This is a genomic window from Acinetobacter sp. ANC 5054 (assembly GCF_002135295.1).
Classification (GTDB): domain Bacteria; phylum Pseudomonadota; class Gammaproteobacteria; order Pseudomonadales; family Moraxellaceae; genus Acinetobacter.
The window spans coordinates 173,015-230,685 of sequence record NZ_NEGG01000004.1; the positions used below are offsets into that span (position 1 = coordinate 173,015).

General features: G+C 39.4%; 56 protein-coding genes (2 of these 56 running past the window's edge). 21 read left to right on the forward strand and 35 right to left on the reverse strand.

Annotation, left to right across the window (positions count from 1 at the left end):
- From B9T33_RS05915 to msrB, 4 genes are all read right to left on the reverse strand, one after another.
- On the reverse strand, positions 1-154 hold the 5' portion of the coding sequence (locus B9T33_RS05915; RefSeq protein ID WP_086178028.1) for a TonB-dependent receptor. Its footprint begins 2,036 nt before the window's first position; only the first 154 of its 2,190 coding nucleotides appear in the window; its start codon is at positions 152-154; its stop codon lies off the left edge, out of view.
- Positions 155-481: 327 nt separating this feature from the next.
- On the reverse strand, positions 482-949 hold the full coding sequence (locus B9T33_RS05920) for a TonB C-terminal domain-containing protein (RefSeq protein WP_143223998.1): 468 nt from the start codon (positions 947-949) through the stop codon (positions 482-484).
- Positions 950-1,102: 153 nt separating this feature from the next.
- Positions 1,103-1,585 carry a glutathione peroxidase gene (locus tag B9T33_RS05925; RefSeq protein WP_086178030.1) on the reverse strand — a complete coding sequence of 161 codons (483 nt, stop codon included), beginning with the start codon at positions 1,583-1,585 and terminating at the stop codon, positions 1,103-1,105.
- Positions 1,582-2,001: a peptide-methionine (R)-S-oxide reductase MsrB gene (msrB, locus tag B9T33_RS05930; protein WP_086178031.1), complete on the reverse strand. Its 420-nt coding sequence runs from the start codon at positions 1,999-2,001 to the stop codon at positions 1,582-1,584. The genes B9T33_RS05925 and msrB overlap by 4 nt, the downstream gene beginning before the upstream one ends.
- Positions 2,002-2,229: 228 nt before the next feature.
- Here msrB and B9T33_RS05935 point away from each other — a divergent pair, with 228 nt between their 5' ends.
- Together B9T33_RS05935 and B9T33_RS05940 are read left to right on the forward strand one after the other, a co-directional pair.
- On the forward strand, positions 2,230-3,660 hold the full coding sequence (locus tag B9T33_RS05935; RefSeq protein WP_086178032.1) for a pyridoxal phosphate-dependent aminotransferase: 1,431 nt from the start codon (positions 2,230-2,232) through the stop codon (positions 3,658-3,660).
- Positions 3,661-3,871: 211 nt separating this feature from the next.
- Positions 3,872-5,053, forward strand: a complete 1,182-nt coding sequence (locus B9T33_RS05940; protein ID WP_086178033.1) for a YbfB/YjiJ family MFS transporter — start codon at positions 3,872-3,874, stop codon at positions 5,051-5,053.
- Positions 5,054-5,327: 274 nt separating this feature from the next.
- Here the strand turns inward: B9T33_RS05940 and B9T33_RS16450 are convergent, their stop codons facing one another.
- Positions 5,328-5,498: a hypothetical protein gene (locus B9T33_RS16450; RefSeq protein WP_171263585.1), complete on the reverse strand. Its 171-nt coding sequence runs from the start codon at positions 5,496-5,498 to the stop codon at positions 5,328-5,330.
- A 363-nt stretch (positions 5,499-5,861) separates the two neighbouring features.
- A complete protein-coding gene (icd, locus tag B9T33_RS05945) occupies positions 5,862-7,115 on the reverse strand; it encodes an NADP-dependent isocitrate dehydrogenase (RefSeq protein ID WP_086178034.1) in 1,254 nt (417 codons plus the stop codon).
- Between the two features lie 194 nt (positions 7,116-7,309).
- Here icd and B9T33_RS05950 point away from each other — a divergent pair, with 194 nt between their 5' ends.
- Positions 7,310-8,098 (forward strand): pseudouridine synthase, encoded by a 789-nt coding sequence (locus B9T33_RS05950; protein ID WP_086178035.1) that lies wholly within the window; start codon positions 7,310-7,312, stop codon positions 8,096-8,098.
- Between the two features lie 152 nt (positions 8,099-8,250).
- The gene (locus tag B9T33_RS05955; RefSeq protein WP_086178036.1) at positions 8,251-9,279 is read left to right on the forward strand and encodes an ELM1/GtrOC1 family putative glycosyltransferase; all 1,029 of its coding nucleotides are present in this window, start codon (positions 8,251-8,253) and stop codon (positions 9,277-9,279) included.
- Between the two features lie 117 nt (positions 9,280-9,396).
- Here the strand turns inward: B9T33_RS05955 and B9T33_RS05960 are convergent, their stop codons facing one another.
- Positions 9,397-11,100: a M61 family metallopeptidase gene (locus B9T33_RS05960; RefSeq protein WP_086178037.1), complete on the reverse strand. Its 1,704-nt coding sequence runs from the start codon at positions 11,098-11,100 to the stop codon at positions 9,397-9,399.
- A 180-nt stretch (positions 11,101-11,280) separates the two neighbouring features.
- On the opposite strand from B9T33_RS05960, the gene B9T33_RS05965 reads away from it, so the two are divergent.
- The 3 genes from B9T33_RS05965 (at position 11,281) to B9T33_RS05975 (ending at position 14,615) form a co-directional block, all read left to right on the forward strand.
- Complete coding sequence (locus B9T33_RS05965) at positions 11,281-12,594, forward strand: D-alanyl-D-alanine carboxypeptidase PBP6B (protein WP_086178038.1); 1,314 nt, start codon at positions 11,281-11,283, stop codon at positions 12,592-12,594.
- A 100-nt stretch (positions 12,595-12,694) separates the two neighbouring features.
- Entirely contained in the window at positions 12,695-13,996 is a 1,302-nt protein-coding gene (locus B9T33_RS05970; protein ID WP_086178039.1) for an NAD(P)/FAD-dependent oxidoreductase, read from the forward strand.
- Between the two features lie 136 nt (positions 13,997-14,132).
- Positions 14,133-14,615 (forward strand): FKBP-type peptidyl-prolyl cis-trans isomerase, encoded by a 483-nt coding sequence (locus B9T33_RS05975; protein ID WP_086178040.1) that lies wholly within the window; start codon positions 14,133-14,135, stop codon positions 14,613-14,615.
- A 190-nt stretch (positions 14,616-14,805) separates the two neighbouring features.
- Here B9T33_RS05975 and B9T33_RS05980 read toward each other — a convergent pair whose 3' ends face one another.
- From B9T33_RS05980 to B9T33_RS06005, 6 genes are all read right to left on the reverse strand, one after another.
- The gene (locus B9T33_RS05980) at positions 14,806-15,585 is read right to left on the reverse strand and encodes a M48 family metallopeptidase (RefSeq protein ID WP_086178041.1); all 780 of its coding nucleotides are present in this window, start codon (positions 15,583-15,585) and stop codon (positions 14,806-14,808) included.
- A 113-nt stretch (positions 15,586-15,698) separates the two neighbouring features.
- Entirely contained in the window at positions 15,699-16,007 is a 309-nt protein-coding gene (locus B9T33_RS05985) for a hypothetical protein (protein ID WP_086178042.1), read from the reverse strand.
- A gap of 99 nt (positions 16,008-16,106) precedes the next feature.
- Positions 16,107-16,910: a M48 family metallopeptidase gene (locus B9T33_RS05990; RefSeq protein ID WP_086178043.1), complete on the reverse strand. Its 804-nt coding sequence runs from the start codon at positions 16,908-16,910 to the stop codon at positions 16,107-16,109.
- Between the two features lie 206 nt (positions 16,911-17,116).
- Positions 17,117-18,436, reverse strand: a complete 1,320-nt coding sequence (locus B9T33_RS05995; protein ID WP_086178044.1) for an adenylosuccinate synthase — start codon at positions 18,434-18,436, stop codon at positions 17,117-17,119.
- 65 nt (positions 18,437-18,501) lie between these two features.
- Positions 18,502-19,668 carry an ATP phosphoribosyltransferase regulatory subunit gene (locus tag B9T33_RS06000; RefSeq protein ID WP_086178045.1) on the reverse strand — a complete coding sequence of 389 codons (1,167 nt, stop codon included), beginning with the start codon at positions 19,666-19,668 and terminating at the stop codon, positions 18,502-18,504.
- Between the two features lie 323 nt (positions 19,669-19,991).
- A complete protein-coding gene (locus tag B9T33_RS06005; protein WP_086178046.1) occupies positions 19,992-20,447 on the reverse strand; it encodes an Lrp/AsnC family transcriptional regulator in 456 nt (151 codons plus the stop codon).
- 141 nt (positions 20,448-20,588) lie between these two features.
- On the opposite strand from B9T33_RS06005, the gene B9T33_RS06010 reads away from it, so the two are divergent.
- A complete protein-coding gene (locus B9T33_RS06010; RefSeq protein WP_086178047.1) occupies positions 20,589-21,335 on the forward strand; it encodes an AzlC family ABC transporter permease in 747 nt (248 codons plus the stop codon).
- On the forward strand, positions 21,332-21,631 hold the full coding sequence (locus B9T33_RS06015; protein ID WP_086178048.1) for an AzlD family protein: 300 nt from the start codon (positions 21,332-21,334) through the stop codon (positions 21,629-21,631). The genes B9T33_RS06010 and B9T33_RS06015 overlap by 4 nt, the downstream gene beginning before the upstream one ends.
- 65 nt (positions 21,632-21,696) lie before the next feature.
- Here the strand turns inward: B9T33_RS06015 and B9T33_RS06020 are convergent, their stop codons facing one another.
- Positions 21,697-21,999 (reverse strand): hypothetical protein, encoded by a 303-nt coding sequence (locus B9T33_RS06020; protein ID WP_086178095.1) that lies wholly within the window; start codon positions 21,997-21,999, stop codon positions 21,697-21,699.
- Between the two features lie 193 nt (positions 22,000-22,192).
- Positions 22,193-23,221 (reverse strand): type I glyceraldehyde-3-phosphate dehydrogenase, encoded by a 1,029-nt coding sequence (gene gap / locus B9T33_RS06025; protein ID WP_086178049.1) that lies wholly within the window; start codon positions 23,219-23,221, stop codon positions 22,193-22,195.
- A gap of 232 nt (positions 23,222-23,453) precedes the next feature.
- On the opposite strand from gap, the gene B9T33_RS06030 reads away from it, so the two are divergent.
- From B9T33_RS06030 to csrA, 4 genes are all read left to right on the forward strand, one after another.
- The gene (locus B9T33_RS06030; RefSeq protein ID WP_143223999.1) at positions 23,454-24,212 is read left to right on the forward strand and encodes a hypothetical protein; all 759 of its coding nucleotides are present in this window, start codon (positions 23,454-23,456) and stop codon (positions 24,210-24,212) included.
- Positions 24,213-24,539: 327 nt separating this feature from the next.
- The gene (gene alaS, locus B9T33_RS06035) at positions 24,540-27,233 is read left to right on the forward strand and encodes an alanine--tRNA ligase (protein WP_171263586.1); all 2,694 of its coding nucleotides are present in this window, start codon (positions 24,540-24,542) and stop codon (positions 27,231-27,233) included.
- Between the two features lie 350 nt (positions 27,234-27,583).
- Entirely contained in the window at positions 27,584-28,864 is a 1,281-nt protein-coding gene (locus tag B9T33_RS06040; RefSeq protein WP_086178052.1) for an aspartate kinase, read from the forward strand.
- Positions 28,865-29,116: 252 nt separating this feature from the next.
- Complete coding sequence (csrA, locus tag B9T33_RS06045; protein WP_086178053.1) at positions 29,117-29,371, forward strand: carbon storage regulator CsrA; 255 nt, start codon at positions 29,117-29,119, stop codon at positions 29,369-29,371.
- 76 nt (positions 29,372-29,447) lie between these two features.
- On the opposite strand, the gene rnhB is transcribed toward csrA, so the two are convergent.
- Both rnhB and B9T33_RS06055 read right to left on the reverse strand, forming a co-directional pair.
- Positions 29,448-30,026 carry a ribonuclease HII gene (rnhB, locus tag B9T33_RS06050; protein WP_086178054.1) on the reverse strand — a complete coding sequence of 193 codons (579 nt, stop codon included), beginning with the start codon at positions 30,024-30,026 and terminating at the stop codon, positions 29,448-29,450.
- Between the two features lie 88 nt (positions 30,027-30,114).
- The gene (locus B9T33_RS06055) at positions 30,115-30,504 is read right to left on the reverse strand and encodes a hypothetical protein (RefSeq protein WP_086178096.1); all 390 of its coding nucleotides are present in this window, start codon (positions 30,502-30,504) and stop codon (positions 30,115-30,117) included.
- Between the two features lie 211 nt (positions 30,505-30,715).
- Between B9T33_RS06055 and B9T33_RS06060 the strand changes: the two genes are divergently transcribed.
- Positions 30,716-31,273, forward strand: a complete 558-nt coding sequence (locus tag B9T33_RS06060) for a cytochrome b (RefSeq protein WP_086178055.1) — start codon at positions 30,716-30,718, stop codon at positions 31,271-31,273.
- Positions 31,274-31,337: 64 nt separating this feature from the next.
- Here the strand turns inward: B9T33_RS06060 and B9T33_RS06065 are convergent, their stop codons facing one another.
- The 4 genes from B9T33_RS06065 to yaaA all read right to left on the reverse strand — a co-directional run bounded on the left by B9T33_RS06065 (position 31,338) and on the right by yaaA (position 35,957).
- Complete coding sequence (locus tag B9T33_RS06065; protein WP_086178056.1) at positions 31,338-31,706, reverse strand: hypothetical protein; 369 nt, start codon at positions 31,704-31,706, stop codon at positions 31,338-31,340.
- Positions 31,707-31,770: 64 nt separating this feature from the next.
- Positions 31,771-32,772 (reverse strand): adenosine deaminase, encoded by a 1,002-nt coding sequence (locus B9T33_RS06070; RefSeq protein ID WP_086178057.1) that lies wholly within the window; start codon positions 32,770-32,772, stop codon positions 31,771-31,773.
- An 80-nt stretch (positions 32,773-32,852) separates the two neighbouring features.
- The gene (locus B9T33_RS06075; RefSeq protein ID WP_086178058.1) at positions 32,853-34,175 is read right to left on the reverse strand and encodes an NCS2 family permease; all 1,323 of its coding nucleotides are present in this window, start codon (positions 34,173-34,175) and stop codon (positions 32,853-32,855) included.
- A gap of 1,002 nt (positions 34,176-35,177) precedes the next feature.
- Positions 35,178-35,957 (reverse strand): peroxide stress protein YaaA, encoded by a 780-nt coding sequence (gene yaaA / locus B9T33_RS06080; protein WP_086178059.1) that lies wholly within the window; start codon positions 35,955-35,957, stop codon positions 35,178-35,180.
- 124 nt (positions 35,958-36,081) lie between these two features.
- Here yaaA and B9T33_RS06085 point away from each other — a divergent pair, with 124 nt between their 5' ends.
- Both B9T33_RS06085 and B9T33_RS06090 read left to right on the forward strand, forming a co-directional pair.
- Positions 36,082-36,708: an alpha/beta hydrolase gene (locus tag B9T33_RS06085; RefSeq protein WP_086178060.1), complete on the forward strand. Its 627-nt coding sequence runs from the start codon at positions 36,082-36,084 to the stop codon at positions 36,706-36,708.
- Positions 36,709-36,966: 258 nt separating this feature from the next.
- A complete protein-coding gene (locus tag B9T33_RS06090) occupies positions 36,967-37,491 on the forward strand; it encodes a hypothetical protein (RefSeq protein WP_086178061.1) in 525 nt (174 codons plus the stop codon).
- Positions 37,492-37,570: 79 nt separating this feature from the next.
- Here the strand turns inward: B9T33_RS06090 and B9T33_RS06095 are convergent, their stop codons facing one another.
- From B9T33_RS06095 to pheA, 4 genes are all read right to left on the reverse strand, one after another.
- Positions 37,571-37,942, reverse strand: a complete 372-nt coding sequence (locus tag B9T33_RS06095) for a hypothetical protein (RefSeq protein ID WP_086178062.1) — start codon at positions 37,940-37,942, stop codon at positions 37,571-37,573.
- 110 nt (positions 37,943-38,052) lie between these two features.
- Entirely contained in the window at positions 38,053-40,302 is a 2,250-nt protein-coding gene (locus tag B9T33_RS06100) for a bifunctional prephenate dehydrogenase/3-phosphoshikimate 1-carboxyvinyltransferase (RefSeq protein WP_086178063.1), read from the reverse strand.
- A 3-nt stretch (positions 40,303-40,305) separates the two neighbouring features.
- Complete coding sequence (hisC, locus tag B9T33_RS06105; protein WP_086178064.1) at positions 40,306-41,397, reverse strand: histidinol-phosphate transaminase; 1,092 nt, start codon at positions 41,395-41,397, stop codon at positions 40,306-40,308.
- Between the two features lie 69 nt (positions 41,398-41,466).
- The gene (gene pheA, locus B9T33_RS06110; protein ID WP_086178065.1) at positions 41,467-42,576 is read right to left on the reverse strand and encodes a prephenate dehydratase; all 1,110 of its coding nucleotides are present in this window, start codon (positions 42,574-42,576) and stop codon (positions 41,467-41,469) included.
- Between the two features lie 478 nt (positions 42,577-43,054).
- Between pheA and B9T33_RS06115 the strand changes: the two genes are divergently transcribed.
- The gene (locus tag B9T33_RS06115; protein WP_086178097.1) at positions 43,055-43,591 is read left to right on the forward strand and encodes a DJ-1/PfpI family protein; all 537 of its coding nucleotides are present in this window, start codon (positions 43,055-43,057) and stop codon (positions 43,589-43,591) included.
- A 107-nt stretch (positions 43,592-43,698) separates the two neighbouring features.
- On the opposite strand, the gene B9T33_RS06120 is transcribed toward B9T33_RS06115, so the two are convergent.
- Positions 43,699-44,841, reverse strand: a complete 1,143-nt coding sequence (locus B9T33_RS06120; RefSeq protein WP_086178066.1) for an acyl-CoA dehydrogenase family protein — start codon at positions 44,839-44,841, stop codon at positions 43,699-43,701.
- Between the two features lie 155 nt (positions 44,842-44,996).
- Positions 44,997-46,343: a dicarboxylate/amino acid:cation symporter gene (locus B9T33_RS06125; RefSeq protein ID WP_086178067.1), complete on the reverse strand. Its 1,347-nt coding sequence runs from the start codon at positions 46,341-46,343 to the stop codon at positions 44,997-44,999.
- Between the two features lie 411 nt (positions 46,344-46,754).
- On the opposite strand from B9T33_RS06125, the gene B9T33_RS06130 reads away from it, so the two are divergent.
- Positions 46,755-47,750, forward strand: coding sequence for a glycosyl transferase family protein (locus B9T33_RS06130; RefSeq protein WP_086178068.1), 996 nt, complete (start codon positions 46,755-46,757; stop codon positions 47,748-47,750).
- A 91-nt stretch (positions 47,751-47,841) separates the two neighbouring features.
- Here the strand turns inward: B9T33_RS06130 and B9T33_RS06135 are convergent, their stop codons facing one another.
- From B9T33_RS06135 to B9T33_RS06145, 3 genes are all read right to left on the reverse strand, one after another.
- The gene (locus tag B9T33_RS06135) at positions 47,842-48,234 is read right to left on the reverse strand and encodes a hypothetical protein (RefSeq protein ID WP_322853478.1); all 393 of its coding nucleotides are present in this window, start codon (positions 48,232-48,234) and stop codon (positions 47,842-47,844) included.
- A 110-nt stretch (positions 48,235-48,344) separates the two neighbouring features.
- Positions 48,345-48,611, reverse strand: a complete 267-nt coding sequence (locus tag B9T33_RS06140) for a YeaC family protein (RefSeq protein WP_086178070.1) — start codon at positions 48,609-48,611, stop codon at positions 48,345-48,347.
- Positions 48,612-48,613: 2 nt separating this feature from the next.
- The gene (locus B9T33_RS06145) at positions 48,614-49,552 is read right to left on the reverse strand and encodes an NAD(+) kinase (RefSeq protein ID WP_086178071.1); all 939 of its coding nucleotides are present in this window, start codon (positions 49,550-49,552) and stop codon (positions 48,614-48,616) included.
- A 152-nt stretch (positions 49,553-49,704) separates the two neighbouring features.
- On the opposite strand from B9T33_RS06145, the gene mrcB reads away from it, so the two are divergent.
- Together mrcB and B9T33_RS06155 are read left to right on the forward strand one after the other, a co-directional pair.
- A complete protein-coding gene (gene mrcB, locus B9T33_RS06150) occupies positions 49,705-52,098 on the forward strand; it encodes a penicillin-binding protein 1B (protein ID WP_086178072.1) in 2,394 nt (797 codons plus the stop codon).
- Between the two features lie 58 nt (positions 52,099-52,156).
- Positions 52,157-52,663 carry a tetratricopeptide repeat protein gene (locus B9T33_RS06155; protein ID WP_086178098.1) on the forward strand — a complete coding sequence of 169 codons (507 nt, stop codon included), beginning with the start codon at positions 52,157-52,159 and terminating at the stop codon, positions 52,661-52,663.
- Positions 52,664-52,781: 118 nt separating this feature from the next.
- Here the strand turns inward: B9T33_RS06155 and B9T33_RS06160 are convergent, their stop codons facing one another.
- On the reverse strand, positions 52,782-53,681 hold the full coding sequence (locus tag B9T33_RS06160; RefSeq protein ID WP_086178073.1) for an NUDIX domain-containing protein: 900 nt from the start codon (positions 53,679-53,681) through the stop codon (positions 52,782-52,784).
- Positions 53,682-53,820: 139 nt separating this feature from the next.
- On the opposite strand from B9T33_RS06160, the gene hemP reads away from it, so the two are divergent.
- Positions 53,821-53,991, forward strand: coding sequence for a hemin uptake protein HemP (hemP, locus tag B9T33_RS06165; protein ID WP_086178074.1), 171 nt, complete (start codon positions 53,821-53,823; stop codon positions 53,989-53,991).
- 107 nt (positions 53,992-54,098) lie between these two features.
- Here hemP and B9T33_RS06170 read toward each other — a convergent pair whose 3' ends face one another.
- The 4 genes from B9T33_RS06170 to B9T33_RS06185 all read right to left on the reverse strand — a co-directional run.
- Positions 54,099-55,427 carry a sensor histidine kinase gene (locus B9T33_RS06170; RefSeq protein WP_086178075.1) on the reverse strand — a complete coding sequence of 443 codons (1,329 nt, stop codon included), beginning with the start codon at positions 55,425-55,427 and terminating at the stop codon, positions 54,099-54,101.
- A 4-nt stretch (positions 55,428-55,431) separates the two neighbouring features.
- Positions 55,432-56,100 (reverse strand): response regulator transcription factor, encoded by a 669-nt coding sequence (locus B9T33_RS06175; protein WP_086178076.1) that lies wholly within the window; start codon positions 56,098-56,100, stop codon positions 55,432-55,434.
- A 122-nt stretch (positions 56,101-56,222) separates the two neighbouring features.
- On the reverse strand, positions 56,223-56,585 hold the full coding sequence (locus B9T33_RS06180) for a NirD/YgiW/YdeI family stress tolerance protein (RefSeq protein ID WP_086178077.1): 363 nt from the start codon (positions 56,583-56,585) through the stop codon (positions 56,223-56,225).
- A 93-nt stretch (positions 56,586-56,678) separates the two neighbouring features.
- On the reverse strand, positions 56,679-57,671 hold the 3' portion of the coding sequence (locus B9T33_RS06185; RefSeq protein ID WP_086178078.1) for a GspE/PulE family protein. Its footprint extends 765 nt past the window's final position; the window shows 993 of its 1,758 coding nt (coding positions 766-1,758); its start codon lies off the right edge, out of view — the gene reads right to left on this strand; the stop codon is at positions 56,679-56,681.

Below are 57,671 nucleotides of genomic sequence, written 5' to 3' on the forward strand. Positions count from 1 at the left end.
TCACGACCACATTAATGGCTTCTAGCGTTTGAACTTCTGTACTATCCATATTGGCAGCGGGATGTTCCATTTCAGCGATTTCATTCGCATAAACATAAGTAAACCCTTGTGTAGCACATGTAATCATCACACAGAGCTGCTTCATTTTTAACATTGGGAGAGTTATCCTAGAAAATACGCTCACATCATAAATGATAATGATTAACATTTATTCTTTCATTTCAAATTTTACGATGCTTTTTATTTATTACTTTTTATTTTTTAATTGTAATTTTTTATAAAGTACAACTTAACCAAATACCCCTCTTATTATTGATAAGAGATTTAATTCATCAAATACACAGGGGGATCATGCAGTTTTATAGCCACTTGCGAAATCAATAACCACTTATCAATTCAACATGTTAAAACTCTAACAATCAATGACAGATCATTCAGATAATTTGAATACAATCCTCAAGACATTTTTTATTGTATGGGACTATTGAGGTGGGTTAATAGCAAAGTCATGTTCAACTCTATAACTGAGGTTTTTATCCACCATTGGAATTGGATCTAAACGAGCAACTTGCAGTGCTTTTTGTATTTTTTCATCGGCACGTTTTGAACCCGAACTTTGTAGAATACGCGATTCACCAATATAACCCGTTGCAGCAATCACAGTAAGTTTCATTTTCACTGGACGCTTAAAACCCTTCATGTCTTGTGCATTCAACACATATTGTGGTGCATTTACCCACGACACTTCAAAGGTTTTTATTTTGGTTTGAGGCTTAATGACATCTGAAACTCGAGTCGGTTGATAATCAGGCACAGGTGTTTTCAATAGCTTGAGTAAGTCGGTAATGCGAGAGTCTGTTGCTTCAGTCTGTTGTTTTTGAGAGTTATCAACTTCAGAGCTCACCAGACTATGTTGCATATTCGATTGTGTTTCCGCCCTGCTCTGCACACTAAAACCACATGATGTGATAAATAAAATACCTACGCATCTGCCGAAAAATATACCCAACATAAACCAACTCTAAAAAATATCCTGCTTAGTATAAACCTGAACTAAAAAATAAAGGCGCCGTAGCGCCTTAGATTTCCATCGAATAATTATTTATTGTGCTAAAGCTTTTTCAATATCTTCAGTCAAGGTTTCAGGTTTGGTCGTAGGTGCATAACGGTTAATCACTTGACCATTTTTACCGATCAGAAATTTAGTGAAATTCCATTTAATACCACTACCTAAAATTCCTTTACTGTTATTGGTCAGAAAGCGAAAAATCGCATGCGCCTCTGGACCTTTCACATTTACCTTGGCAAACATTGGAAATGAGACACCATAGTTTTTCTGACAAAATGCGCCGATTTGATCATTTGAACCCGGATCTTGCCCGCCAAATTGGTTGCATGGAAAGCCTAAAACTTCCAAGCCTTGTGCTTTGTACTGTTCATAAATTTTTTCTAAGCCTGCAAATTGTGGAGTAAAACCACATTTACTTGCTGTATTTACAACCAATAATACCTTGCCTTCATAATCTGCAAACGATTTATTGGTTCCGTCCAATAACTCTGCTTCAAACTGGTGAATGGTGGTCATGGATAAGTTTCCTCATCATTTTTTTCTTTTGTTTCTAATTCTAAAGAGGCCGAATTGATGCAATAACGTAATCCGGTCGGTTGAGGTCCATCAGGAAAAACATGCCCTAAATGTGCGTCACAATGATGACAAACAATTTCTGTTCTGACCATACCATGCGTCGTATCTACATTTTCTTCAACTGCAGCAGCTTCAATAGGCTTATAAAAACTTGGCCAACCACAGCCACTTTCATATTTCGTTTCCGAAGAAAAAAGTGGCTCACCACAGCAGCGGCATACATAGGTCCCTGATTGTTTCGTATTCCAATATTTCCCCGTAAAAGCTGGTTCAGTGCCCTTTTGACGTGTGATGCGAAACTCCTCAGGCGACAATTCTCTTTGCCATTCTCTTTCTGTTTTATTGAGTTTTCCCATGATGACGTCCCTTTATATTGTGCTATTTAAAATAGGATAATCCTATATTTACGTCATTCAATCTTAAATTTCTAGTCTTTATTCAACAATTTACAAAATCAATATAATGCTCCAAAAAAGCAAAAAGTAAGCAAAAATTAAAATCAGTGAGCAATTATAAATATTAAATGCTTTTTTGTGAGCAAAATAAGTGATAATCTTATTCTGACTCTTGCTCAGGATTAAAAAATGTCGCAGAAAAAGAGCGTAATTTTTAAAAATCTGCTGCCCGTGATTAAGCAATATCAACAGGCAGGGTTTACGCATGAAAAAATTGTTGCTTTACTTAAAGATGAACACCATCTTGATTTGGTAACAACAGAGACATTTAAAAGCTATTTATACCGTTATGCAAAAGAGACTTCCACTCCTTCCGAGACTATAAAAATGCCGAACACTATCAACACCCCACGCGAAATTAAGAAATCGTCTAAGCTTGAGCATGTATGCTACGACATTCGCGGACCAGTGTTACGAGCAGCCAATGAAATGGAAGAAGCTGGCCACAAAATTATTAAACTGAATATTGGTAACCCTGCTCCATTTGGCTTTGAAGCACCGCAAGAAATTATTAACGACGTTGCGTTAAACCTACCGAATGCGATTGGTTATACCGACTCAAAAGGGATTTTCCCTGCGCGTAAAGCCATCTGTCAGTATTACCAACAAAAAGGCATCCTCAACATGCACGTTAATGACGTGTATGTGGGCAATGGCGTATCTGAACTGATTGTTATGGCCATGCAAGGCTTGCTCGATGATGGCGATGAAATGCTCGTACCGATGCCTGACTATCCACTTTGGACAGCAGCAGTTAACCTCTCTGGTGGTACAGCAATTCACTATAAATGCGATGAAGAAAATTTCTGGTATCCAGACATTGCTGACATGGAAAGCAAAATCACACCGAATACGCGCGGTATCGTGATCATTAACCCAAACAACCCAACAGGTGCAGTATATCCACGTCATGTGCTTGAGCAGATTGTTGCTTTAGCTAAAAAATATGATTTGATTTTATTTGCTGATGAAATTTACGACAAAATCGTTTATGACGGCATTGAACATGTATCAGTTGCTGCATTAGCGGGTGACCAACTTTGCGTATCCTTCAACGGTCTCTCTAAGGCTTACCGTATTGCAGGTTACCGCTCAGGTTGGATGGCAATTACTGGCGATAAATCACGTGCTCTTGATTACATCGAAGGCTTAGACATGTTGGCGTCTATGCGTCTTTGTGCGAACCATCAAGCACAGTATGCGATTCAAACAGCTTTGGGTGGTTACCAATCGATTAATGACTTGATCCGTCCGGGCGGTCGTTTATACGAGCAGCGCAACATTGCTTGGGAAATGTTGAATGATATTCCTGGCGTGTCATGTGTTAAACCTGAAGGCGCGATGTATTGCTTCCCGCGCTTAGACCCTGAAGTGTATCCAATTCAAGATGATGAAAAATTCATGCTGGATTTCTTAAAAGCTGAAAAAGTCCTATTAGTACAAGGTACAGGCTTTAACTGGCCAACGCCTGATCATTTCCGTGTAGTGTTCTTACCTGCTGAAAATGAACTGCGTGAAGCTTTAACACGTTTAAGCCGTTTCTTGGCAAAAATGCGTTAATGTGACAAAAGCTTAAGTTTAAAAAACCGCACAGTGTGCGGTTTTTTTATGCCAATCTTTTTAACAGCCTTATGCTGAGATCGTTTGCTTTTTTCAACAATCACACATATTTAACCACTATAGACTTTAGTTCGACATTCAAACAATGTTGAATATTCAAAAGCTTATTTATGTTAATTTTTAACCAATCATAAAATAATATGAGCACAGGATGTTCTCAAACAAAATCAAACTCAGCCTCTTTCTCTGTCTGAGCATGTGCCTAGGTATCGGGATACTTCGCTTTTCTTATACCGCCCTACTTCCTTCGACCCGCGAAGCTTTTGGCTGGAGTGCAGGTTTTGCCAGTATGCTCGGTAGTGCAAATTTATTGGGTTACTTGATTGGTGCATTTTGGGCAATGAAACTCCCTCAAAATAAGACCATGACCACTTATATTCAAATTGCAGCAGCTTTTGGAACCCTAAGTTTAGCAAGCTGTGCTTGGGGTGGATTCCCTGAATTTTGGTATGTATTTTGGCGAATCATTTCTGGCATCAGTGGTGGGTTATTAATGATTTTATCACCAAGTGTAGTTGCTCAGTGTAGCCAACTACAGGACCGTTTTAAAATTAACTTTGTCGGGTTTAGCGGGATTGGACTGGGTGTGTTAATGGCAACCCTCTTTTTACCCTATATTAAGCAAATTTCAATTCAGTATGCTTGGCTCATTCTATTTTCGTTTGCTTTAACAATTTGTATTTTTTTAAGTTATCTAATAAAAAACCTTAAAAAACAATTACATGAACAAGTAGCTGCTATCCAAACTGAAGAAAAGCTTGGTGGCATATTTTATTGTCTTTTACTGGTATACAGCACGAGTGCATTTGCCTATGTGCCACATTCTTTATTTTGGATTGATTACCTCAGCCATACGCTTCAACTTTCCCCGCTCGGGATTAATTTCAACTGGATTTTATATGGTATAGGCAGTGCCTTAGGCGCTTTTACTGCATACGCCTTTGCACAAAAATTTGGCAACATCACCGCTTTAAAAATTTTATATAGCACCTATGTCATCGCAATTTTTGTTGCTGTACTAAATTTTAATCCTTTATTTACTTTTATCTCCTCATTTTTAACTGGGTTATTAAACCCCGCTGTGGTTTTTCTAACCTCGTATACGATTTTACAAATCTATGGCGCTGCCTATAAAAAACTTTGGAGTATCGCCACCTTATGTTTTGCAATCGTACAACTGGTAGGTGGTCTGAGTTTTAGCTTTTTACAACATATCGGCGCCAGTTATTCACAGCAATTTATTTTGGCTGCAGCAGTGCTATTGATTGGCACATTACAACTTTTTTGGTTTACACGCCGAGAACAAGGCTTACAGCCCCCTCATACGCAATAAACTTTCAAGCTCAACAGAAAAGCCTGCAGATGCAGGCTTTTCGTTATTCAATATGTTAATTGGGCTACAACTTTTTAAGTTGCTTCTTAATTTTCTTCAAAGCCGAATTATGCTTTGAAATTTTATTCAACCTCGCTTTCATTTCCTTTTTCAAAGATTTCTTTTTAGACAATGTACTCTCCTTTTCGTCTACTGAAAAAATAGATTTCATCTTAATTTTAAAATGAAATTTCAATATCTAAATGGGCAAATGCATCAATACTTGAGTCACAATTTAATGTTGCTGCCGCTGATTTCTTTGATGCGGCTGCTGTTTTTGTTTCTTCTGTTGTTGCTGATCATCTTGCGGTTGCTGTTGCTGCTGTTGCTGATCGTCTTGTTGATCTCTTTGATGCTTTTGATCGGATTGTTGATCTTGTTGCTGCTGTTGTTGTTTACGAGTCATTGCATTTCTCCGTTACCAACTAAAAAAGTATCATCAAGTATTTCTACTGTAGGACAACAACCAATGTACCGCTAATACCTTAAGAACCAAGTCATGAAATGTTTCGAAATACGTCATTGTAAAATGTAACGACGATAATTATTTGCAAATCAATCCACATGCTTTTTTGTAATTACGAAAGTTCACTCGATTGGTATGCTTATATACTTTTAGTAACATGATTGGGCGACCTAATCCCTGATGCTTAACCCTTTTAAATCACTTTTGGTGTCTAGCTTCACTTGAGTAAAGAACAAGGATCAAACATAAAAAAGGACCGATCAATGAACAGTCCTTAATGAAATATCAAATTTGTTTGGCAAATCAGTCCATATGATCAATGATGGCTTGTCCAAATTCAGAACAGCGCAATAATTTTGCACCTTGCATCAATCGCTCAAAATCATAGGTCACTGTTTTTGCTTCTATCGCAGCTGAAATACCTTTAATGATTAAATCTGCTGCTTCAAGCCAGCCCATATTACGTAACATCATTTCTGCTGAAAGGATAATTGAACCCGGATTGACTTTATCCAGTCCTGCGTATTTAGGTGCTGTGCCATGTGTAGCTTCATAGACTTGGACGGCACCACCGATATTCGCGCCCGGCGCAATACCGATTCCCCCCACTTCAGCAGCAAGTGCGTCCGAAATATAATCACCATTTAAATTTAAGGTCGCAATCACCGAATAATCCGTCGGACGCATGAGGATCTGCTGTAGGAAAGCATCGGCAATGACATCTTTAATAATGATGTCTTTACCTGTCCGAGGATTTTTAATTTTCACCCAAGGCCCACCATCTAGTAATTCCCCACCAAAACGCTCTAATGCAACTTCGTAGCCCCATTCTTTAAAGGCACCTTCGGTATATTTCATGATATTACCTTTATGCACTAAAGTGACATTCGGCTTATCATTTTCAATAGCGAATTGAATCGCCTTACGTACCAAACGCTGCGACCCCTCTTTTGAAACAGGTTTAATCCCAATACCGCAGTTGTCTTCAAAGCGGATTTTTGTCACACCCATTTCTTCTTTAAGGAGTTTAATAATCTTTTTCGCTTCAGGTGAGTCTGCTTGCCACTCGATTCCAGCATAAATATCTTCTGAATTTTCACGAAAAATCACCATATCAGTACTTTCAGGATGCTGCACAGGTGAAGGTACACCTTTAAACCAGCGCACTGGGCGTACACAGACGTATAAATCAAGTTCTTGCCGCAATGCGACATTGAGCGAGCGAATACCGCCACCGACTGGTGTGGTTAATGGACCTTTAATCGATACGACATAATCACGGAGTGCTTCAAAAGTTTCCTCAGGCATATACGTGCCATAAATCTTATTGGCTTTTTCTCCACAATAAATTTCCATCCATTCTATGGCACGTTTTCCGCCATAGGCTTTTTGAACAGCGGCATTCACCACATTTTTCATTACGGGGGTAATATCCCCCCCGATTCCATCACCTTCAATATATGGAATAATTGGGTTATTGGGAACATTAAGTGATAAATCTGAATTGACGGTAATTTTAGTCCCATCCACTGGAACGACAATTTTCTGATAACCCATAATCAAGGTTCTCCCTGAGTTGTGAGTGAAATGAAAAAATAAATGCCAATAGGCAACACTTTTAATTGGTCTTCACGCATAATACTCTAATCCAAATCCACCCTATTTGAGATTTAGATGGGAAATAGCTGAATTTCCCAATTGAATAAATCTTCACCAATTTAAATTATTGTTATTTACAGAAGTTATTTACTATGAAAATCGTCATCTTAAATAAACCATTTGACGTGCTCTCCCAATTCCGTAAAGACGAAGCACATATGACGATCTCCGACTTTGTCGATGATCCTACGCTTCGTATTGCTGGTCGTTTAGACATGGACTCAGAAGGTCTTGTGTTTCTAACCGATCACGGCGGTTTAAACCAATACATTACCAATCCAGCCAACAAAAAGTTTAAAACTTATGTCGTTCAACTCGACGGTGATGTTACAGAAGAAGCACTTGAGCAACTTCGTAAAGGGGTTGAACTTAAAGATGGTATAACCCTACCAGCGAAAGCAATCAAAATTCCACAACCAGAATGGCTTTGGGATCGAGATCCTCCGGTTCGTTTCCGTGCCAACATTCCAACGTCATGGGTTGAAATTCAAATTTGTGAAGGTCGTAACCGTCAAGTGCGTCGTATGACTTCTGCTGTTGGCTTCCCAACCCTGCGATTAATTCGTACACGTATTGGTGGCATTGACATCATACAAATGGGTCTTGAACCTGGCGAGACCAAAGATATCGAACCATTGTTATACCCTGACTTCCAAAATGTTCCAGCAGAAGAGCCATACCGTTCACGTTCTTATGTGAAAAAACCAGGTGGTACAGGTGGTAAACCTATGGTTCGCAAGAACAAAGATGGTTCTGTTAAAAAATCTGGTACTAAACGTATTTGGCAAATGGATGACAGCGAGAAACCAAAACGCCGTACCAATGGTACAACGCGTCCAAATACCAAAGCGCCACGTGGTCGCGGACGTAATGGTCGTTAAAGCCTTATAACTAAGTCCAAAAATCCCACTCATGAGTGGGATTTTTTATTTTCATTTTTGTAATAACAGTAACAATAATTTAAGAAAATTTTCATATTTCATCTCTAGAATAAGCTATAACATTAGAAACGTTGATTATTTAAACAGCAAAAATGCACAGCATATCAAAGCAAAACAGAAGTAAAGTTTTAGTCATTCACGACAATCGTATTGGGCATTTAAATCCATCCCTTGCAGTCGCAGAAATGATCGAAAAACGCTTTTATCTCCATCCGGAGCAGTTTGCAATACCAACACTGCCTAAACGGACTGTGAGTATTTTTAAGAAATTGTCTCATTTCCCACGTCTGTTTAATGCGCTTGGGCGTTTATATTTTAAATTTCTGCCTAAATCCTTAGAGCATACGGATGTCATCGTCTGTTCAGGCATGCCGAATTTGATTTACGGTGCCTATTTATCTCAACGTTTTAACATTCCTCTCATCTATGCTGGTGGTACACGAAAATTTAATTGGCGTTTAATTGACTGGACCATTACCACGATTCCAGAAAAGCATACTGGTCGACAAATTATTATCCCTACTGGTGCTGTACCATCAAAAATTACTCGTTTAGCGCATATTCCATCAGAACATGAAGCATGTTTGCTGATTGGTGGGCCTACACACGAATATCCTTTTACTGCACAAGATTTTAGTAAAATGATTACTGAGTTCAGCAAATTTGTAGATCAACACAAAATGAAAGCTACTGTCGTGATATCGCGAAGAACTCCTGCGCTTTCAGCCGAATCGATTCAATTACTTGAAACCAAACACATTGAACTGGTTTGTCCATCATCTAAAACTTCGATTTGTGATGTATTAAAACGTAGTGAGTATATTTTTGTCACAGAAGATAGTGCAACGATGCTCTCTGAATCAATTCAAACTGGTCGCATTGTGATTTCAGTTTGTCGTGAAGATTCTGTAGCAGATGAAATGATTCAAGGTTATCTAGAACAACAATTGATTCAAAGAAAATCCATTTCAAAATTAACTGAAGCAGAGGCAATTAAACCTAAACTTCAAGCACAGCAAATTGAGCAGATAATTACTCAGCATTTAGCAGATGATTTGAACACAATGAGTCAAGATTTGAGTTTTTATAATTGTCATGCGCGGAAAGTGGTAGTGTATTAAAAACTTACTAAATAGTAATTTTTTAATCGCTTTGCTAACGATTTTATACATTGATCAAGTTAAATAAAAACCCATACCGAAGTATGGGTTTTATATGAGCAGTCATTTCGATTCAAATTAAGCTTTCAGCCATTTTTCAACTTTAGCTTGATCTTCTACTTTCAGTTCCACTTCAGTCAGTTCTGAACCTGCTGCTGTCACATCAAAACGCATTAACTCATCACGGCGGAATGCCAGCACAGTGTAGCTGCCATCTTGTTTGGCATATTTTTCAGCCAATTTCACCGATGCTTTTAGACCATCAATCGCAATAATCACGTCATTGGCAGACAATCCTGCTTTTGCTGCTACACCATCACGACGAGCTGACTGAACCAACACACCTTCAGGTTTATCGGCCAGTTTTAAACCAAATGGCAATGATTTGTCATTTTTTAGCGTATAGCTCAGACCAAACTCAGGGAACAGCTGATCTAGCGGCAATTCATCGGTAGTATTAATCAAGTGATTAATTTGCTCTAACCAGTTATCGCCAGTAAGCGCATTACACAACTCAAAAATAGTACGCTCGTTGACTTGAATGCCATTTTGCGCATTTTCATACAGCTTACGCATTAAGGCATCAAGGCTAGAACCGCGCAAGCGAAGTCCTAAGTCTAAACATAAGGCAACAAGACAACCTTTATTGTAGTAGCTTGTACCTGCATTATTTGAGTTTTCATCCTGACGGTAGAATTTCACCCACGCATCAAAACTTGATTCTGAAACGCTTTGAATTTCACGACCCGGATTTTGCAAATAACGATCAATCTGTGCTTTTAACAGCTTGATATATGATTCTTGATTGATCACACCACTACGAAGCAAGATCAAGTCATCGTAATAAGAAGTAAATCCTTCAAAAATCCAAAGCAAAGAAGTATAGCCTTCTTTGTTCAAATCATAATTCACGAAATTTTCTGGACGAATAAATTTCACTAACCATGAATGGAAATATTCATGACTGCAAAGCCCTAAGAAACGCTGATAATCTGCCGATGGTTCTTCTAGCTCATTGGCTTTCGGCAAATCATCACGCGGTGTGATGAGACTAGTACTGTTCGGATGTTCCAAACCACCATAGCTGTTGCCAGTTGCCATGGTCATAAAGGTATAGTCTTTAAATGGTGCTGAACCAAACATTGAAATTTCAGTCGAACAAATTTTTTCAATGTCTTTTTGCATGCGCTGTGCATTCATTGCATGTTGACCAGACACCACAAATTCGTGTGGAATGCCATTAGCCTCAAAACTAAAACGAGTTTGATCTGCCAACTCAAATGGTGCGTCGATCAATTGTGCATAATTAGCCGCATATAATGTAAAACGACCTTTGACCAAGCTTTTAGATTTAAGCCCTGTTGCCAATTGGAAATGTTTTAGTTCAGGCGGCAAGAAGACTTCGACTTCAATTGCAGACTCTTCCTGCCCTTCTAAACCTAAACATGCACATGCTGGATTGACATATAAACGGTTTTGATCGACATAAGCGCCGCGCACTGAAAGATCAAACACATAGACATCATATTCAACCGTTATAAGTTCATGATCGGTATTAAATAATCGCCATTTATTTTTCTCAAACTTTTGAATCTGTAGCAAACGACCATCTTCATCATACGCACGGACAGCTTCAATGTGCTTTGAAAACTCCCGAATCAAATAACTTCCGGGTATCCACGATGGTAAAGAAAGAACCTGTGTTGGATTTGCCAAGAAGCGTGCAGTCACATGGACTAAATGCTGACGATAATCGTCAAATTCGATTTGATAATGCAACATAATGGGCGATATAAAATAAATAAAAGATAACTTATCAATTAGATTAACATTTTTTACAACTGAATGCGGAACTGTCGCAATTGTCTACAATTATGACTAGTCAGCAGAAAAAAAAAGGCATAGCATGCCTAAAAATTTTTTCGTTTTACCACCAACGGAATGGTTGGTTAAGGAACCTCATTGAAACACGTGATCTACCTCATCGCGGCGCTCAGCTTTTTGTGCTCCACGATCGCAAATGCAGCCCTCTTAAATATCGTACCTGAAACTGTTGAAGCGGAAGCTTGGACAATTCTTGACCCCCAATCGGGTCAAGTCATTGCTGAACATAATAGCCATGTTCAACGTGCTCCTGCCTCACTTACTAAAATGATGGTGGCGTATATTGCTTTAAAGGAAATTAAAGCTGGTCATTTGCGCAAGGATGAAATTCTCACTGCGACGCCTGTAGTACAAGTGGTGCAATGGGACGAATCACAAATGTATTTGAAGCAAGGCGAACAAATTTCTATAGATCAACTTCTTGCTGGTTTAGTGGTAATGTCGGCAAATGATGCTGCGGTCACTTTAGCTGAACGGATTTCAGGTGACATTCCTCGCTTTATTGAACGTATGAACAAAGAAGCCAAAGCTTTGGGCATGAATGACACCCATTTTCAAAACCCAGCCGGTATCACGATGCCTGAGCATTACTCATCTGCTGCCGATTTAGCGCGTTTAGGTCAAGCCTTAGTGACTGAAACACCAGATTATTTAAACTATTCAAAACAACAAAGTTTTAGCTATAACCAACATTTCCATCGTGCAACCAACATCCTACTCAAACAAGATCCTACTGTAGATGGCTTAAAAACTGGATTTACCAAAGCTGCAGGCCATAATCTTGCCTTAACAGCCAATCGTCTTACAGGTCATCCAGATGCTCCAGAGCGTCGTTTAATTGTGGTAGTGCTCGGTACGAAAAGCGGGCTAAAACGTGCTGAAGTTGCGCATCGCCTAATGAACTTAGCCTACACCTATACTCGCAATGAAGTTGCAATTAAAGATCGCCAACTCATTGCCGAACTCCCTGTGGTGAAATCAACACTTAAAATGTTTAAGGTTGAAACTCAACAACCCAAACTGATTACTACATCATTATACGATCAAGCTTACGCCATCGATTTACAGGCTTTTGACCAAGCACAGCAGCGTATTATGCTCAATACTGGAAATAGTCAAATTCAGGCAATTGAACCTTTGCATGAAACACAGACTAAACTGAATGTCGAAATGAACGCAAAACAGCTCACTGCGCCGTTGGCTGAAGTAATGAAATTAGCAACGGTGAATGTTTATCAAAACAACCAGCTGATCAACAGCTTTGATATTGAAGATGATGTACAAATTGAAGAAGCCAATATTTTCGAACGCTTCTTTATGTGGATTAAAAGTTTGTTCAGTATCTTTTCTAGTGATACTTCCGAGCTTAAAACCTACCCTGTAGGTCAATGATGTGATTATGTAACTTGTAAGACAATTCAATATTGCGAGTAAAAAGAAGATGGCATACTGATGCCATCTTCTTTTTTTACAATAATAAATAGGTATTTCAATGAATAACGTGGATAACACCAAGTTACATCATATCGTGATCGTCGGTGGTGGCGCAGGTGGTTTAGAACTTGTTACGCAACTGGGAGATTTAATTGGTAAGAAAAAAAAAGCTCGCATTACCTTGGTCGATATGAAACTAACCCATGTTTGGAAACCGCTATTACATGAAATTGCTGCGGGCACGATGTCCGTCAGTGAAGAAGAAATTAATTATTTTGCACATGCGGCAAAACATCATTATGAATTTGTATTGGCCAAATTTGAAAATGTTGACCCAGTAAACAAACAGATTCAACTCAGTACAATACAGCTTGGTAAATATGAATCAGCACAGGAACAGCTCACTTTAAACTACGACACTCTCGTTTTAGCTGTGGGTTCTGTCTCTAATGATTTTAATACACCTGGCGTATATGAACACTGCCATTATCTTGACAGCTTACAACAGGCGGAAATTTTTCAGCAAGATCTACTGCAGCTCTATTTAGATGCTCAAAACAATAATACTGAACGTGATTTAAAAATCGCCATTATTGGCGCAGGTGCAACTGGTGTTGAATTGTCTGCCGAGTTGGTTGAGGCTAAACATAATTTTTACAAATATGGCTTGAATAAAATCCATCCCAAAAGTGTGCAAATCAATTTAATTGAAGGTGCAGATCGAATACTTCCTGCACTGCCTGAAAAAATGGCTGAACATGCGCAGCAGCAACTACAACGCATGAAAATTGAAGTACTCACATCTAAGCGAGTTGAAAAAGTTGATGCTGAGAATGTTTATTTTAATGATGGCAGTCGTATTAAAGCAGAATTAAAAGTCTGGGCTGCAGGCATTAAAACACCTGAAGTCATATCCAAACTGGAAGGTTTTGAAAAAGACCGCATGGGGCGTTTAAGTGTCTATGCCACTTTACAAACTAAAGCCTATCCCGACATTTTTGCCTTTGGTGATTGTGCACAATGCCAGCCACGTGCGGATGAGCCTGTACTTGGACCACGTGCGCAAGTTGCAAGCCAACAGGCTTCTTTTCTTGTCGATTGCTTAAAAGCACGAATACGTGGTCAACAGCTACCCATGTTTGTATTTTCAGACAAAGGCTCATTGGTTTCCCTGAGTAAACGTAAAGCTGTAGGTGAACTACTTGGGCAAGTCAATATTCAAGGTTTCGTGGCAAAGTCGATGTACGTTTCGCTCTACCGTATGCATCAAGCGACAATCTACGGTTATGCCCATGCAGGTTTACTGACAGCCAAAGATTTTGTTACACGAAAAATTGCGCCAAAAATTAAATTGCATTGAAATTTTAATTTTCGCCCCTATTAATGAAAAAAGCACCATAAACACCTGAAAATTGCATTTTTTTGATAAATTTAGTCTACAAAAATGTAATTTCACTTTATGATGTAACCCTTAAAAAATTGAATGGATCAATAACATGACTGCTATTGCAAATAACTCTGTGGTTTCTTTCCACTACACATTGACTAATGCAGAGGGTGAAACTCTCGACCAATCTCAAGGTGAGCCACTAGCATATTTGCACGGCGCTGGTAACATCATCCCAGGTCTAGAAAAAGCACTTGAAGGCAAAACAGTTGGCGAAAAATTCACTGTAAACGTTCCTGCAGCTGAAGGTTATGGCGAATACAACCCTGACCTAGTTCAAGAAGTTCCTGCTCAAATGTTCCAAGGCGTGGACAACATCCAAGCTGGTATGCAATTCCAAGCTCAAACTGATGACGGCGTTCAAATCGTTACTGTTAAAGCAGTTGAAGGCGACAACGTTGTTGTTGATGCTAACTTCCCACTTGCTGGTCAAGATTTGACTTTCGAAGTTGAAATCGTTGAAATCCGTGAAGCTTCTGCTGAAGAACTTGAACACGGTCACGTACACGGTGTAGGTGGTCACCACCACTAAGATCTTTTAGATCGACATCGAAAAGGCAAAGTTTTTACTTTGCCTTTTTTTATTGCTGAATTTAGATCATTTTATGCCCACAAGATCTTTTCAATTTAATACCTACAATTTTGTCATTCAAAAATAGGCAAATAATTTTAAAGCATTAAAAAAGCAGGCGATTGCCTGCTTTAATTCAGTTGCCTCAGCATTATTTACGTTGGTTATAAACTTGCTGTGCTGCAGGTAAGTTTTTGCGCATCGCATCAATACGTTGTGAGTTCGAAGGGTGAGTCGAAAGGAACGATGCTCCGCCCGCACCTTCAAGTTTATTCATTTTTTCCCAAAGGGTAATAGCCGCTTGTGGGTTATATCCTGCACGCGCCATCAGCATTAAACCGCCTTGGTCAGCACGGCTTTCTAGTGAGCGCGAATAAGGTAGACCTACACCAATTTGACTACCCAATTGTGCAGCTGCTGTGCCTAACTGACCTACATTACTGCCTGCTGCATTTAAACCGATGTTTAATGCAAGGTCTGTCAGGGCTTGTGCACCCAATTTACTTTTCGCATGTTCTTCAAGTGCATGCACCATTTCATGGCCCATTACTGCCGCAATTTCAGCATCCGTTAAATTGAGTTTGTTCACAATGCCTGTATAGAACACAACCTTACCGCCTGGCGCAACAAAGGCGTTAACTTGATCTGATTTCATCACAGCAAGCTGCCATTGGAATGCTTGACCTGTTTGGTTCATTTGGTTCGCAACTGGGCGAAGTTTTTGGAATACAGTATTAATACGTTTATAGGTATTTGATGAGGTATCCAACTGGTTTTTAGAACGCGCTTCAGTGACCATTTGGTTATAACTTTGCGTTGCTTGGGCATTTAAAGTTGCAGAATCAGCACCTGCCATATCTGCAAACGTTGCACAGCCCGAAATAGTGATCACACTCGCCATACAAACGCTCGCGAAAATTATTTTTTTCATCAAGGTTACTCCAGACCATTAAAATATAAGTAAATAATTTCAATATTATATTCTTATGACATGGAGCTTAAAGCGAATATATAGCGTTAAATAATAGTATTTATGTAACTTTCTTAAACCAAAAACTGCAGCGCCAACCAGTAAACTAAACAAATAACATTCAAGCCAAGATAAACATTCAGCATCGGCTTTATTTTAATTTCTAATTGTTCATCTTTACGTTTAAAAAATAGGTAGGCATTTTGAATCAGAATAATTGGAACCAAAATACAGGCAATAATTACCGATAATCCAATCAAAGCTTGATACACAATTGCAGGATCTTGAGTTTGCGCACGAATAATCATCATTGCAATGGTCGGTGCCCCGCCCATTGCAAACAACAAAGAATAAAAAATGGTTGTTGATATATTTTTTTGCATCCAGCAATAACTCTTCCGACTTTAAGTATGCATTTTAGCAACTTCACCTGTGGTGTATAGCTGACTAAAATGCAACTTTAGTCTTGAAATTGTGGCGAATTAACGACGTACACTCGAAGGTGTCGCATTTTTATAATACTGCTGTGCTTCTGGCATCATTTTTTGCATCGCAGCAATACGGTCATTATTACTTGGGTGAGTTGACATAAACTTGCTGAGTGCATCATTTCCACTGTTGTCATTCGCGTTCATTTTTTTCCACAATGAAATGGCTGACTCTGGGTTATAACCCGCCTTCGCCATCATCACCAAACCACCTTTATCTGCACGACTTTCTAAATTACGCGAATATGGTAAGCCCACACCAAACTGGCTACCCAAATCCAGTAAAGTTGCACCATAACCACCTGCTGCATTACCTACATATTGCGCACCAATGCCTACGGCTAAGTTGGTTAATGCGGTTGCACCAATTTTATTTTTTGCATGCTCTTCTAAAGCATGCACCATTTCATGCCCCATGATTGCAGCCACTTCATCATCGGTCAGTTTTAAAGTTTCAACAATCCCTGTGTAAAACACCACTTTGCCACCTGGTGCCACATAGGCGTTAATTTCTTTAGATTTAATAACGGCCACTTTCCAATCAAATGCCTGCCCTGTTTGGTTCATTTGATCTGCAAAAGGTTTCATTTTCAAAAATACACGATTTACTTTTTGATATGTCGCAGACTTTGTATCAAGAACTTGTTTGCTTTGTGCATCTTTCAGCATAGCATTATAAGATTGTGTGGCTTGTAAATTTAATGATGCTGAATCAGCACCGGCCAAATCGGCAATTGTGGTACAACCTGATAAAGAAGCTGCTACGGCAAAACATGCCAAAGATTTTTTATAATTCATCACGATCTCTAATTATTTATAAAGAGTGTCAAATATATACAAAAAATGTCACTTCTCAAGATTTTTGTGATTAATTTTTCAATTTTGTTAATTATCCATTATTTAAATTTAACAATTTATTAAATTCTTAATTTTACTTGAAGAGTTCAAGCAATAAAAAGCCCCGCAAATGCGAGGCCTTTTTACATCATAGATTCAAATGCAAATTAAGCATCGAATGGGTGACGTAGAACAATTGTTTCTTCACGGTCTGGACCAGTAGAAACGATGTCAATTGGACATTCAATTAACTGCTCAATACGATTGATGTAGTTAATTGCATTTTGTGGCAATTGATCAAGTGATTTAGCACCGAAAGTAGACTCAGACCAACCTGGCATAGTTTCGTAGATTGGTTTTAAAGTTTCAAATGCAAGCGCATCTGAAGAACCTACGCAACCTGAATCAGCTGCTTCGTAACCTACACAGATTTTCACTTCTTCTAAACCGTCAAGAACGTCGAGTTTAGTTAAGCAAATACCTGAAAGTGAGTTCACTTCTACAGAACGGCGTAGAATTTCAGCATCAAACCAACCACAACGACGTTGACGGCCTGTAGACGCACCAAATTCTGAACCAACAGTACCCAAGTGTTTACCGATTGCATCACCAACATCGTTAGCAGCATCGTAAACAAGTTCAGTTGGAAATGGACCAGCACCTACACGAGTTGTGTATGCCTTAGTGATACCCAATACATAGTCAAGGTGCAAAGGACCAAGACCAGAACCTGAGCTTACGCCACCAGCAGTTGTGTTTGAAGAAGTAACATACGGATATGTACCATGGTCAACGTCAAGAAGTGAACCTTGCGCGCCTTCAAACATGATTTTTTCACCCGCTTTACGATATTTGTGCAACTCACCAGTTACATCAATTACCATAGGCGCGATTACTTTGCGCCATTCGTCACAAAGTGCAATCACATCTTCAACTTTAACTGCTTCAACACCGAAGAATTGAGTCAATTGGAAGTTATGGTATTCAAGAAGCTCTTCTAATTGAGCTTTAAGATGTTCACCACCACGAACCAAGTCAGCAACACGGATTGCACGACGCGCAACTTTATCTTCATAAGCTGGACCGATACCACGACCTGTCGTACCAATTTTCGCATTACCACGTTTAATTTCACGTGCTTGGTCAAGAGCAATGTGATGTGGAAGAATCAATGGACAGTTTGGAGAAATACGAAGACGCTCACGTACAGGTACGCCTTCTTTCTCAAGAATATCCATCTCTTTGATTAAAGCTTCAGGAGAAAGAACAACACCGTTACCAATTAAGCACAATACGTTTTCACGTAAAATACCAGATGGAATGAGGTGTAATACAGTTTTCTTACCACCAACCACAAGTGTATGACCTGCGTTATGTCCGCCTTGATAACGAACTACCGCAGCCGCTTGATCTGTGAGCAGGTCGACGATCTTACCTTTACCTTCGTCGCCCCATTGGGTACCCAGTACCACAACATTCTTGCCCATAATAGCCTCATTGCATCATGCTGTTAAAATTGAAAAAAGTTTGTGCTCCGAAAAGCACAACGCGATTAAATTTTTTGGATTGTCCACTCACCATTCGCATTCACAAGTTGATGTGTTGCATGTGGAACAGAGTTTAAATCATCATTACCTAACAACTGAACCACACTAAACCCTTCAGTTCGTGCTGCTTCAATTGCATCTAACAAATCTGTTTCGATACCTTTCGGTGCTGCCAAAACTTGGGTTTTCTGAACTTGACCTGCGGTTAACGCATATAAGTCACATGAGAAACCTGTCGCTGGACGTGCACGACCAAAGTGTTCACCGATACCATCATAACGCCCGCCTTTAGCCAAAGGTTCAGCGCGGTTTGGTGCATAAACTGCATACATTAAACCAGTGTGGTAGTGATATGAACGAAGTTCAACGACATCAATACCAATTTGGAGTTCTGGCCAACGCGCTTGGATTGCAGCTTGGGTTGACTTAACCGCGTCAAATGCCAGTTTAAACGCTTCGTCGTTCAGCACTTCAGCACTTAAATTTGCTTGAAGCGAGTCTAAGTCACTTGAGAAACGACCCAAGGTATAAAAATCTTGACCAAAAGGAAGTGTTTGCGTGAACTCAGCCAGCTCTGGTAAAGCCTTACGTTGATACAAGTCAGAAAGTTGACGCTCAATCGCTTTGCTCAAACCAGCTTGCTTCACTAAGCTACGGAATAATCCGACATGCCCTAAATCTAGATGGATACCGTCTGCATGACCTGCTGTTTTAAGCAAGTTAATCATGACATCGATCAATTCAACGTCAGCATCAATGCTGTCGGAACCGAAAAGTTCTGCACCTAATTGTAAAGGTGCACGCGTGGTATTAAATCCCTGAGGCTTAGTATGTAGTACTGTACCAGCGTAGCAATAACGAGCTACCCCTTCGACAGGATGTACATGCGCATCAATACGAGCCACTTGTGGTGTCATATCGGCACGCACACCAAGTAAACGACCTGAAAGTTGATCGATTACTTTAAAAGTGGCTAAGTCTAAATCTTGATTCGATTCTGAAAGAGAAGATAGAGATTCGATGTATTCAATGAATGGCGTGTACACCAACTGATAACCTCGAGATGCGAGGAAATCTAATGCTTTACGACGCAAAGATTCAATCACTTGCGCCTGTTCTGGCAGTACATCAGCTACACCATCAGGTAATAACCATGTCTCTGAAATGGGCATGTTGTAAACCTAAATTCATGTCAGCGCGGAACGAATCCGCATAAAAAAATCGGGAGCACACCCGATTTCTCCTAGTTTAGCACGATAGTTTTCAGCTTGCACACCACTTTTTCACAAAAGATGCACAACCACTTATAGAATAATCAAACTTACTTTTAATTAACTATAAGCATTTGTTTATATGATAATTTTCAGTCTCATTATTCATTATGTTTTCAACCATTTGATAAAAAATAATTCATTAATTTATTCAACAATTGCAAGCTAAAACACTTTTGATAAAAATTAATAGAGTTCAAGCATTTAGATTTTTGCTGAAAACTTTAGCCCAAAGGGAGTGCTGTGGTCTTTTTCACGGTCTGTAAAGGTATTTCAGTTTTGACATTTTGCACGCATTCGATCTGCGTTAAATGGTGAATTTGAAATTTACGATAAGCCTCTAAATCCTCTACGACTATTCTTAAGAAAAAATCACAGTCCCCTGCCATAAGCTGGCATTCAACCACTTCTGGCATACCCCGAATTGCATCAACAAAAGTATTAACTGTATGAGCATCTTGACCTTTTAACCAAATTCGCGCAAATACGGTTAAACCGAGTTTCAACTTAGATGAATTAAGCAAGGCCACATACTTTTCAATATAACCATCGTCCTCAAGTTGTTTTACGCGACGTAAACACGGTGAAGGAGACAAACCAACCAATTGAGCAAGTTCATTATTTTGTAATTTTCCATTCTGTTGTAGTTCTTGCAAGATACGTTTATCAATCTGATCCATCAACTCAGCACTATATTCCAAATATTCACCAAATCTAGCAATATAATGTCTTTTTGTCTGTATTTCTTGCTTAATTGAACGCCAAATTTCATAAATTTATACATAAAATACTCATCTTGCATTTTTTCATTGGAAAACGTCATGCAGATGTTTAGAAATACCACTGCCAATACTCATGCTACTGACAATATGATTGAGTTTAAACGTGGACTAAAAACATCAATTCCAATGCTCCTTGGAATCATTCCTTTTGCTTTAGTGCTGGGGACACAAGCGACACAAAAAGGATTTTCCAGCCTCGAAGTACCGCTGCTGACAGGTCTCAATTTTGCTGGGGGTTCTGAGTTCGCCATTTTAGAAGTCTGGACCAACCCTCCCAACATTCTCATGTTGATGTTTATCACGTTTTTGGTAAATAGCCGACACATCTTAATGGGGGCCAGTTTAGTACCTTATTTACGTCATTTACCCAACAAAACAGTTTATAGCGCTTTGTTTTTTATGGTGGATGAAAGTTGGGCGATGAGTCTGGCAGATGCACAAAAAAAAGCACATCATGTTGGCTATCAACGCGCATTTAGTATGATGTTTTATGCTGGTCTATGCTTTGCACTGTATTGCATGTGGGTAGGATTTACGACATTAGGTGCTGTGATTGGCCCCATACTTGGCGACGTACATCGTTTTGGTTTTGATATGGCATTTCCAGCGGTGTTTTTAGTTTTGTTACGTGGCATGTGGAAAGGTATGAAAGCCGCTCGACCTTGGCTCATCAGTTTGCTTGCTGCAGCAATTGCCTATGTGTATTTACCTTCGGGTTGGTATGTGCCGATTGGCGCGATCAGTGGGATTATCTCCGCATTTTTCTTGATTGGAGATGAGGCATGATCAATTCAGCTACACTCATCACTATCGCCTTCATTGCCTTAACCACTTATCTCACTCGAGTATTAGGCTATATCTTGCTGAAAAATCGCACCTTGACCAACAAGCAGCGGCAAATCATGGAAGTCATCCCTGGTTGTGTATTGATTTCAGTGATTGCGCCCTATTTTGTAAAAGATAATCCAGCCGATATGATTGCCATGATGATTACCTTATTTGCGGCTTCTAAATTTTCCTTACTGCCTACAGTGGTGATAAGTATGCTCTCTGCTGCGGTTTTACGTTTAGTTTTGGTCTAACAGGTATCAATCATGCAAAAAACCCATGATCATTTAAGTTCATGGGTTTTTATTGATTCTTTAATTTAGTCCTGAGCTGGCTTTACCACTTTTGCTAATAGGTTCACTAATTCTGCATTCTGTAATTCAACTTGTTGTAATTTATGCGTCGTTTGATCGAGCACTTCTTGTTGCGTATGCATTTTCTTCGCAAGATCTTGCATAATTTCCAAGGTCTTTTTTAAGTTACCTTCTAAATGCACCACTTTCTCTTCAAGCGGCAAAGTTTCATGTGCTGTCGATTGTGAAACGTCACGATTAAATTGCAACCAAATCAGAAAGATGACTGCTAATGATAATAATAAAATGAATCCCCAAAGTAACATCAGCATCATGATCAAGACTCTTTATAAATATATTTGCTTTTATCTTAACTAAAAAATCAGTGAACACTGTGAATATTTTAATGTTTTCAATATTATTCGACCAAAACTGATGCATTTAATTTTTTAAACAGCACAATATTTTCAATCTCATAAAAAAGCACCCATTTCTAGATGCTCATTCATTTAAATTTAATCTTTAAGTCAAATGAAAGCTTTCACATAAGTCCAATAAACGATTTGCATAACCCCATTCGTTGTCATACCACGCAAAGACTTTGACTTGATTACCCACCACCATCGTTTGAGTTAAATCGACAATTAAAGAATATGGTGAATGATTAAAATCAGACGACACTAATGGTTCATCTGTGACTTGCATAATTTCAGCATAGTCATGCTGAGCAGATTTGACCAATACTTCATTGATCCGATGCACCGTTACAGGCGATTGTGCAATAAAGGTTAAATCAATTGCAGCAACATTAATGGTCGGTACTCGAATTGAATAACCATCTATCCGTCCTTCCATTTTTGGCATCACACGTTTTAATGCACCCAAAGCAGAAGAAGTCGTTGGAATAATATTATGCCCTGAAGCACGTGCACGACGTAAGTCACGGTGCGCATGATCCAATACTGCTTGATCTGCAGTTACAGCATGGATTTCAGTCATCAACGCTGTTTCTATCCCAAACGCATCGTCAATAATTTTAACTAATGGCACCAAAGCTTGTGTAGTACACGACACACTGGAAATAATTTGGTCTACTGCTTTCACGTCCTGATGATTCACACCATAGACAATTGCAGCATCCACCGTATCAAAAGGAGCTGCGCCAATAATGACACGTTTAGCGCCTGCTGTGATGTGCTGAGTCGCTGCTTCGCGTGAACGGAATAAACCCGTACATTCAAGTACAACATCTATGTTAAGTTGATGCCAAGGTAAATTTACAGGTTCCGCTTCATTTAACACTTGGACTTTTAGATGTGCTTGAGCACAAGAGATCTCTAGAAAAATAGCACCATCTTGTTCAATGATTTCGACTTGACCTGCAAAACGACCATGCGTGGTGTCGTACTTAAACAGATGAACCATTGTTTCAACATCAGCAATATCGTTAATGGCAACAATTTCAAAATGAAATTCTTTCGGATTTTCAAACCATGCACGTAAAACATTACGTCCGATTCGACCAAATCCATTAATTGCCACTTGTTGCATGCCCTTTCCTTCACATTAAAACATTGATAAAGCGCCTTTATATTAAAGGATTTCAACCATAATTCGTAATCATTAATTCTCTTAATACTTATTAAAATGGGTGTTGAGTGAAAATATTCAAAATAGCTTTTCGACTTTATAATGAAGAAAAATATTCTATAGACCAAAAATCACAATGAAGAAGCAATCACAACAAGCATTATATTTTTTCTGGCAAAAGCTTAAATCTACAATGCAAATTTACGTCTCTAGCTCACTCTTTTTTATATTTCTCATTGGTTCAACTGAAACTAAAGCTCAACTCTATCAACACTGCTCATCATCAGAGATACAAAAATTACAACGCCTATTCCCAGACAATGACAATGACAATGACAAGCAACCTGCATTTCAGGACTGCATTCAACTTCAGTATAGTCATCGGTTATTAGCCCTTTCAAGCAATGCAACTGGCGTAATTCAAGACAATGCGGGCAATTATGATCTAAAGCTTTACCTTTTAGATAAAGACACATTACAAGTACTAAAGGTTTTTAAATCACCTAAGGGCATTGTGCCTACGACACGTTTAGACAATGTTCAATTTGATCTCAACGCCTATGCAAAAGATCAGGAGTTAGTGGGTATTGCTTTAAAACAATCGCACATAGGCGGCATTAATTCATCAAAACGACTACTCAACCTTTATGCTATTCATACGGATTCAAAAATTTCAGTTGTCTTAAATGGATTGATGACCAACTATAACAGCAGCACACAAAGTGCTTGTGATGACTGGAATACTGAGGAATTTAAGCGAAGCTTACATATCAGCAATCAAACCTATAAGGGCTACCCTATTTTCCTTATTAAAGAGTCGAGCATTAACAGCCATTACAATCACCAAAACTGCAAAGCGATCGTTGAACATGACCAAGGTCGTTATCAGCTTAAATTTGATGGCAAGGAATATCCGATTCAACACATTAAAAAGAATGATCCCGACTTATAAGCTGATTCATTAACGTCTTTAAAATTTGAAAATGCGTTTAGGATTTCAGTCAAAATTCCATCATAAATTTGATCCTGAATTTATAAATAAACCAAAGTGCCGTTGAATAAAAATAGCCAAAATTTTCACAACTATAATGAAAATGAATCAATTCAAATGAATTATATAAAAAGTCATATAGTTCATTGAAAATCATTGGTCGCTACGCCTTTTTCCGTTATAATTTAGCGTTTTTAAATTTTATGTCAGCATCTCAAGCCAGCTTTAAAATTTTGTAAGACTTGCTTGATATGCTATTACCAAATCGAAATTAGGAGAGACTTGGTTGTGAGTACTCGTTTTATGACATCAGCTGAAATTCGCGAAGCTTTTTTAAGCTACTTTGAATCGCAAGGGCATACACGTGTCGCGTCGAGTTCTCTGGTACCTGCCAACGATCCAACATTATTGTTCACCAACGCAGGTATGAACCAGTTCAAAGACTGTTTCTTAGGTTTAGAAAAGCGTGACTACGTACGTGCAACATCATCACAAAAATGCGTACGTGCAGGCGGTAAACACAACGACTTAGATAACGTTGGTTATACAGCACGTCACCACACATTCTTTGAAATGTTGGGTAACTTCTCATTTGGTGATTACTTCAAACGTGATGCCATTAAATTCGCATGGGACTTTTTAACTGGCGAAGAATGGTTAGCGCTTCCTAAAGATAAACTCTATGCCACTGTTTATCATACCGATGACGAAGCTTTTGATATCTGGAACAAAGAAATTGGACTAGATGCTTCACGTATCATCCGTATTGGTGACAACAAAGGCGAAAAATACGCATCAGATAACTTCTGGGCAATGGGCGATACAGGTCCTTGCGGTCCATGTTCTGAAATTTTCTTTGACCATGGCGACCATATTTGGGGCGGCTTACCGGGCACTCCTGAAGAAGATGGCGACCGTTTCATTGAAATTTGGAACAACGTATTCATGCAGTTCAACCGTACTGCTGATGGCGTACTGCATGAACTTCCAGCACCATCTGTAGATACAGGTATGGGCTTAGAACGTATTTCAGCAGTTTTACAACATGTAAACTCAAACTACGAAATTGACCTATTCCAAAACTTATTGAAAGATGCGGCAGAAATTATCGGTTTAGATACCACTGATCTTGAAGCTGCTGCTAAAGAAGCTGGTAAGCCAGTTGAATACCCTGCTTCACTTAAAGTTGTTGCTGACCACGCGCGTTCATGTTGTTTCTTGATTGCTGACGGTGTAAACCCTTCAAATGAAGGTCGTGGTTATGTACTTCGTCGTATTATCCGTCGCGCAGTACGTCACGGTAACAAATTAGGTGCGACTGGTTCATTCTTCCATAAAATGCTTCAACCGCTAATTAACGTGATGGGTGCTGCATATCCTGAACTTGAAGCACAAAAAGCGCGTATCGAAGCACAGCTTTTGAAAGAAGAAGAACAATTCGCTAAAACTTTAGAGCAAGGTTTGAAATTGCTTGAAGGCGAATTGGCTCAACTGAAAGGTTCAGTGATTCCGGGCGAAACTGTATTTAAACTCTATGACACTTACGGCTTCCCGACTGACTTAACTGCTGATATTGCTCGTGAACGTGATTTAACCATTGATGAAGCTGGCTTTGAAGTTGAAATGGCTGCTCAACGTCAACGTGCACGTGATGCAGGTAAATTCGCTGTCGACTACAACTCAATTGTGAAAGTTGAAGGCGAAACTCAATTTGATGGCTATGACGCAACTCAAGGTCAAGGTCAAATTGTTGCGATCTATAAAGATGGCGAACAAGTTAACGAAGTATTTGAAGGCGACGAAGCACTGATCGTATTGAACCAAACTCCTTTCTATGCAGAAAGCGGTGGTCAGGTTGGTGATACAGGTCTATTCAAAAACGATACAGGTATTTTTGAAGTTCAAGATACCAAAAAATCTGGTGGCGCTTTTGTACACCAAGGTATCGTGACGATGGGTAACCTTAAAGCCGCTCAATCTGTAGAAGCGACTGTTAAAGCAGACATCCGTGATGCAACTGCACGCAACCACTCTGCGACTCACCTTCTACACGCTGCCCTTCGCCAAGTTTTGGGTGCACACGTTCAGCAAAAAGGTTCATTGGTTGCTAGCGAACTGTTACGTTTTGACTTTGCCAATGATCAACCTGTGTCATTTGAACAGCTTCAAGAAATTGAACGTATTGTCAATGCTGAAGTGATTGCCAACACAGCGGTTTCAACTGAACTTTTAGACATCGATGCTGCCAAAGAAAAAGGCGCAATGATGTTGTTCGGTGAGAAATACGGTGATGAAGTACGTGTACTTTCAATGGGTACAAGCAAAGACGATAAAAACTTCTCTATCGAACTTTGTGGTGGTATTCACGTAAAACGTACAGGTGATATCGGCCTATTCAAGATCACTTCTGAAGGTGGTGTTGCTGCGGGCGTTCGTCGTATTGAAGCGGTTACAGGTACGAAAGCGGTTGAAGCTGCTCAAAAAGCTGATCGTGACATTCACGCAATCAACGATTTGCTCAAAGCACAGAAAGATCAAACGTTAGAAAAAGTGGAAGCACTTTCTCACACTGCATCTAGCCTGCAAAAACAAATTGAACAATTGAACCAAAAATTAGCGAGCTTCCAAGCGGCTGAGCTTTTAGGTCAAGTTCAAGAGATTGCAGGTCGTCAAACTTTAATCACGACTGTGAACAATGTAGATGCGAAATCACTTCGCAACCTACATGACGGTGTGAAATCTAAGTTAGACAATGCTGTGATTGTGATTGCTGCTGTAGATGCTGACAAAGTGAGCTTGATTGCTTCAGTTGCTAAAGAATATACAGCAACTGTAAAAGCAGGTGACATCATCAAACACCTTGGTCAAGAACTGGGTGGTAAAGGTGGTGGTAAACCTGATATGGCTCAAGGTGGTGCACCATATAGCGACAAACTTGAAGCTGTAATGACTGACCTTGTTGCATGGTTAGCTGCAAAATAAGACCAAAAGTCCTATCGCTGAAGGTCTAGCGCCTTCAGCACATCAACACCATTCAGCAGTGTGTTTTTTAATGCTGGATCCTACTGAATGGATGTTGAGCGTGTAAGCGCAAACTCAAGCATCATATGGAAACTACAGTTAAATGCTGGCCTATGATGAAGATGGAGTCTAAAAGGCTGAGTTTATTTAAACTCCCTGCGGACACAAAGTATCAATTGAATTGCACCGCTGGATTACACAGCATGCTGTTCAGGAGCTACGTGGTATATTAAAACCGCACAATTATAGCGGTCTTAAAATATGTGTAAGTGCTTTAAGTCTTAGGACTTATTTACTTGGTAAGGATAGTTATGGCATTAATCGTTCAAAAATATGGCGGTACCTCAATGGGTACTCCCGAGCGCATTTTAAATGTTGCTCGTCGTGTAAAGCGTTGGCATGATCACGGTCACAAAGTTGTGGTTGTTGTATCGGCGATGAGTGGCGAAACCAATCGTCTACTTGCTTTAGCGAAAGCCATTACCGAAACCCCTGATCCACGCGAATTAGACCAAATGGTGTCTACAGGTGAACAGGTAACGATTTCTATGTTAGCAATGGCACTAAACTCTATTGGTGTTGAAGCTAAATCATTAACAGGTCGTCAAGTTGGTATTAAAACCGACAGCGCATTTACCAAAGCACGTATTGAAGCAATTGACACTGATGTCATGACTTCACATCTCGATGCAGGCCGTGTGATTGTCGTTGCTGGTTTCCAAGGCTTTGACGCTGAAGGCAATACAACTACACTTGGTCGTGGTGGTTCAGACACTTCAGGTGTTGCACTTGCTGCTGCACTTAAAGCAGATGAATGCCAAATTTACACAGATGTGGACGGTGTTTATACCACTGACCCACGTGTCGCTCCAAAAGCAAAAAAAGTTGATCGTATTTCTTTTGAAGAAATGCTTGAAATGGCATCACTTGGTTCAAAAGTACTTCAAATTCGCTCTGTCGAATTTGCAGGTAAATACCAAGTGCCTTTACGCGTATTATCAAGTTTTGATAATGACGATGATGGCGCATTCGACGAAAATTTCAAACAAAACGTCGGAACACTAATCACCACTGAAGCGGAAGACAACATGGAACAACCAATTATCTCAGGTATCGCGTTTAACCGTGACGAAGCAAAATTAACTATTTTAGGTGTTCCTGACAAACCAGGAATTGCCTCAAATATCTTGTCACCTATTGGCGATGCAAACGTTGAAGTGGATATGATTATCCAAAACGTTGAAGAAGACGGTACAACTGATTTCACGTTTACTGTAAACCGTGGTGAATTACCAAAAGCAAAAGCAATTTTAGAAGCTACTGCTCAAGAAATTGGTGCGCGTGAAGTCGCTACACGCTCTGACATCGTTAAAGTGTCAATCGTAGGTGTTGGTATGCGTTCACACGCAGGTGTTGCAAGCAAAATGTTTACTGCCCTTGCGAAAGAAGGTATCAACATTCTCATGATCTCAACCTCTGAAATTAAAATTTCAGTAATCATCGATGAAAAATACCTAGAGCTTGCTGTACGTGCTCTACACACTGCATTTGGTTTGGATCGCGAATCAGGCGAATCTAGCGTTCGCGCATAATTTAACCATGTTCTGTGTCAAAATTTGTCATTGTTAGACAGATTTTGAAAAACATCGTAAAAATACAGAGCCACTATAGTTTTTTTTATAGTGGCTCTGTTATATTAACTTTGAGGATTTTGAAAATATAATAGATTTGTATCTGCTACAACGATTGTCACAGATACGCTGTTATTATTTTTTTGCTTTTACAGGTTATGATTTTTACATAACAGATCAATTGCAGGTTTTGCATTTTGCAAGGAGATAAACATGCTGATTCTGACTCGTCGTGTCGGAGAAACATTAATGATTGGGGACCAAGTTAGCGTGACTGTACTTGGTGTAAAAGGTAATCAGGTTCGTATTGGCGTGAATGCTCCAAAAGAAGTATCTGTTCATCGTGAAGAAATCTACCAACGAATTCAACATGAACGCGCGATGCACGAACATCTCCAAAACATTGATCAAGAATATCAGCCATCGTTTGAAGAGACTGATTTTTCTCAAAACAACTTTAATCGCTAAGATTAAGTTTGTTTGAAAATAAAGCGGCTGATTAGGCCGCTTTAAATTTTTGGGGGACTTTAATTGTCTCAGCGCTTTAGTTTAAACCCTGCGCTTCTAAAACTTTACGTACGGGTCCAAAACTACGTCGATGTTCATCTATCACACCAAATTCAGCAATAGCTTCAAAATGCGCCTTGGTTGGGTAGCCTTTATGCTTAGCAAAACCGTATTGCGGATATTTTTGATCAAGCTCCACCATTTCATGGTCACGTGTCACTTTCGCTAAAATACTTGCTGCGGAAATTTCTGGATGGATTGCATCACCCCCCACGACCGCATCACAGCTCATGCTTAAGCCTTGTGGTACTTTATTGCCATCTACCAACAAATGGTCAGGCTGAATATTTAATTTCTCTACGGCACGGCGCATTGCCAGTAACGATGCTTGTAGAATATTAATTTCATCAATTTCTTGCGCCGAACTTTCAGCAATCGCCCAAGCTAAGGCTTTTTCTTTAATTTCAATGAATAACTTTTCACGTTTTTTTTCAGTTAACTTTTTAGAATCGTTCAATCCTTCAATTGGATTTTCTGGATCTAATATCACTGCCGCCGCAACCACAGAACCAACCAATGGACCACGACCAGCTTCATCTGCGCCCGCAATTTTCATCTTCACTTCTCTCTAACCATAAAAAACGATCCTTAATGGACTCAAAAATTGATTTATTGAGTTTTAAGGATCGTATTAAACATTTATCTTATTTTTTGAATGTTTCAACTACACATGCATTTAAAGTATTCGTTACGATTTTAGCAGCCAAATTTGCTTGTGACGTTTTATCCATCGCAGCAACAACAAGATCAGTTGCAGTTACGCTTGTCGTCGCTTTTTCACCAACACATGAACATACTTCAGTTTGAAGTTCAGATTTCTGAGTTTCAGTTAAAAGTTTTGAACCTGTTTTCCAGTAAGTGTTGTTATTTAACTCAGTTACACATTTCGCTTGAACACCTACTTTAACTGCCATCATTGCTAAGCTATTTGCCGATGTTGCAGCAGTAGTTGTACCTGTACCCGTAGTACCTGTAGCAGCACATGCAGTAAGAACTAATGTAAGAGGTGCAAGTACAGCAACTAATTTTTTCACAGATAAATCCTTTGTTATGTTAATAAACATGTGTATTGTGCCCCAATTGGCACCTTTCAAGATATGCATATTTTAAATGAATTTCGGTAAATGTGCAGTTATTCATCAGACCAGTTGTTGCATATTTTCAACACTGTGTCTCATATTCATACTTCGTGTTTGCCACCCACTTGATTTAAAATATTGGGAACTAAAATGCAGCTCATTCCCCATGAAAAACAATTCCACCTACTACACACGTACCGCTCAGTTACTCCATTGGATTATGGCGCTGATCTTTATTGCAGCTTGGATTATCGGGTTTTATAGTGGAAATTTTCTAAGCTATGATGTCGATGGCAGTTTTAAAGGACAAGTCATTACCCTACATAAAAATATTGCGACTACGATTATCTTTTTGGTCGTGATTCGAATTTTCTGGCGATACACCCACCCTGCACCAGAGCTGCCTGCGACGATGTCGCCACTGATGAAAAAATTGGCACATTTAGGTCATTTAGCACTGTATATGGTTTTACTGGCATTACCGATTACAGGCTGTTTATTTAGCTGGAGTGCTGGCCACCCTGCACCAGTCTTGTATTTGTTTGAGATTCCACGTTTAGTCCAAGATAACCCAGAACTTTTAAGCATCGTTAAACCACTTCATATTTGGATTTCATGGGCAGCGGGTTTATTGTTAGTTGGCCATATTCTTGCAGCACTTAAACATCATTTTATTGATAAAGATCATGTACTCAAAAGCATGACCAGACAGCCTAAAAGCTAATGTAATTTTAAATTTGCGACACAATAAAAAAGCCACTTCATGTGGCTTTTATGTTATGCATCATTTAGCTCAAAGCTTGTTGAGCACAACCACGTAAGCTATTCAGTACTGCTTTAGAAATTAATTTATTTTTTTCAGTCTCATTCATTGCTGCTGTCATTAAGTCTTTAGCGCTCATGTCATCCATTGCATGATTACTCACACATTCACAAATGGCCGTTTGGTTATCCTTTTTTTGCTGCGCATTCATAAACATCGCAGCCCCTTTCCACACTTTTGAAGCATTCAGCTCTTGCCCACATTGATATTCAATCACAGGCTTCAACATTTTTTGGCTTAAACTTTGTGATTTATCCGCCATTGCAGTTGATGTAAAACAAAGAAATGACATTGCTAAGACTAAGATTACAGCATGAGAACAACTAAATTTCATGGTATTTACTTCAAAAAGAAAAAAGGCAGTGATAAATCACTGCCTAGACATTATATGCCGTTTATTAATTCAATGCCTTGATCTTTTCTACCCACTTATTTTTTTCAGCATCATCAATAAATGAGGCTTCAAATGAGTTGATAGCAAGTTGTTTTAATTCAGCATTGTTTAAATCTAATGCTTCTGCAATTGCGATGAAATTGTCATTCATATACCCGCCAAAATATGATGGATCATCTGAATTGACAGTAACATGCACGCCCTGTTGCAGCAGACGTTTGATATTGTGATCTACCATATCATTGACCACACAAAGCTTCAAATTACTCAGTGGACAAACCGTCAACGGCATTTTTTCAGCAATTAAACGCTGCATTAGTGCAGAATCCTCTTCAGAACGTACGCCATGGTCAACACGGTTCACTTTGAGTAAATCGAGTGCTTCCCACACATATTCTGCTGGCCCTTCTTCTCCTGCATGCGCGACAATCAAGAAGCCTTCTTCACGCGCCTTTGCAAATACGCGTTCAAATTTAGCAGGTGGATGACCGACTTCACTCGAATCTAAACCTACACCAATAATTTGATCTTTATAAGGTAGCGCTTGCTCTAATGTTGCAAATGCAGCTTCTTCAGATAAGTGTCGCAGGAAACACATGATGAGATGCGATGTAATACTAAATTTAGCTTTGGCATCATCACATGCACGTTGCAAACCATTGATCACTGTTTCGAATGAAATACCACGATCTGTATGCGTTTGAGGATCAAAGAACATCTCAGTATGAACAACATTGTCTGCTGCACATTTTTCAAAATATGCCATCGCCAGATCATAAAAATCTTGTTCCACAATCAGTACATTTGCACCTGCATAATAAATATCTAGAAATGATTGTAAATTGTGGAAGTTATAAGCTTGTTTGACTTCTTCAACCGATTTGTAGGGAATTTCAATGTGGTTACGCTGTGCAATCGCAAACATTAATTCAGGCTCAAATGTCCCTTCAATATGCACATGCAATTCAGCTTTTGGCATGGATTGTATTAATTCAATAGAGTTCATAGCATATCCTCGTTCTATTTAAGTTCAGAAAATAAAAAAGGGTGTAAACAACGTTTACACCCTTGATGGCTTAGGGTGAATTAACCACCAAACATCGCAAATTTAAGTGTCCAAAGCGCTGCAATAATCCATACCATATACGGTACAGTTGCTGCTTTGCCAGTGAACAATTTCACTAGTGCATAACTAATGAAGCCCATTGCGATACCGTCTGCAATTGAGTACGTAAACGGCATAAATGTAATGGTTAAGAATGCAGGAACAGCTTCTGTAATATCATCCCATTCAATGTGAACGATACCTTGAATCATCAATACACCAACAAATAGCAAAGCTGGTGCAGTTGCAAAACCAGGTACAGATTGTGCCAATGGCGCCAAGAATAAGCAAAGCAAGAATAGAACAGCAACTACGACTGCGGTTAAACCTGTACGACCACCTGCTGCAACACCCGCAGAAGATTCAATATAAGGTGTCGTTGAAGAAGTACCGAGTGCTGCACCCGCTACAATTGCAGATGAGTCAGCAAAAAGTGCCTTTTTCAAACGAGGTAATTTACCATCTTTCAACAAACCTGCACGGTGTGACACACCAACCAAGGTACCAGTTGAGTCAAACAAGTCGACCAAGAAGAAAACGAAAATTACACCAACAAGGCTTGCTTCAAATAGGCCAGAAAAATCCATTTGTAAGAAAGTGGGTGCAATTGAAGGAATTTCACCGACTACACCTTGGAATTCATTAAAACCAAGCATGGTCGCAATCGCTGTAATTGCAAGGATACTGATGATGATTGAACCACGAACTTTAAACTGATGCATAATCACAATCAGGAAAAAGCCCAACAATGCAAGCAACGCAGGCGGCTGACTTAAGTCACCCAAACCGACTAGAGTGGCATCATTTTTAACAATGATTCCGGCATTTTTCAACGCAACAAGTGCAAGGAATAAACCGATACCACCACCAATTGCTAGTTTAAGTGACATTGGAATCGCATTGACAATCGCTTCTCGTATTTTAAACATACTGATTGCGATAAAAATAAGACCCGACACAAATACTGCTGCTAAAGCCGTTTGCCATGGCACATTCATACCTAAGCACACAGAATAGGTAAAGTAAGCATTTAGCCCCATACCCGGTGCAAGTGCAATTGGATAGTTAGCCACTAAACCCATAACTAAACAGCCAATTGCAGCTGCAAGACACGTTGCGACAAAGACAGCTCCATGATCCATACCCGTTGAGGATAAAATCATTGGATTGACAATAATGATGTAGCACATTGTTAAGAATGTCGTTACACCTGCGATCACTTCTGTTTTAAACGTTGTTTTGTTTTCACTGAGTTTAAACAAACGTTCAAGCACATTTTCTGAAGATGGATTAGGAGTCGTCATGACCTAGCCCCTATTAAGTAAACTTGATGCCTTTTAGCATTCCACAAAATTAATTATGATCATGAATCATCACTAATTTTGTGAATGACCTAGCAATGTACATGCCAGTTTGGCTGATTAAGGGTTTAAAATAATCCTAATTTCAAGCGTTTACACTTATGCTATAGCTTGAATTTGCAAACAAAAAAGCTGCATAACTTTATGCAGCCTTCCCTGTTTCACCTGACCAAGCATTTAATTTCAATAAATTTTGACCAAGATATTTTAAGTGGAAAATTATAACACATTGATTTTCTAATGTTTCCATATTTTCAATTGTTTTAAAATTAGTAAATTTAAGATATTGTTTTTTTTATAAAGATTCAAAATATTATATTTTAAAATAATCTATCAGTACATCTTTAGCATCATTAAAGGTCAAAAGGCAAACTAGCATTTATGCCTAAGTTACCTTTAGTTCAATTTTTGATTAAACAACTGATTGAACTCTTGCTGACGTTTAAGCTCAGTCGACTTGTAGACAGAAAATCCTAGAAACACAATGCTCAAAATAAAAATAGGTATTAGAATTTTTTTCATAACTATATTCATTGTTTGAAAGACTTTTAATTATTATAACAAAACAGAAATACAACATGAGACTTAAATCACATTTACTTTGATTTTCAATTCACTTTGGCTTGTTTTATGTATAAATACCGTTACATTTGTAACCAACTTGAATATTTATTCAAAAAAATCAATGTACTAAACAATTTCCAAATCAGTTATATCATTTTATCTAATGTGTAATTATTTATTTTTAACAGATATTTAATAAAATATTTGCTGCCTTAGACCATTTAAAATTTGAGTAACAGATCAAAAATGCGTTTTTCTTTTCAGTTTTACCTGAAATATATGTACACATTCACCACTCCACTCGATCATGTTCTTATTAAGCAGAAAATGCAGAAAATAAGCCGTGATATAAATCACGGCTATACATATTCATGTAAAAAATTAAGCGGCTTGCTCATCACGCTTAAACACTAACTCACCTTTCAAGCTACTGTCTGCATCGAAATAATAACCATCGGTATTAAATGATTTAATATCTTCAATTTTTTCGATTTTATTTTCTAGCAAGTAGCGCGCCATAAGACCACGCGCTTTTTTTGCATAAAAACTAATGACTTTATATTTGCCATTTTTTTGATCTAGGAACACGGGCTTAATGATTTCAGCTTTAACTTTCGATTCTTTGACAGACTTATAGTATTCGTCTGAGGCAATGTTCACTAACAATTCCGAACCTGCTTGCTCAAGGTCAGTATTGATGAGATTGGTGATGGTATTATCCCAAAACTCATAAAGGTTATGACCACGTGGATTTTGCAGTTTTGTGCCCATTTCTAAACGATATGGCATCATCAAATCTAAAGGACGCAGTAAACCATAAAGACCTGAAAGCATACGTAAATGCTTTTCTGCATATTGAATATCGTTGGCTGCCAAATTGTATGCATCTAAACCCGTGTATACATCCCCTTTAAATGCAAAAATGGCTTGTCGCGCATTCGAAAAGTCGAATTCAGGTTGCCAATCTCTGAAACGTTCAACATTTAGCGTCGCTATTTTCTCACTCACACTCATTAAGTTTGCCACCTCAGATGCAGACAATTTACGTGCAACTTTGATCAATTCTTGTGAATGATCTAATAAACGTGGTTGGGTAAATATTTCTGTTGGAAGCGCAGTTGTGTAATCCAATGTTTTGGCTGGAGAAATTAAAGCGAGCATAAACAACCTGTTTAAATTTTAATTAAACAGACTATAACAGTTGGTTAATTTCAAAGCCAATCTGTGTTTTTGATAAGGTTAATCTGTAAACTATCATCTCTCCCGCTTTCACAATTTAGTCATTATGTCTGAACAAATGTTCCTTCAAGGGCCTGCTGGTCAAATTGAAATTTTTGTTGATTATCCACAGGGTGAAGTGAAAGGATTCGCGGTAGTTACACACCCTCATCCATTACAAGGTGGCACACCACAGCATAAAGTCCCTGTACTTTTAGCGCAAATGTTCTTAGAACGTGGTTATGTTGTCTATCGTCCAAGTTTTCGTGGTTCTGGTCAAAGCTCAGGAATGCATGACGAAGGTAATGGTGAAACTCAAGATACGATGCAAGTTATTCAATACGCTCGTAGCCAACACCCTAATTTGCCATTTTACGCAGGTGGATTTAGCTTTGGTGCGAATGTAATGACAAAATGTTATGCCTTATTGCCTGTTGAGTTACAGCCGGTACAGACTATTTTATGTGGTTTACCAACGACAACTGTTGCAGGTGTTCGTCACTATGTGACCCCGCATATCAAGGGTGATATTTTATTTATTCATGGCGAAGAAGATAATGTAACGCTTTTATCAGATCTAATTCAGTGGGCAAAACCTCAGCGCCATTTAATTACCGTCTTACCGGGTGCAAACCACTTCTTTACGGGTTATTTAAAACAATTACGAATCGCGATTTCGCGCTTTTTGGTTTAGCCAAATTTCTGAATTGCCGAAATACAATCAAAAAGTCAGCACTGCTGGCTTTTTTTATGCACATTTTAAATTTTAAGTATTGGCTTTTGTATTCATCAAAAAAAATCAGATCTAACTTATTCATAAGCTTTCGATCGTTCAGCTTTAAAGCAAATTTAATTCAATATATTCACTAAATTTATAAATAAAGTATTGTTCTAAATAAAAATATTCCTTAAATTACAAAAAAATAGTTAATAATAATTTTGCTAGGGAAACATGAAACTTATTATCGCCCTTATTGCCAGTACAGTCATTGCACTGTTGGTTTATCACTTCAATTCAGGTACTAAAACGCCTGCAGACATGCCAGCATCTACAGTCATATCGGAAAGTGGCCCCACAGCCTATCTCACTGCTTCTTATAAAATGAATATTCAAGGTCGTGATTTTAACTTGAAAATGGTCTATGACTTTCCAAACAGCCAAGTCTGCCAAGCACAGCTCCATAGCACAAACACCACCAGTATGATTTCAACATTTAAACAACGTTGTGAAAATGATTCGACTTGTCAGGCAGCACAAATATCCTCTTGCTCATCATTCGCTGATCAAAAATATAAAGATATGTTGAATAAAAATTATCATGACAATCGCTATATTTATTTAAGCGATGCCAAAGTACCGAATCAACATGGAGTGATTGTATTTTGGGGTCTCAATGACCAAGAATCTATCATGATGTGTGACTATGTCAAAAAGAACAATCGAAGCATCAACCCAATCAACATTGAATGTTTATAAGGATAAGCCTCTCAACAGGAAATTTATAAAGCATAAAAAGCAGCCAAGGCTGCTTTCTTTAATTCATGATTAAATTTAATTATTTAGAAATAGTTTTCCATTGAAATTCGCTATAAGCTTCTTCTTCTTTTAAGGTATTTTCTACAGCTTGCGCCAACTGATTCAATAAGCTTTGCTCAGTAATACGATCTAACCAGTCTTGGTCTTCATCGGGATATGAGGTAATTTCACACACCAAACGACCTGACTCATCTTGCCCCTGACACATCACGGACAATGGTAATTCATGATTATCCACACTCACTGCAACTTGATCTCCACTTTGCGATAAGGTTTGGAAACCGTATTTTTCAAGCTTGCCTGCCAACAACTCCACAACCTGCGTTTGTGTATCTAGCTTGCCCATCGGTCCGTCTTTATCGCTGTTTGCAGTGAATTGTAATTTTCTCATGTGTCCATCCAAAAGGCATTCTTGTTGTATGGTTTTAGCATAAGCAATTAAAACAAAACAGCCAAGCTTTTGCTTGGCTGTTGTCTAACAAATATACAATATTAGACTAATTACTCAGTCACTTGAATGGCTAAGCCTGCTTCATTTGCAAGTTCAGTAAAGGTTGGGAAACTTGTCGCCACTGTTTCTGTACCCACAATTTTAATCTCGCCCGAAGTACGTAAACCTGCCATTGAGAAGCTCATTGCAATACGATGATCGTGATGTGATTCGATTTCACCACCTGTGAAGATAGTGTCCCATTCACCTGCTTTGCCTTTACCTTCAATGATGATGCCATCATCTGTAGGTGTGCAGTCAATGCCCATGGTTTTCATACCATCTGCCATTACTTGAATACGGTCTGATTCTTTCACACGTAGCTCTGCAGCACCTGTTAAAATCGTTTGACCTTCTGCACAAGCAGCGGCAATAAACAATGCTGGAAATTCATCAATTGCTAAGGGCACTTGATCTTCTGGCATATGAATGCCTTTTAAAGTACGTGAACCACGAATACGAATGTCTGCAATTGGTTCTCCACCTGCAATACGCTCATTCTCAACGCTGAGGTCAGCACCCATTTGTTTTAAAATTTCAATCACACCGGTACGCGTCGGGTTAATGCCGACCGCTTCAAGCGTAACGTCTGAACCTTCAGTAATTGCAGCGCCAACCATAAAGAATGCCGCAGATGAAATGTCAGATGGTACTTGGATTTCAGTAGCAACGAGCTTTCCGCCACCTTGAAGTGAAATACGATTACCTTCTGTTTTCACGTCATAACCGAAAGCACGAAGCATACGTTCTGAATGATCTCGTGTCGGTTCGGGTTCAGTGATAACTGTTTCACCGTCCGCCCACAGACCTGCCAATAAAATGCCAGATTTTACTTGTGCAGATGCCATTGGTAAGTCGTAGTGAATACCTTTTAAATTTTGACTTCCAGAAATAGACACTGGTGGCGTACCACGTTCACCTGTAGTCTGAATTTGTGCACCCATTTCACGTAAAGGTTTTGCAATACGTTCCATAGGACGTTTAGACAGTGATGCATCTCCAGTCATCACAGAATCAAATTTCTGCGCAGATAACATGCCTGAAAGTAAACGCATTGATGTACCTGAGTTACCCATATACAAAGCGCTTGCAGGAGCTTTTAAGCCATTCATGCCAACACCGTGAATGGTGACTTCACCATTTTTTGGACCTTCAATGCTTACGCCCATATCACGAAAAGCTTGCAATGTTGCTAATGCATCTTCACCTTCAAGAAAACCTGTTACATGGGTTGTCCCTTCCGCAATAGCACCAAACATGATGGAACGATGTGACACAGATTTATCACCTGGCACAGTAAATTTACCTTGGAATTGTTTTGCGCCCGGTAAAATTGTGAATTGCTGTGTCGTCACTTTATTTTTCTCCATCAGTGGTCTCTTTGCGAGCATATGATTGAAATGTTGGCGTGCAGCTTGTGCATGTCCTAACAAGCCCATCAATGCCTGTGAATTTTCATCTTCAATCAGCTTACGAAGAATGGCCAATTGTTTTTCAAAGCCATCCACCGCATTTAAAATTGCCTTTTTATTGGCGAAAAAGATGTCATGCCACATATGTGGGTCGCTTGCAGCAATGCGTGAGAAATCACGAAAACCGCCAGCGGCATAACGGAAAATATCTAAATTGTCTTCTCGGTTCGCGAGTTGCTCAACCAAGTTAAATGCCATTAAATGCGGAAGATGACTGGTATGGGCCAACACTTCATCGTGTTTTTCCACATCCATGCAAATGACTTCCGCTTTGGCAGCTTGCCACAATTGAATCAGTTTCTCTACCGCCCAGTCTGCACTGCTTGGTAAAGGCGTCAAAATCACTTTGTGATTGGCAAATAAATCAACTTTACCTGCATGCACGCCAGTCAATTCAGCGCCTGCAATCGGATGCCCCGGAACGAAACCAGCTGGAAGGTTTTCACCATAAACCGCTTTGGCTGCTGCAACAACGTTACCCTTAGTGCTGCCCACATCTGTAATGATGGTTTTTTCAGTAACAAAAGGTTGAATCGCCTCAAGTACTTTTTGGGTTGCACGTACAGGCAAAGCCAGCACAACAAGATCAGCACCTTTAACCGCTTCAGCAGGATCACTATAACCCTGTTGAATTAGACCCAGTGCTTTAGCATCTTCCAACGTTTTTTGTGAGCGTGTAGACGCCACAATTTCTTTCGCTAAACCTTGAGCAATCATGACACGCGCTAAACTTGAGCCAATTAGCCCAAGACCAATAAACGCAACTTTTTCAAATAGTGGCACAGACATAACTTACGCTTTTGCCTCTAGGCCCAATACTTTAGCCAGAGCAGCTAAAAATTTTGCGTTTTCAGCTTCAGTACCAATCGATACACGAAGATGTTCAGCAATACCCACTGGACGCACAATCACACCTTCTTTCAACAACGCATTAAAAGTTTGCGCAGGATCAGCTTTCACATTGACCAAAATAAAGTTCGCACGTGAAGGGACATATTCCAAACCTAGAGCATTAAAACCTGCTTCTAGCTGTGCCATACCTGCTTTATTGACTACACGAGACTTTTCAATAAATGCTTCATCTTTCAATGCAGCAACGGCAGCCACCATCGCTAAATGGTTGACATTGAATGGTTGACGAATACGGTTTAAGAAATCTGTCACTTCAACTGAAGCCAAAGCGAAACCCACACGAAGTGCAGCTAAGCCATAACACTTCGACATAGTACGGCTAACAATTAGGTTTGCGTATTGATCTAAGAATTTTAAGCTATTGAAGTTTTCAGGGAAATATTCCACATAAGCTTCATCAAGTACCACAATCACATTGCTTGGTACTTTTTGCATGAAAGCCTCAAATTCAGCTTCTTCAAACCAAGTCCCTGTTGGATTGTTTGGATTGGCAATAAAGATTAATTTTGTATTGTCTTTAACAGCCGCTGCCATCGCATCTAGGTCATGAGAGAAACCTTTTGCAGGCACTTCAATCGCTTCAGCATTAATCGCTTGAGTCACCAGACCATACACTGCAAATGCGTGTTGGCTATACACAACTGAATCTTGCCCTGAGACAAAAGCACGAGCAAAAATTTCTAGAAGATCGTTTGAACCATTACCCAACGTAATACGGTCATGTGCAATGCCAAATTGTTTTTCAACTTGGTCTTTTAAAATAAAACCACCGCCATCAGGATATCGACCAATTTCTGCAAGTTCAGCAGCAACCGCTTCTTTCACTTTGTCAGAACAACCCAAAGGGTTTTCGTTCGAAGCAAGTTTAACGATATCAGTAATCCCCAACTCACGCTCAAGTTCACTGATGGGTTTACCAGGTTGATAAGGCTTTAACTTTGCAATGCCTTCATTGGCTGGGACAAACGTCATTTTACACTTCCAGTTATTTCAAGTGATGAAGGTGATCAACTCCTGTCGAAGCCGATCACAGTTGTGATCTTAAAGTACAGCAATTGGATATGAACCCAATACGCGAATTTCTTTCACCAATGGACGAATTTCTTCAATCGCTGCTTTAACATTGTCTTGTTCAACATGACCTTCTAGGTCTACGAAGAATACATAAGACCATTTTTCAGGTAATGCAGGACGTGTTTCGATACTGGTTAAGCTAATATTGTGCTTCGCAAATGGTGCAAGAATCTCAAGTAGTGCACCTGCACGGTCATGTGCAGAAATGAGCAATGAAGTCTTGTCATTGCCAGACTGCGGCACTTTCTCACGACCAATGACCAAGAAACGCGTTGTATTTTCAGGGTTGTCTTCGATATTGCTATGCAAAATTTCGAGACTATAGATATTGGCAGCAACTTCTGAAGCAATAGCAGCAGAATGCCATTCGTTACGAATACGACGTGCTGCTTCAGCATTTGAACTCAGTGCAACACGCTCTACACCCGGATAATGCGCATCTAACCAACCACGGCACTGTGCCAAAGTCTGTTGGTGTGCATAAATCTGTTTGATGCTGTCTTTACGGGTATTTTCTGACACAAGGAATTGGTGATGAATACGCAGTTCGACTTCACCAATTACATTCAAGTGAGATGCTTTAAAACAATCTAAAGTATGGTTCACCACGCCTTCAGACGAGTTCTCAACAGGCACTAAACCATAATGTGCACTACCTGCTTCAACTTCACGGAAAACTTCATCAATTGTAGGAAGTGGACGAATCACTGCATCTTGACCAAAATGCTTTAATACTGCCGAATGCGTATATGTGCCGACCGGACCTAAGAACGCAATACTTTGTGGTGCTTCAAGGGCTAAACACGCTGACATGATCTCACGGAATAAACGTGCCATTGTTACATCAGATAATGGCCCTTCATTACGTTCCATGACTTTACGTAAAACTTGTGCTTCACGTTCAGGACGATAAAACAGTGGACTCTCTTCTGCGGCAAATTTTGCTTTTGCAACTGCTTCAGCCAGTTTCGCACGACGGTTGATAAGTTGTTGAATCTGCATGTCAACAGAGTCGATATCATCACGAATTTGAGCTAAGTCCAGAGAAGTCGTAGTGTTCTGATCATCGTTGATCATTGTTATGTCGCCCTTCAAAAATATTTTGCAAACAGTATAACAATAGTTAGCTTTCAAATGTTGCGCAATACGACTTTCATTGATTCAGCCTTAAAAACATACAGTTGATTAAACCATCATCAGCTTAACTTAAGAGCCAAAACAGCCAAACTGATAGATTTACTCAAGAAAGGTAAATTTTCAGCAAAAAAGCCTGTAATTGGACAATTTTAAAGGAACTCAGTGTTACGCCAAATGTCATGAGCTTGTCGACTTCATAATTTAGGTTTAAATGAGATTTCGAAATTACTCACAATTCATGGATAAAAAACAAAGTGTCGACTAAGGCTGCCATTGATCGACTTTTCAGTGACTTAATTCGCACTCTACCCTAATGTTTACAGACGATGACGCTTTCATAACAAATGAGACAGGCAATTTATAAAATCGCTTTGTAATCTAATTAAACTAAAAAAATAAATGACTCGAAGGTATGGTGATGCACAAAAAAATTGCTGTGTTAGTGACCTATGATTTTGAAGATGTAGAGTACCTCGAGCCTGTACAGGCATTTCGAGCGGCTCGACATAGCATTATCAATATCGAAGAACAGGTTGGAAAAATTATCTACGGCATTCAACGTAGAACTCAAATCACAATTGATCAAAGTATCGATGATGCATCTGTACATGAATATGATGCGCTATTTATACCCGGTGGTTTCTCTCCAGACAAATTGGCATTAGATGATCGCTTTCTTTATTTTGTGCGTAATTTTGCAGATAGCCAAAAACCCATTTTAAGTAGTAGTCATGGGCCACATTTATTATTGGAAGCAGGTGTCATTGAAGGTCGTCAATTTGCCAATATCCAATCGCTCAATCAAAGTCTACGCCATGCAGGCGTTTTAATTTCAGACCAAGCCGTAGTCAATGACAATAACCGCTATATCTCTTCACGCAGTCGATCAGATACCTCAGAATTTATCGAAGTTTGTTTAGAAGTTTTAGGACAAAGCTCACCAACTTGGCAATGATAAGGTGAACACGAATGTTAGATCAAATAAGATGCGTTGAATCCGTAAATTAAAAAGCGAAGTCTAAACTTCGCTTTTTTATGCCCACAACAGAATGTAGATTCGACTTAACGACCTAAAATCCCACGTGCCACAATCTCTTTCATAATTTCGTTAGTGCCACCGTAAATTTGCTGAATACGTGCATCGACGAAGAAACGCGAAATTGGATATTCAGTCATATAACCATAACCACCAAACAATTGCAGTAGATTATCTGCCACTTTCATTTGCATATCCGTAGAGAAGCTTTTCAATGCTGCTGCAGTTTCAACATCTAGCTTACCTTGCATATACAGTTCAACATTGCGCTCATAAAATGCAGCCGTTGCCAGCTCATCAATTTTAGCTTGAGCCAGAACAAAACGTGTATTTTGGAACTGCCCAATGGCTTGACCAAAAGCTTGACGCTCTTTGACATATTGGGTTGCTACATCAATCGAACCACGAATAGCGCCAATGGCCGTCGATGCAATCGCTGTACGTTCACGTGGTAATTCTTGCATGAGGTATGCAAAACCATGCCCAGCCTGACCTAATAATTGATCTTTTGGCACTTTGACATTGTCATAGAATAATTCTGAAGTGTCTTGTGCATGTAGTCCAATTTTATCGAGGTTTGTCCCTTTTTTAAAACCGTCTAAATGTGTATCGACTAGCAGTAAAGATACGCCTTTTGCACGGGCTTGCGGATCTGTTTTTGCAGCCAATACCACCAAGTCGGCATGTTGACCATTTGAAATAAAGGTTTTAGAACCATTAAGTAAGTAATGGTCATCTTGCAAAATCGCGCTACTACGCATTGACTGTAAGTCAGAACCTGCTCCCGGCTCCGTCATGCCAATCGCACCAACTACTTCACCTGCCACCATTTTCGGCAACCAATATTGCTTTTGCGCTTCAGAACCAATATGCAAAATATAAGGTGCTGCAATTTCAGAATGACAAGAAATTCCTGTTGATAAGGCACTAAAACCTGCACGCGCAGACTCTTCAACCAACATCAACGAATAATGCGTTGGAACGCCATAACCACCGTATTCTTCAGGAACATCGACACATAGGAAACCATTGTCCCCCAAAGCATTCCATACTGAACGCGGCATAATGCCTGCCTTTTCCCATTGTTCATAATGTGGCGCAATGTGTTCATTTAAAAAACGACGAAAGTTATCACGAAATAATTCTAAATCTACATCATACGCTTGCATGCTATTGCTTCCTTGATCCTAAGATTGTTGTTTTACTGTGCAACATCCTATTGCACTTTCAATGTGAGGTCATGCGCCAAAACCACCGCGTTCAAAATATAAAATGCCATAAAAAAAGGAAGCCGAAGCTTCCTTTTCTCATTTTTCGATAAAAATTAAGCGTGATGCGTATTCCCTTCGTCAGACATTTGAAGATCAATGTCTGCTGGGTTATTTAGCGCATGATTTAATTTTTCAGTGTCTAACTGACCTACCCATTTTGCAACAACCAAAGTTGCTAAAGAGTTACCAACAAGGTTTGTCAATGCACGAGCTTCAGACATGAAACGGTCAATACCTAGAATCAATGCCAAACCAGCCACTGGAATATGACCGACTGCAGATAAGGTTGCCGCCATAACAATGAAGCCTGAACCTGTTACACCAGCAGCCCCTTTCGAAGAAATCAACAATACAGCAAGTAAGGTAATTTCATGGGTTAAATCTAGTTGTGTATTGGTTGCTTGTGCAATAAAGATCGCAGCCATCGTCAAGTAAATAGACGTACCATCTAAGTTAAATGAATAACCTGTTGGAATAACCAAGCCCACAACTGATTTTTCAGCACCAGCAAGCTCAAGTTTTTTCAACATACGTGGCAATACAGATTCTGAAGAAGACGTACCCAGTACAATCAGTAATTCTTCACGAATCAAACGAATCATTTTCAGGATACTAAATCCACAAACGCGTGCGATCGTACCCAAAACAATGAAGATAAATAGCAAACAGGTTACGTAGAAGCAAATAATTAACTGAGCTAATTGAGCTAAAGAACCGATACCGTATTTACCAATCGTAAATGCCATTGCACCGAATGCACCAATTGGCGCTAATTTCATGATCATATTTACAATGTTGAAGAACACATGTGAAACTTGATCAATGAATTTCAGTACAGGTTTACCCGCATCACCAAGTTTATGCAGTGCGAAACCAAATAGGATTGCAAACAGTAAGACTTGTAAGATTTCACCTTCAGCAAACGCACCCACCACAGTATTTGGAATGATGTTCATCACGAAATCGAGCGATGATTGCGATGCACCAGACTCTACATATTTAGAAATACCAGAAGTATCTAAAGTTGCAGGGTCAATGTTCATTCCCACACCCGGTTTTGCAATGTTAATTACAAATAAACCGATGATTAAAGCCAGCGTTGAAACAACTTCGAAGTAAAGAAGTGCAATACCACCGGTTTTACCCACCGATTTCATGCTTTCCATACCCGCAATACCACTGACTACTGTACAGAAAATAACTGGTGCAATAATCATTTTGATGAGTTTAATAAACGCATCACCTAATGGTTTTAGTTGTTCCCCGAGCCCTGGAACACTTTGCTTAACGCCATCTACAATGACAGATGAGCTTGGTGAAAAGTGGCCAACAATAATACCCAAAATAATGGCAACGATTACTTGAAAGTACAGTGACTTATAAATTGGTTTTTTAGCCATAATATTACTTCACGATATATTTCAGTTTGAAAGAAATATTCAGTTTTTGCTTATTTAAAAAAATAAACAGCCCAAAACCCTATTATCTTCGACAAAAGAGCACCAAAGTATTTGATATAACCAAATACTAAAAATATGAAATGTGTAAGGTGATCGATAAACAATCACGTCAGGACCTGATATAAAATCAGAAAATTGATCAGGAGATGAAACACATACTAAAGTAGGTTAAATTTTACCTGTTTTTTTTCGGCTTGTTTTGCTCCAAATGTTAAATTGGGTTAAATAATACACGCAACTTATTAGACTATAGTCTAAAGACAGCAATTTTTAGTCCTATTATCAGGCTGAAAAATACCAACTATAGAAGTAAACTATCCTTAAGTCCTAAATTTTATGCCAAGCGTACGAATGAACAATAAACGAAATATTTATAAAGATTTTGAACATCCTTTTGCTCAATTTGTGCGAATCGTCGGCAAAGGTAAAAACGGTGCTCGCTCACTAACATTTGATGAGGCTTACCAAGCCTTCAGCATGATCTTAAAAGATGAAGTTTTAGATGTTCAATTGGGCGCTTTCTTAATGTTATTGCGAGTAAAAGAAGAATCTGTCGATGAATTGACTGGATTTGTGCAAGCGACGCGCGATCAATTGAATTTTAAACCGCTTGATGTCGATTTAGATTGGTCATCTTATGCTGGAAAGCGTAAACACTATCCTTGGTTTTTACTTGCAGCGTTAACCCTTGCCAAGCATGGCTATAAGATTGTCATGCATGGCGCTTCTGGCCACACCATAAATCGTCTTTATACAGAACAAGTATTAGAGTACTTAGGATTTCCTATTTGCCAAAATGACCTTGATGTGGAACAGCAATTAAATCAGCGTAATTTTGCTTATATTCCTCTTGAGGCAATTTCCCCTATTTTGAGTGATTTAATTTCGCTACGTAATGTCATGGGTTTACGCTCACCCATTCATACCCTTGCACGCTTAATTAATCCGTTTAATGCTAAAGCCACCATGCAAGCGATTTTCCACCCTGCTTATCGTGCATCTCACCAACGTGCCGCATTTCAATTGGGCTATCAAAATAGTGCAGTGATTAAAGGTGAAGGTGGTGAATTTGAACGTAATCCAGATGCCAAAACCTTAATTTGTGGAATTAAAGACGGTGAAACGTATGAACATGAATTACCAAAACTCACTGACAACCGTAGCCCTATTGAGGAAGAACTGGATTTAGCAGTATTTAAAGCTGTGTGGGAAGCTAAGCAAACGCATGAATACGGCGAAATTGCGGTCACTGAAACGATGGGGATTGCGCTGTATACCATGGGTGCATGTTCAAGCTATGAAGACGCGATGCAACGTGCAAAAACACTTTGGGCAGAACGTTTCTAGACCCATACCGATTGATTTAAAAGAGTGAATCGGTCATATAAATTCACTCTTTTATTTCTAGATTAGATGCTTTGCAGTTTGAATCGCTTCCCTATTGATCAGCTTTCATTGGAAAATAAAACTCTGGCCAAAATGGATAGTGTTGTCCTGAGCTATGAATATTTTTTAATTCGAGTACATCATTCAGTTGAATTTGAATATGATTTGGCTCATATCTTCCAGACAGATAAGCATCTTTATTTTGACCGACAAGGCTTAAACAATAGTTCTGATGACTTTTAATTTTCACGGATTTAAAAGCGGCTTTTGCCTGTTGAATTTCAATTCCAATAAGCAACATGGGCGAGCTATCATTTTTGATTTGTGTATATTGAGTTTTTGGTTCAGCAAATTTGCTACTTGAAATAACGACAACCTGCATTAAACATTCAATTTTATTTTCAGCAAAAACCTGACCCGACAGCAAAGCAATCACTGTACTCATAAAGTATTTTAGTTTTATTGATTTCATTGAAAGATTTTTTTACTTATTTTTGAGATTTAAAAAAGCCATATGATTGATCTAACCATATGGCTTTTTTGAAGTAAATTCGATTAAACAAAACGAATTGGCTTGAACTCTGGCTCTTCCACATGTGAGTCGCAGTGTTCATCTTCTTCTTTAGTCCCACGGTCAATATAACCGCTACGCTCTTCTTCAGGTAAATGTTTAATTTCCCATGCGTACACCGCTTGCATACAAATCTGACGTTGTTCTTGAGTCAGTGCAACGCCATTGGGCCATTTACCAATTTCAATTGCCGTTTTAAGTCGACCTACTATTTCAGGATCGAGTACGGCAAGCATCTGTTCAATATTCATAATTAATCCTGCTTTAATGAGTCAAAATCTTGGTTCCAACCGAGTTTGGTACGACACGCCATATAGAAGTCATAACCGGGTGGATGTAATAAGTTGAGCTTAAATGGATGTTTACGGATATGTAAACTATCGCCTACACCCAATGATACACTGTGTTGACCGTCGGCACTAACCATTGGCAATACACGGTTTTCACGAATGAGTATTTTGATTTCGCTTTGACCACCGACCACAATCGGGCGTGATGACAAAGTATGTGGATGCATCGGTACCAAGGCAATCGCATCCATACTCGGATGTACGATTGGCCCACCACCAGAAAGTGCGTAGGCAGTTGAACCGGTTGGGGTTGAAACGATCAAACCATCACTATGCTGACGATAAACATATTGTCCATCAATATTCAGTTCAAAGTCGATCATATGCACAGACTTACCGGAATGCAGCACAATATCGTTTAAAGCCACGGCATCATAAATCGACTCGCCTTTGGAGCGAATTTCCATTTCCAGTAAGAAACGGCGATCGAGTTGAAATTCGCCTTTCAGCACTTGATCTAGCTTAAAGATCACTTCAGTCGGTTTGATATCGGTTAAGAAGCCCAAGCGACCACGGTTTACGCCAATCACAGGCGTATTATGTTTTACTAACGCACGTGCAGCATGTAGCAAAGAGCCATCACCACCGACAACAATCACTAAATCGACGACTTCGCCAAGCAGTGCACGGCTCACGGTTTGAGTATTGTTATAAGGAACCAATTGCGCTGTTTGCGTATCAAATACAGGATGTAATCCTAAACTCAAGATATGATCATGGATCAAACATAGGGTTTCGATCACGGATGATTTATCTGGACGACCAATCAACCCAATGTTTCGAAATGATTTATGTGAAATTTGCACCTGCGCCATTGCTCCGCTTCGCCTCGGCCATATCATATCACTAACAGAAATGATTTAAAAAAACTTTAAAGTGTCTACTTTAGTCATGTTCATATCGACATTTTGCATACATATAACAGATTAATTATTGCAAAATGCTGAAAAGCTTCGCATGATTAGCAAAATTTCTCAGGGTCTGATCATTATTTATGAAGTCTGAACGTGGCATAGGCTTAATTGCACTTATTTTCTCACTGCTGATTATCGGTGGATTTATAGTGTTCAGCATTTATCTCATTCGTCTTGATAATATTGTACGGGATAAATTTGAAGGTCAGCGTTGGGATATTCCTGCCAAGGTATTTGCGCGTCCTTTAGAAATTTATTCGAATGCACCTGTTAGCCAAGCAGATTTCAACGAAGAATTGAAACTTTTAGGTTATAAGTCACAAGACAGTTATGCAAAAACTGGAAGTTATGTCACTTCTGGCAATGTCACGTATGTACATACACGTGGCTTCGATTTTGGTGACAGTGTCGACCCTGAACAAGTGCTTAAAGTCACTTTTAATCAAGATCAAATTACTGAAGTCAGTGCAACCAAACCTTCAAGCAGTGGGATTGCTCGTTTAGAGCCGATGTTGATTGGCGGGATTTACCCGCAGCACAATGAAGACCGTGTGCTAATTAAACTGGATAAAGTGCCTAAGCCACTTATTCAGGCTTTAATTGCAACCGAAGACCGTAACTTCTATCAGCATCATGGTATTTCTTTCCGTGGTACTGCACGTGCTATTGTCAGTAACATTACAGGTGGTAAACGACAAGGCGGTTCAACCCTAACTCAGCAGTTGGTTAAAAACTTCTATTTATCGCCTGAAAAAACCATTAAACGTAAAGCCAATGAAGCGTTAATGGCAATGTTGATTGAATTGCATTATGACAAAGATGAAATTCTGGAAACCTATTTAAATGAAGTGAACTTAGGTCAAAATGGTAACTATTCTATTAATGGTTATGGTTTGGCATCACAGTTCTACTTTGGCTTACCACTACGTGAATTAAATATTGCACAACAAGCCTATCTTGTTGGTCTAGTCCAAGGCCCTACCCTGTATAACCCTTGGAAAAATCCAGAACTGGCGAAAAAACGTCGTGATATTGTCCTCAACAACATGGTGGTCATGGGCTATTTAACCCAAGAACAATATGAAACCGAGTCTGCACGTCCATTAAATGTAATTTCCAAACCAACTTTAGGTCCATCACGTTTCCCAGACTTTATGGACATTGTGCGTCGTCAATTGCGTACTGAATATCAAGAAAGTGATTTGACCAATCAAGGTTTGCGTATTTTTACAACACTGGATCCAATCGCGCAAACCCATGTACAAAGTGCATTTAAAGATTCTGTCGAGCGTTTAAGCAAGGCAAATCCTGCACGCTTAAAAGAGTTGCAAGGCGCGGTATTGGTTTCTCATCCTGAAAATGGCGAATTGGTTGCTGCTGTGGGGTCGACACAGGACTTCACTGGCTTTAACCGAACCATGGATGCCAAGCGTCAAGTCGGTTCATTATTAAAACCGGTCATTTACCTCAGTGCGATTGAATCCAATCGTTATAACTGGGCAAGTCAAATTCAAGATAGCCCGATTAGCATTCAAAGTGATGGCAAAGCATGGACACCAAAAAACTATAGTGGTGGTGCACACGGTGTGGTGCCAATGGTCGATGCGCTCTCTAACTCTTATAACTTATCGGCAGTTCGCTTAGGTCAAGAGTTGGGCATGTCGACCTTTATCAATCACCTGAAAAAGTTTGGTGTAACCTCAAACATTCCAAATTATCCGTCGATCTACCTCGGTGCAATTGATATGTCACCGATGGAAGTGATGAGTATTTACGGTAACTTTGCAACAGGCGGTTTTAAATATCCAACCAAAGCGATTCGTTCAGTAGTGGACTCAAATGGTCGTCTACTTGACCGCTATAGCTTAACCGTACAACCGACGATTTCTCCTGATGCAGCCTTTATTTTGAACTATGGTTTGCAACAAGTAATGAGTTCAGGTACAGGTCGCTCGGCTTATGCGTCATTACCAGCTTCACTGAAGTTGGCCGGTAAATCTGGGACCACCAACGATACACGTGACTCTTGGTTTGCAGGCTATTCAGGAAATTATTTAAGTGTAGTGTGGCTAGGTTTGGACGATAACAAAGTTACAGGTTTAACCGGTTCATCGGGCGCACTCCCTGTTTGGACCAATGTGATGAAACAGTTGCGTCAAAAACCTGTGAATTTACGTCAACCTGACAGCGTGCAATGGCAATGGCTTGACCGTTATTCAGGTAATTTGTCGGCAGAACATTGTACTGGTGCCATGTACATTCCACTGTCTCGTAATTCAATTCCAAACCAAGCAACAGCGTGTGGCTCGACAGAATATGAAGTCGAACCTTACACAGTTAATACTGAAGAAACGCAGCCGAGCAATGAACAAAATGATAGTTTAGGTGACTACATTCGTGAAAGTGATTCGCAGAATGATCAAGGTACTAATGATCAACCTCGAATCATCTCAAGTGGAGAGTACACAAATTAAACTGCATGATTCAATTGTCTTAAAATGGCTTTGCCTACCAACTCTAGCGCTGCTAAGCATGGTAGGTTGTCAAAATATCGCTCAGACTGAGCCTGTAACTCAACCTCAGGTTCAGAATGAAAAAAAATCTGACATCCATGACCCTTCGGGTGTGATCATACATCCTTATGATCATCCTGAAATTAAACGTCAGCGTATTGTCATTCCAGAACAACAGACCAAAATCCAAAAGTTTGATGATGGTCGTGACTTACCCGCTTTCAAAAAGCTCATGCAATCTACGCAAACAGCGTATGCCAATGGTAAATGGAATGAAGCTGAATCGGCCGCAACACAAGCGCAGCGCTTGGCACCCCAGTCAGCGGAAACCTATTTATATTTAGCCATGATTGCCAATCGTAAAAATCAACCTGCCAATGCAGAGTCCCTTGCCCTACGTGGTTTAAGCTATGCACAGACCAAAGCAATGAAAACCCAACTTTGGAACGTCGTGTTAAAAGCAGGTCAAATGCAAAAGAAAGCCGCGACAATCACTAAAGCACAAAAAGCGCTAAAATCGCTATAGTGCAAATATAAAAAAGCCTCAGCAATGAATCATCGAACTGAGGTTTTTTTACATTAACTTCCTTAAAGTTAGCTTATTTCCAATATATGGTTAAATTATAAAAACTAAGATTAGCACTTTAAATATGTCGAATCCCTGCAATACCATAAGCCGCATGTTGCTTTGCGACAGTAAATAGCTCCTTTTGCATGCCACCCAAAGCAAATACTGGAATCTCAATCGCTCGTGCAATCTGTTCAAATTTTTCCCAGCCTAAACCTATTTCATTGGGATGGGTTGTTGTAGGCAGTACAGGGCTCAATAGAATCGCATCACAACCAATTTTCTGTGCATGCTGTGCAGAAACGAGATCGTGGCAAGCGGCAATATAGCGACGACCCAAAATCAAATTATCTGCTTGGCTTTGCATCAATTGACTTTGCTTTAAATGAATTGCCGAAATATGTAATTGCACTTCTGGAATCAACAGACGCCACACATCTATATTTATAATCAGTTGTTGCAAAATAACGGTTGGGAGTTGATTGATAGCCTGTGCATTTTCATCAGTTGCATCCACTCGCCAGTAATAGAGTAATTCAGATTGTAAATTTTCCAACGTTGGCAGTTCATCTGTAATTCTGATCTGTTCTACCCAATTTAATCGTTGGATTATGGTTTTATTGGCTTTAGGGAAATTTAAATCTAGTAATTGACTCCGTGTATACCATGCCCACGGCTTTTGTATTTCATTGAGCAATGCTGTCGGAACCACAGCATGGAACAAATGTAATCGCACAATCAGATCATCATATTCATGCTGAATCACATCAAACCGATTCCATACATGCAGCCCAATCCCAACTTCTTCAAAGATTTCACGACGGCACGCCTGTTCAGGTGTTTCACCAGCTTCTACTTTTCCACCAGGAAATTCATGTTTATTGCCCTGATGCTGATTCGCTTCACGCCAACCCACCAATACTTTGTCCTGATGTAATAAAATGGCAATCGCCACATCAAGTTGAGGTTTAGACATCACTCTTGCTCTATTCCATTTGATAGCCAAGTGTAAGCAAATTTAACTTTTTTATAAATTAATAAAAATATCGTTGACAGGTCTATTCGATAATGATTATCATTTAAAACATTCAGAAATACACCACGGAGTCGATGGAATGAACGCACCTTTTAGCTTTTTTACTCGCAGCAACGAAACACACCACTCACTGCCAATGTTGCATTCAAACAATCTTTTTGCCTTAGGTCGTGAGATTCGCATTATGCATGCAGGTGAAGAATATCGCTTACGCTTAACCCGTAATAACCGACTAATTTTGACCAAATAATTTCTGATAACAATAATAATTATCAGCGCAATAAAAATAATCGTGGACACAAGCAGTAGGCACCAGCGTACTGCTTTTTAATTTTCAGCCTTACACATTTTATAAATCTACATGTCCTCCTGTAATGGAAAGGTCAAACTGAGCTTTAACCCACCTAAAGCAGAGGCTTCAATAACTAAATCACCATGATGAAGCTGAATAATTTTTTGTGCGATTGAAATACCCAGACCAGAACCTGTGGTTTTTGTCCCCAGCACTCGATAAAACCGTTCACCAATTTGTTCTAACTGTGATTGACTAATGCCCTCGCCAGAATTCTCAATTGACCAATGGACCTGATGAATGGATCTATTTATCTTAATCTTTACGATGCCATGATCTGGACTATAGCGAATCGCATTGTCAATTAAGTTACGCAGCGCACTAAATATCAATTCAGTATTCATCTCCATGATGATGGCTTGCGTTTGAAGCTCAAATTGAATCTGCTTATCTTGTGATAATAGTGCTAAGGCTTCTAAAGCCTGTAATGTAATTTGTTCTAAGTCTGCCTGTCTTTTATTAAGTTGATCTGTTTTTGTAGGATCTAAGCGTGCAAGCATCAACAAATTTTCTAAGACACGCGTACCACGACTAACATCCTGTTGAATGGCATTCAAATCTGACTGTATCTCAGGGTATTTCCTTTGTAAGACCTGTAAACGCATTTGTATCGCAGACAATGGAGAACGTAACTCGTGTGAAGCATCTGAAGTGAATCGCTGTTCAGCTTGAAGTGCAGTATCCAAACGCTGCAATAAATGATTGAGCTGTGTTTGAATCGGCTCAAGCTCCTGTAAAATAGGTTCTGGTAATACAATCGCTTGCAGGTCATCCACATTTTTTTCAGCGATTTGTTTTGAAAAAAGCTGCAAAACTCTCAATTGGCGTTTAATCAAAATATGCAGTAGAAGCCATTGGATCAACCATACAATCAACAGAATACCTGCATAACCTAAAACACTTCGTACCGTTTCTCTGAGCCGTGCCTTCATCGGTTGAACAATTTGTACTGTTAATCCATCATCCTCAAGTGCATAACTGCGCCAAAGTGCAGCTTCTCTCCATTGAAAATGCAGCCCCTGTTTTATATTGAGCTGATTTTCAAATGCTGAATGATTTTCTGAACTGGTTAATATTTGCTGCCCTTTTATGAGTTGATATTGCATATCAAACTCTTCACTCAATTCATCTATCTGTTCATCTTGCTTTTGGGTGAGATCAGTGGTGGTAAGCATGTCAGCCACTTCATCCATCAATGCATCATGCACACTCATGATGTGATAAAGACCAAATCCAAACATCAGACACAGAGAAATTACCCCTGCCCAAATTGCACTGAGCAGTGAGGTTTTAATCAGTTTTGACTGTAAGGAAATGCTTTTTTTATCACTCATAAGCTTAACTTTGTTGTGGTATATTCATGCGATAACCTAAACCCCTTAAGGTTTTAATGTAATCACTGCCAATTTTTTTACGTAGTTGGTAAATAAAGACTTCAATGGCATTACTTTCAACTTCATCTCCCCAAGCATACAGTGACTCCTCAAGTTGGCTGCGCGTCATAATATGTTCAGGGTTTAGCATCATCTTATGTAAAATTTGATATTCACGTGATGTCAGTGTTATCAGTTCGCCATTTTTACGCAGCGTCTTGGCTTGTACGTCTAAGCTTAAATCTCCGAAGTTCAAACAATTATCACGCTGTTGATGATGCAAACGTAATTGGGCACGAACCCTTGCCGACAACTCTTCCAAGCTAAACGGTTTGACCAAATAATCATGTGCACCTAGATCTAATCCTTCAACTCGATCTGCAATACTGTCGCGAGCGGTAATAAATAAAACTGGCGTGAGTGGATGTAGCTGCACGATACGTTTTAAAACTTCATCACCAGTTACTTTAGGTAAGCCACGATCTAAAAGTATGCAATCATAATTATGCTGCTCCAAAGCCAAAATAGCGTAATCGCCTCGCTCAACCCAATCGACACTATAGCCATCCATTTCAAGCCACGTTTTTATACTATCTGCTTGGGATGCATCGTCTTCTGCCAATAAAATTCGCATCTTAGCTACCCTATTTCTATGGTCACGACTTCAGTGTATAGGACTTTCCTTATATAAAGAAAAAACCACAGCCGAAACTGTGGTTTTTCATTCAATTGCACTGCCCTAAATGACAGGCCGAATTAAAATTTTACTTGATCGACATCAACTTCAACGCGTTTCGTTGGTTTGTAATCAATGTCGATTTCACCAATAAGTGTTACAGGTGTTTTAGCTGAAATAGCTTTGCCCTGCCAAAGTTCATCATCAATATCTACAGTGATGCTACCTGTGCTATCACGGAATTGATATTTTTCATCTCCTATCGATTTCACCACATAACCTTTCAGTTGAACTTTAGTGTCGTCTTTTAAGCCTAGCGCATGTTTAACCGATGTAGTTTTCAGCGGAGTAACAGCTGTTTGATTGACTGCTGTATTCGCTACCGCAACAGAAGCTACACCTGCAAATGCTAAACCACATACCAATTTATTTAACTTTGTCATCTTTGGCCTCTCTTACTTTGTTTATTTCGATATCACTATTTAAACAAAGCAAGATGAGTCGAATCTTAAGAAATACGACAGGAAAAATAGAAGTTAGTTAAGTGGAACAACTCTTAATACCTCTTCCAAAGTGGTTGTCCCTGCCAACACTTTACGTGCACCTGCAATACGTAAAGGTTCAATCTTTTCTTTACGGGCTTGCTCACGTAGTTGGTTGAGTGTTGCATTTTCACCAATCAGATGTTTGGTCTCTAAACTGAGGGGCATAAATTCATAAATCCCGACACGCCCTTTATAGCCCGTTTGACGACATTCATCACAGCCCACTGCTTCATAGACAAAGTTTGGCATTTCAATTGCATAATCAAAAGTCAGGTGTTTCCACTCTTGTTCATTAATAAATGTTTCACGTTTGCAGTGTGGGCACAGCTGACGCACTAAACGCTGCGCTAATACCCCTAAAATGGTGGCAGCCGTTAAGAACGGTTGAATACCGAGATCGTGTAAACGGGTCAAACTCGATGGTGCATCATTGGTATGCAAAGTAGATAAAACCAAGTGACCTGTTAATGCAGCTTGTATCGCCATATTCGCAGTATCATGATCACGAATCTCACCGACCATAATAATGTCGGGGTCTTGACGCATTAATGCACGTACACCATCCGCAAAACCAAGCTCAATGCCGTTGTTCACCTGCATTTGGTTAAAGCTAGGCTCTAACATTTCAATCGGGTCTTCAATTGTACAAACATTGACTTCTTCTGTGGCTAATTGCTTGAGCGAAGAATATAGAGTGGTGGTTTTACCTGACCCTGTTGGACCTGTGACCAAAATAATGCCATGACTATGACTGGTTAAGGCTTTCCAGTCGTCTAATAAACGCCCATCAAAACCAAGTTGCTGAAAGCTACGTACCAAAACATCTGGATCAAAAATACGCATCACTAATTTTTCACCAAACGCCGTTGGTAAAGTTGAAAGACGAAGTTCGGTTTCTTGACCTTTTGGTGTGCGGGTTTTTAAACGGCCATCTTGTGGTTTACGTTTTTCCGCCACATTCATACGACCTAAGATTTTGATGCG

Bases quoted from the DNA above. Each gene is read 5' to 3' on its own strand.
- B9T33_RS06065 (WP_086178056.1), bottom strand. From the start codon at position 31,706: ATGAAATTTAGTTGTTCTCATGCTGTAATCTTAGTCTTAGCAATGTCA.
- mrcB (WP_086178072.1), top strand. From the start codon at position 49,705: ATGAAGTCTGAACGTGGCATAGGCTTAATTGCACTTATTTTCTCACTG.
- B9T33_RS06085 (WP_086178060.1), top strand. From the start codon at position 36,082: ATGTCTGAACAAATGTTCCTTCAAGGGCCTGCTGGTCAAATTGAAATT.
- B9T33_RS06015 (WP_086178048.1), top strand. From the start codon at position 21,332: ATGATCAATTCAGCTACACTCATCACTATCGCCTTCATTGCCTTAACC.
- hisC (WP_086178064.1), bottom strand. From the start codon at position 41,397: ATGACGTTTGTCCCAGCCAATGAAGGCATTGCAAAGTTAAAGCCTTAT.
- B9T33_RS05985 (WP_086178042.1), bottom strand. From the start codon at position 16,007: ATGCAAAAAAATATATCAACAACCATTTTTTATTCTTTGTTGTTTGCA.
- B9T33_RS06090 (WP_086178061.1), top strand. From the start codon at position 36,967: ATGAAACTTATTATCGCCCTTATTGCCAGTACAGTCATTGCACTGTTG.
- gap (WP_086178049.1), bottom strand. From the start codon at position 23,221: ATGCAACAAGTGGCAATTAATGGATTTGGTCGAATCGGACGTAATGTT.
- B9T33_RS05990 (WP_086178043.1), bottom strand. From the start codon at position 16,910: ATGAATTATAAAAAATCTTTGGCATGTTTTGCCGTAGCAGCTTCTTTA.
- B9T33_RS06115 (WP_086178097.1), top strand. From the start codon at position 43,055: ATGCACAAAAAAATTGCTGTGTTAGTGACCTATGATTTTGAAGATGTA.
- B9T33_RS05980 (WP_086178041.1), bottom strand. From the start codon at position 15,585: ATGAAAAAAATAATTTTCGCGAGCGTTTGTATGGCGAGTGTGATCACT.
- B9T33_RS06005 (WP_086178046.1), bottom strand. From the start codon at position 20,447: ATGGATCAGATTGATAAACGTATCTTGCAAGAACTACAACAGAATGGA.
- B9T33_RS05975 (WP_086178040.1), top strand. From the start codon at position 14,133: ATGACTGCTATTGCAAATAACTCTGTGGTTTCTTTCCACTACACATTG.
- csrA (WP_086178053.1), top strand. From the start codon at position 29,117: ATGCTGATTCTGACTCGTCGTGTCGGAGAAACATTAATGATTGGGGAC.
- pheA (WP_086178065.1), bottom strand. From the start codon at position 42,576: ATGATCAACGATGATCAGAACACTACGACTTCTCTGGACTTAGCTCAA.
- B9T33_RS06060 (WP_086178055.1), top strand. From the start codon at position 30,716: ATGAAAAACAATTCCACCTACTACACACGTACCGCTCAGTTACTCCAT.
- B9T33_RS06170 (WP_086178075.1), bottom strand. From the start codon at position 55,427: ATGAGTGATAAAAAAAGCATTTCCTTACAGTCAAAACTGATTAAAACC.
- B9T33_RS05960 (WP_086178037.1), bottom strand. From the start codon at position 11,100: ATGTTGCATTATCAAATCGAATTTGACGATTATCGTCAGCATTTAGTC.
- B9T33_RS06145 (WP_086178071.1), bottom strand. From the start codon at position 49,552: ATGATATGGCCGAGGCGAAGCGGAGCAATGGCGCAGGTGCAAATTTCA.
- msrB (WP_086178031.1), bottom strand. From the start codon at position 2,001: ATGGGAAAACTCAATAAAACAGAAAGAGAATGGCAAAGAGAATTGTCG.
- B9T33_RS06095 (WP_086178062.1), bottom strand. From the start codon at position 37,942: ATGAGAAAATTACAATTCACTGCAAACAGCGATAAAGACGGACCGATG.
- B9T33_RS06120 (WP_086178066.1), bottom strand. From the start codon at position 44,841: ATGCAAGCGTATGATGTAGATTTAGAATTATTTCGTGATAACTTTCGT.
- B9T33_RS05935 (WP_086178032.1), top strand. From the start codon at position 2,230: ATGTCGCAGAAAAAGAGCGTAATTTTTAAAAATCTGCTGCCCGTGATT.
- yaaA (WP_086178059.1), bottom strand. From the start codon at position 35,957: ATGCTCGCTTTAATTTCTCCAGCCAAAACATTGGATTACACAACTGCG.
- B9T33_RS06070 (WP_086178057.1), bottom strand. From the start codon at position 32,772: ATGAACTCTATTGAATTAATACAATCCATGCCAAAAGCTGAATTGCAT.
- B9T33_RS06030 (WP_143223999.1), top strand. From the start codon at position 23,454: ATGCAAATTTACGTCTCTAGCTCACTCTTTTTTATATTTCTCATTGGT.
- rnhB (WP_086178054.1), bottom strand. From the start codon at position 30,026: ATGAAAATTGCGGGCGCAGATGAAGCTGGTCGTGGTCCATTGGTTGGT.
- B9T33_RS06155 (WP_086178098.1), top strand. From the start codon at position 52,157: ATGGTAGGTTGTCAAAATATCGCTCAGACTGAGCCTGTAACTCAACCT.
- B9T33_RS06175 (WP_086178076.1), bottom strand. From the start codon at position 56,100: ATGCGAATTTTATTGGCAGAAGACGATGCATCCCAAGCAGATAGTATA.
- B9T33_RS05995 (WP_086178044.1), bottom strand. From the start codon at position 18,436: ATGGGCAAGAATGTTGTGGTACTGGGTACCCAATGGGGCGACGAAGGT.
- B9T33_RS06000 (WP_086178045.1), bottom strand. From the start codon at position 19,668: ATGCCCATTTCAGAGACATGGTTATTACCTGATGGTGTAGCTGATGTA.
- B9T33_RS16450 (WP_171263585.1), bottom strand. From the start codon at position 5,498: ATGACTCGTAAACAACAACAGCAGCAACAAGATCAACAATCCGATCAA.
- B9T33_RS06160 (WP_086178073.1), bottom strand. From the start codon at position 53,681: ATGTCTAAACCTCAACTTGATGTGGCGATTGCCATTTTATTACATCAG.
- B9T33_RS06040 (WP_086178052.1), top strand. From the start codon at position 27,584: ATGGCATTAATCGTTCAAAAATATGGCGGTACCTCAATGGGTACTCCC.
- B9T33_RS05925 (WP_086178030.1), bottom strand. From the start codon at position 1,585: ATGACCACCATTCACCAGTTTGAAGCAGAGTTATTGGACGGAACCAAT.
- B9T33_RS06075 (WP_086178058.1), bottom strand. From the start codon at position 34,175: ATGACGACTCCTAATCCATCTTCAGAAAATGTGCTTGAACGTTTGTTT.
- B9T33_RS06135 (WP_322853478.1), bottom strand. From the start codon at position 48,234: ATGAGTACAGTGATTGCTTTGCTGTCGGGTCAGGTTTTTGCTGAAAAT.
- B9T33_RS06130 (WP_086178068.1), top strand. From the start codon at position 46,755: ATGAACAATAAACGAAATATTTATAAAGATTTTGAACATCCTTTTGCT.
- icd (WP_086178034.1), bottom strand. From the start codon at position 7,115: ATGGGTTATCAGAAAATTGTCGTTCCAGTGGATGGGACTAAAATTACC.
- B9T33_RS06180 (WP_086178077.1), bottom strand. From the start codon at position 56,585: ATGACAAAGTTAAATAAATTGGTATGTGGTTTAGCATTTGCAGGTGTA.
- B9T33_RS05940 (WP_086178033.1), top strand. From the start codon at position 3,872: ATGTTCTCAAACAAAATCAAACTCAGCCTCTTTCTCTGTCTGAGCATG.
- B9T33_RS05970 (WP_086178039.1), top strand. From the start codon at position 12,695: ATGAATAACGTGGATAACACCAAGTTACATCATATCGTGATCGTCGGT.
- B9T33_RS06140 (WP_086178070.1), bottom strand. From the start codon at position 48,611: ATGAATATTGAACAGATGCTTGCCGTACTCGATCCTGAAATAGTAGGT.
- B9T33_RS05950 (WP_086178035.1), top strand. From the start codon at position 7,310: ATGAAAATCGTCATCTTAAATAAACCATTTGACGTGCTCTCCCAATTC.
- B9T33_RS06010 (WP_086178047.1), top strand. From the start codon at position 20,589: ATGCAGATGTTTAGAAATACCACTGCCAATACTCATGCTACTGACAAT.
- B9T33_RS06125 (WP_086178067.1), bottom strand. From the start codon at position 46,343: ATGGCTAAAAAACCAATTTATAAGTCACTGTACTTTCAAGTAATCGTT.
- hemP (WP_086178074.1), top strand. From the start codon at position 53,821: ATGAACGCACCTTTTAGCTTTTTTACTCGCAGCAACGAAACACACCAC.
- B9T33_RS05955 (WP_086178036.1), top strand. From the start codon at position 8,251: ATGCACAGCATATCAAAGCAAAACAGAAGTAAAGTTTTAGTCATTCAC.
- B9T33_RS06100 (WP_086178063.1), bottom strand. From the start codon at position 40,302: ATGTCTGTGCCACTATTTGAAAAAGTTGCGTTTATTGGTCTTGGGCTA.